Genomic DNA, 57,671 nt, shown 5'->3' with positions numbered 1-57,671 from the left:
ATTTTAATTACGCATCATCACTACGACCACACCGATGGCGTAGCTGAATTAGTTGACGCCTATCCAGATATATCGGTTTATGGCCCTGCAAATAGTCCATTTAAAGGCGTCACTCACGCACTTACTGATGGACAAAGCATCAGTGTGCTTAATATTAACTTTACTATTTTAGCAACTCCTGGGCACACGCTTGATCATATTTGTTACACAAATGATGAACTTGCTTTTACCGGCGATACATTGTTTAGCGGTGGATGTGGGCGCTTATTTGAAGGCACGCCAGAGCAAATGTGGGAGTCTTTTAATAAACTAAGAGAGCTGCCTGCAAGCTGCAGTGTGTATTGCACGCACGAATACACGCAAGCTAACCTTGCCTTTGCCAAAGCCGTTGAACCACGTAACCCAGAACTCCTTGCGTACAGTAAAAAAGTAGATGAATTACGCAGTAATAACCAAATCTCCCTACCCACTTCTATTGGACAGGAGCTAAAAATAAATCCATTTATGCGTAGCGATTTGCCAACCATTACAGAGTTAGTGCCAGAAGAGTTTACCTCGGTTACAAAAAACAATGAACCTTGGGGGAACTTTGCTAGTCTGAGGCAGTTCAAAGACAATTTTTAATGCACAAACTAATACTTTAACATTTATTTTATTAGAATCATTAACTTAAGATATAGTGATGATTCTATTTCTGCGTTTTAAAAAGTCATTCAGTGGCAATGTTAACTCATAACAGGTAGTATTCGCCGAGTTTTTTACCCGATGTATTGGTATTTATGAATAAATCTCCCCTATTAATAGCCTTGGCGTTAGCGCTAAGTGGTTGTCAAACTGTGACAACTTTAGACTCAGACTCTCAAGTCGCCACGCAAACAAACCAACAACTCGAAGGCGCAAGTCCTAACGACATTAACAATGCATTGATGGTAAACGCACAATATCAGCAAGTTGACCCTGATGAGCAAGAAGCTCCCGTGTTTGATGATGTGTGGGAGCGAATTCGCTACCAACTTTCTATCGAAATACCGCAAAACCGCCCTGTTGTTACTGAACGTAATTATTATGCTCGCCACCAAGCCTATTTAGATCGTATTTCTAAACGTGCAGAGCCTTACTTACACTTTATTGTTGAAGAAGTAGAAAAGCGCGAAATGCCAATCGAAATTGCACTACTGCCTATTGTAGAAAGTGCATTTGACCCGTTTGGTTATTCTAATCGCAGCGCATCGGGCATTTGGCAGTTTATGCCTGCAACCGGTGAGCGATTCGATTTAAAACAAAACTGGTGGTACGACGGTCGTCGCGACATAGTGCAGTCAACTCGCGCAGCACTTGATTACTTATCGTATTTACATAAAACACTTGAAGGCGATTGGCTAAATGCGATTGCTGCTTATAATTCAGGTGAAGGGCGTTTAATGCGCGCGATTAAAAAGAATCGTAAAAAGCATTTACCTACCGATTTTTGGTCTCTTGATTTACCAAGCGAAACAACAGCCTACGTACCAAAGTTATTAGCACTTGCCGATTTATTAAAACGCTCAGATGATTTTAACGTTACATGGCAACCAGTAATTAATGCACAAGTGGTTGAAGTGGTTGATGTTGGCTCGCAAATAGATTTAGCACTTGCTGCTGATATGGCTGATATGACGCTTACTGAGCTATACAGATTAAACCCCGGTTTTAATCGCTGGGCAACTGATCCCAATGGCCCACATTCTTTATTATTGCCTGTTGATAAAGCAGAGGAATTTAGCCAAAAACTAGCAAACACTGATGTTAAAAACAGATTACGCTGGCAGCGTTATATTGTGGCTCGAGGCGACAGCTTATCGGTAATTGCCAAAAAGTTTACAACAAGCTCAAGCGCAATCCGATCGCTTAATAAACTCAAATCAAATACGATTAAAGTAGGCCAAGAATTATTAGTCCCGCTTACTGATGGCGCTATAAATAGTGAGCATTTACCAAAGCAGATGCGTTTAGCTGCTAATAAAGCAACTCGCACAAAGCTTTCGCACACAGTTAAAAGTGGCGACACGTTATGGGACATTAGCCGCGAATATGACGTAACTATGGATGAGTTGGCTAAATGGAATAAACTAAAGAAAAACTCTGTATTGCGCCTAAATCAAAAACTAACTGTTTATAAGTCAGCTAATAAACCACAAGCAACGGCAAGCACCAACCGTACTATTACATACAAAGTACGCCGAGGTGATTCACTTGCACGTATTGCGTCTAAGTTTAATCTAAGCGTTAACGAAATTATTAAGTGGAATAATTTAGCCGGTCAAAAATACTTACAACCTGGCCAAAAGCTAAAACTTAAAGTAGATGTTAGAAGTAGTTAATTTATAAAGCTATAAAAGCAAAAAGGAGCGCATGCGCTCCTTTTTTAATACCTTAAAGTTAAGGATTAAGCAGGTAGTTTTTCTAGCCATACTTTTAACCAAGGCTCAGTTACTGGCCATGGTTCAAAATCTTCACATGCATCTATTTCTAGGCGGTTGCCCACAGGCTTTGCTTGTAAATCGCGTAGTAGCTCGTCAAAGCTTCGCCCTGCGCCACAAAATGTATCGCCGTAGCATCTGTCACCCATTGCAATTACACCAAACGGTTTATCGGTAAGCATTGGGAAAGTGCTATTCATTGCAAAGTACAATCCTGCCAAATTACTCGGTACATCACCTTGCCCTGTTGTGGAGGTGACAATTAAAACATGCGATGCATTTTTTATATCATCAAGTGATGCTTCAGTAATTACTGTAGCAGTATGACCCGCTTGCTCAATTGTGGCTGCAACTTCATCGCTTAAACGCTCAGCACCGCCATTAACGCTGCCTACAAAAATACTAATATGTGCCATTAATAATCCTTTTCTTGCTCTGGCCAACCTAGCTGCTTACATATTTCAAGCATGTCTTCACCTAGTGGCGCTTTAATTTTTATTGATTCATTACTATAAGGGTGCACAAAACTAAGCTCTGTTGCAAATAACATTAAGCGTCTTAGTTCAAAATGCTCTCTAAAAAATTGATTATGCTGATTATCACCGTGATTTACATCACCAATAATAGGCAGTGATAAGTGCTTTAAGTGTCTGCGAATTTGATGCTTGCGCCCGGTTTTTGGAAAACACTCAACTAACGAGTAACGCACTGTTGGATACTTACCTATAGGAATAGGCAATGCAGCTTGGTGCAAGCAATTAAACTGGGTTTGCGCTTCTTGCGGTGCTTTATCTTGATCTGCAAACTTATCGGCTATTTTATCAAGTTCTTCTTTAAGCGGTTTATCTAAAAATACTGACTCTGGCGCAAAACCGCGCACTAAGGCTAAATAGCGCTTAGCAATAGTACCTTCAATAAATAGCTGGTTCATATCGCGAGCTGCTTCCGAGCTCAATGCAAACAGTAATACGCCCGACGTAGGTCTATCGAGCCTATGTACTGGAAATACATGTTGCCCTAGCTGGTCGCGCAACATTTGCATAGCAAACTGGGTTTCGTGTTTATCTAAAAACGAGCGATGCACTAATAAACCTGAAGGCTTATTTATAGCCACATAGTTTTCATCTTGATACAAAATAGTCAGCTCGCCATATTCAATAGGCGCTGGACGCTCACTCATTTGGTTCTCCTAAAAAGGTATCAAGGGCTGTTAGTAATTCAATTATTTCATCGCTTCCGGCTTTATTCACAAGTGTCATTTGCGCCATAGGGGCAATAGCAAAGTTACGCGACAGTGGTTGCCTATGTGTTATTAATTGCTGTATTTTTTCAATAAATACAAACTGTAACCACTGCTCAAATGCCATTGTATCGTGACAAAAAGGAGTCTTTGAAAGCAGTGCCTCAGCGTCTATTGGCCCACTTTGCCAAAGCGCGTGTTTTTGTAAAAGTGCCGTTAGCTGCACTAAATAAGTTTGGGTTTGCTGGTACATAACCACCCTCTTTTATATATGTAATGCAATTATACCCTGTTCCCTCATAGGCGGCTATGACGTATAATTAATGTAATTTTGCAGTAAAAACAGTTGAGAAAACAATGAGTGATCAAATAGCTACATTAGGTCAGCTTTTAGATGGTGCGGGTACTCAGTGGCGTGCTTTTGATATTGGCAGGCACATTACTAAGCTTGATAAAAAACAATTTTTAGCTATTGAACAAGCTCAAGTGCCTTACCCTTATCCACTTGCTGGTCATGCATGGCTCGCTATTCAATTTTGGGATATTAAAGCCAGTAAAGAACCGTATGTATGGTTTTTAAAATTTCCACTTGATGAGCAAAGTATGCTGGTAAGTGCTAGTCGCGATCACTTTGCTGATATGGTTATTCAAGCACTAGGCACTGAAATTACAGGTGAGCAAGCCGATGGAAAACTTGATAATAACCCTTATGTTTTTACACCAAACGCAAATAAATTAGCGGCATTTAACGCCCAAGTAAAAGTACTATTAAAACAGCCTGCATCGCAGTATTACGAGCATGCACAACTGTACTTTAGCGGTAAAATTGGTTTTGATAATTGGCAAAGTGTTGCACTACAGGGTATTGCCGATTTTGCACTACGCTTAGACAGAGATACAAACTTAAGTAATCTGCAAAAAGCATGGGCGCATTTACCTATTGAAGTACTACAGCCACTCAGTGCCATGCTTGAACACGTTGAAATACCAACATCAATGAGTGAGTTACTTGTTGATTACACGCAGGGTGCAATTAGTGACAACGACACAGTGGCTATAACCGCAGCACTAAGATCAATTTCAAAAGGTCAAGCTCAAGGGTTATGCGCTCAATTAGTTGACACTGTACTAAGCTCAACAGTGAGGCACGACTCTGACGTGTTACTAACAATAGCTGGGCGGTGTTTTAAGCAATTAGAAAACCCTGAACGCTTACATGTATTTATGGATAATTGCGCGCATCATCAAAAAATTGAAGAATTGTTTCCAAGTATTTTTGCTGACTTAGTTGCAATACCGACTATTCGCCCGCATTTATTAGGCTTATTACGTAAAGAAAATCGTAGCGAAACCCTCGCGCGTGCAATTGGAAGGTTATTCTCTTAAATGGCAAGTTTATGGACGTTCATACTTATTGGTAGTGTAATTTACTTATTTTGGCTTAACCGAAAGGTGGCAGAAGCGGCGAACGTTCATGCTAAACGCCAAAGTGAGCAACTGCAGGTGCAGTTGATGAGTGTTGCTTGCACAAAACGCCGCTTTGGTTTTTTAAAGAGCGGCAAGCCAGGCATCAAAAGTGAATTCATATTTGAGTTTTCAAGCGATGGTGAAAATGCTTATCAAGGCGTGTTAATTATGGAAAATGAGTTTTTGAAAAGCGTGGTTGTTCCACCACATAAAATATAAATGGATTTAATTTAGGGCTAAATTAAATTTACTCAAACACAAAAAACTAAGGCGTAACTAAAGTTACGCCCCAATTGGACTGCATCCTGCTAGATATCCGTTATCTATTAATCCGTATTATCATCCCCTGAACGAGTAAACAGCCTTATTTACCCTCACATTGCATCCTGCAATATCCATAACCATCTTGGCAAATCCACGCAAACTAACGCTTAGCTACATCCTGTAGCATCATCCCTGGTAATCCTTTGAAGTAGCTCCTGCCACTTTTGCATCCTGCCATGTCCTCTCGCCACCTTGGCCTATGCGTAATCTAACGCTTGGCTATATCCTTTAGCATCATCCGTGGTAATCCTTTAAGTAGCTCCTGCTACTTTAGCGCACCTTGCACTTCCTATTCGTCCTTGCTTTCCTTGTTAACTTGTCCTTTTTGCTTCCCGCTAGCGTCCGCTACGTTGCCTATTCCATATCCTTGGCAGGAACTCAATCATTGAGCTATGTCTTCTTGACAAAGTAAAGTTTAAAGCAAACGAGTGTGAGTAATAGGACTTAACATTAAATAAATAAGCGTCACAAAAATGAAAAAAAAATAAACATTTAATAACAGCAACTTAAATTAAAAAAAAGCCACTTAATAGTAGCCTTAAACTGATTATGCTCACAACAATGTAAGAGATGTCTCACGGCCTTATGTCCGTTTGGGCGCATTGGCTTACATTATAATTTTAAATAGCTGGCTCAATTATTGATTTAAACAGTAATTCGCCCTCTACTTGGTTAAAAGTAAGGTGTTTAAATGCTTCAAACTTTTCAGTTTTAAAAAACTCAATGTGTTCTTTACGCGTTACAAATACAGCCATCCCTGTTGACTCAGCGTTACATTTAACTAAGTCATCCAGCCCACGTAGTAAGTAACGGCCAAATCCTTGCCCATGAAAATGCGGATCTACGGCAATAAAAGCTAAAAAATAGTAATTACCTTTCTGTTTAAGGGCGTCTCTAATTGTTTGTTCTTTATCTATTAATTGATTTGTTTGCAAGTAGCCCGCACTCAGCATTAATTTTAAACGCCAGTGCCAATAACGCTGCGCTTGTAATTGGCTATTAGATTCAAATACACACGCTATTGCTTTTAATTTATCGTTGCGGTATAGGCCAATTAGTGGCTGTTTTTCTTGCCAAAAACTACTGAGCTCTTCGCGAATTAATGATCGTAGTTTTTTTTCGTAAACTGATTTATTTTCGTCATTGTAGCTAAGCATGTTTAGTAATACAGGATCGTCATGATAAGCCTGATAAATTAGGCTCGCTGCAGTACTAATATCTTCTGCAGCTAAATACTGTACGCTGAACGTATCAGTTGGTGTGGTTACACTCATTGTATTTCCTTTATTATTTTAGCTATAGGCTGTTTAACTTTAAACCTAACTATATACCTAAAATTATTAACCGTAAATTCAGCGAGAGTTTAACTAGCAAGAGGTACAGTTAGGCACTAGTATGAGTTTTCATTCATTTAAAGGAGCAATATCATGGATACGACAAAACACGACATTAACACACTTTTTGCACAGCTTGGATTACCAAATAGTGATGAGCAAATAGATGCGTTTATTGCCTCACATGAATTAGAAGACACAACACGACTCCAAGAAGCTTCTTTTTGGGATGAAGCACAACAGCACTTTTTAGCTGAATCCCTTGCAGAAGATGGAGATTGGAGTGAAGTAATTGACGAGTTAGATGTACGCATTCGTCAAAGTAAGTAATTTTATTTAATGTACCCTCCCTTATTTATTGCTAACATAGCATTTGCGCAGCATTTATATGCTGCGTATTTATTTTATTAAAGAGTTATATATCTAATGAATTCAGTTGTATTTGATGCAATCAAAGCCCTTCTCGATGAAGGCAAAACCCCTACTGTAGCACTAACTAAAAGCCGTTTGGCGCAACCGGTTCCAATGCCGATGATTATTGCAGCAGTAAGCCAATATAAAAACAATCCTGATTCAATTAATAACTTCATGAGAAACCCACAGCAGTCAGATAATACTGAGCTTAAAACAAGTCAATTAGATAGAATTGAGCAAAAACTCGATAAACTTCTTGCGCTGCTAGAACAAAAATAATTTGAGACTATAAATGTTCGTTGTTGATTTAACTTTTGATTGCTACCAAGACACCACCCTAGAACAAGCCGAACAAGCAATAAATCGCTTAGTAAATGCACTGCGTTTTAATGGTCAAATAATGGGGGAAGAATTTCCTACCGTTTTAAAAGATGGATTTTTTATTACCCGCGTAATGTGCCCTACTGAAGATGCAATGCACCCGCTAAATAACAGCCCGTTTGTTAAGCACAGTATCGAAAAGTTACATAGTGCTGGGCTACTTGCGCCAAAAGTAAAAGTAATTGGACAAGATATTCACTCCAACGGCGCTGATTGCTGCAAAGAACCATCAAGTTATATTTTATATACAACCTATGTGCATACGTGCAGCCCGCTTTATTGTGGTGATGACTTTTTGCCTGTGCCGCTATTTCGTATTCCGGCAATTGCTAATGGTGACTATAAAACGCTTATAAAATGGCAAGAAGATTGGCAAGCCTGCGATCAAATTCAAATTAATGGCGCAACCCGTTGTGAGTTTCCGGCACTTGAAGAAATATCGAGTGTCCAAAGCGACCTATATAGACGCGGAAAAGACATAACAAAGCGAATTAGTTTTTTAACTAAAAAGCCAACCTATTATTATTTATACCGTGTAGGCGGCGTAGATAAAGCGTCTGAACTTGAACGAAAATGCCCTAGTTGTCATGGCGACTGGAAATTACCTGAATCGTGGTTTGGGTTATTCGACTTTAGGTGTGAGCCATGTGGCTTAGTGTCTAATATATCGTGGGATTTTCAATAACCACTTTAATGAGTGCTTAAAATCAGCTTAGTGATGACGCTAAGCTGATTTATTAAACACGTTTTAAACCTCTAATGCCTTTAAAAAAGCATTAATGTTAGGTGCAAGTACATGGTGTGTTTTTTTGCCTACGTGCTCTAAACATACTTCACCAGTGTGCACCAATACACTTACTAGTAAATCATCTTGATCAGTTAAACCAATAAATACTGTTTCTGGTTGCTTGAGCTTGCGTTTCATTAAAACATGGCCCGTTATATTTTGCTGTAGCAAATGAAAGTCTTCTTCGTTCCATGCTTGTAGTAATTCAACCTGATGCCCATCAATACTTGCTAAAATACTTCCACCGTACATATGTCCGTATAGCTCGCTAAGCGCTTTTGGAAACTCAAGTTCTAGTGCACTGGCTAAATCATTAAGCGAACCTGCAGGTTGCTGACGCGTCCCCTGCCATTGAATGTTTCCTTGCTCGTCAACCTCACCAACTTCACATGGGCCTGGCCATTGTTCGTCGTGCGCAATAAGTGGGTACTTTGTAGTGTTTTTAAGGGTATTTTCGCTAAATGTTTGATGAAGTTGTTCTATAAGCAATGCAACAGACATACTGTGAAACTCATTTAAATTAGATATAATGTCCCTATTGTAACTATTTAAGAGCAAACATGACAGATTACAGCAATTCTCCAGACCTTAAAGGTAGCGTATTAGGCCAATCTACTGAGTATGTAGATGTGTACACGCCAAGCTTGCTTTTCCCTATTGCGCGCAAACTAAATCGTGATGCTTTAAATATTGACGAAGCAGAGCTTCCATTTAAAGGCCAAGACATTTGGACAGGTTACGAGCTTTCATGGCTAAACAATAAAGGTAAACCGCAAGTTGCCGTAGCCTTATTTACCTTTGAATGCCAAAGCAGCCATATTATTGAGTCAAAGTCGTTTAAACTTTATTTAAATAGCTTTAACCAAACCCGATTTGAAAGCATTGATGTAGTAAAACAGCACTTAATTGATGATTTATCAAACGCGGTTAACAGCCCTGTCAAAGTGACTTTATATAATCCTGATGATTACAATTGCTTACCGTGTACAGCGCTGCCAGGTGAATGTATTGATGACTTAGATATTGAGATTAATAATTACGATATTGATGCTAATTCACTTAAAGCAAAAAGTGATGAAGTAGTTACTGAAACGCTCTACAGCCATTTACTTAAATCGAACTGTTTAATTACCTCCCAGCCTGACTGGGCAAGTGTAATTATACGATACACAGGCGAGCAAATATGTCGTGAGTCGTTATTGCGTTACTTAATTTCGTTCAGAACACATAACGAATTTCATGAGCAGTGTGTTGAGCGTATTTATAGCGATTTAACAACACAACTTAATATTAAAGAGTTAGAGGTTTACGCGCGTTATACTCGTCGCGGTGGGCTTGATATAAACCCGTATCGCTCTACGCATTATAACGATACGCCATTTGCAGTTAAAATTAATCGTCAGTAGGTTATTTTTAACTGGAGCATGAGTATTAAAAAAGGAGCCTAGGCTCCTTTTTTACATTCTTTAATTAATACCAATTCCATTAAGTATGTGATCTAAATTTCACGCCAAAAAAATAATTCAGTTCTAGGCGTAAATTGATGTAAATGGTTGTTCCCTTTGCGAAATTTACAACAAAGAAATGGGTTGTTTTAGCAAGTAAAATAGATCAGCTATTTATTGGAATTGGTATAACTTCACGCTTAGTGGGTATAGGCATACCACACACATCAACGTAGTTATGTGCTTTAACAAACCATGGTTCAATACGGTTTTTACGAGCACTGATCAAGTTTTTAAACACCGGTGAGTTTGTTTTCATCACTTTAAATATACTTTTATCGCTTTGTACATCGCCAAGCACTTGTATATTGGTAATTGGGTTAAATGCTTTTCCTTCAGTTGGTGTGCGCGCTAAACGATTAAAATGCTCTATACCTTCGAGCACTCGACCAAACACCGTAATGTTTTTATCGAGGTAGCGCGGGCCTTGCCCTATCGTTACAAAAAACTCCGTGCTCGCACTATTTATGTCGTTATCGCGCGCCATGGCAAACACGCCACTACAATGCACTTGCCATGTTTGCGTATGTGCTGAGTTTTGAGCTACTGCAAAGCCGTTTAAAAAGCCGGTAACTGGTGCATATCCGTCGCCATTTAGCTCAGTAATTAAAAGTGGTTTGTTTGTTGTTAAATAAAACTCAGCTGGGACTGTTTTATCTGCCGTTTTAATTAACTTTTTACCCGAGCTGTCCCCGTCTTGCGCTACAAAACCCTCAACAAACCGATAAACGCTGGTATTTTTATAAAACCCTTCTCGTACTAACTTTTTAATATTTTGAGCGTGCTTTGGGGCAAGCCGTTCATTAAGCTCAATGTACGCATCACCCGTTGGCAGTGTTATCTTTAAAATATTTTGAGCATCCACTAATCGCCAATCATTATCTGTTGCACTAGCAATTACCTCACTCGCACTCAATAAAGGTAGCTCTGGATTAGCAACACCATTACCTAGCTGTTGAGCACAACCGCTCAACAAAACACTAAGCAGAGCTGGCAATATAATTTTTTTCATCGCTTATATCCTTATAATTATTATAGTTTTGGTTATTCCCAATCAAACTTATATAGCACATCAACATTTTGGTATAGCCCGCTCGTTATTTCTATGTATAGCTGTGAAAGTAACTGATAACGCACAGCCACTTCACTGAGCGAATCAAATACACCCACGCTATATTTAACTTGTAAGCTGGGTGCTACGTAACCTGATATTTCTACTTTGGTGCTATCACCACTACCTGATGAGCTTAAACTTACATCTGACAGCCCAAAGGTTTCACCTACCTTAGAAACAACTCCTTCGCTGCGGCTAACACCTTGAGAGAGTAATAACTGTGTGAGCATAGCATCGCTTGACGAACTTTCTCCATCGCCTAAAGGTTGGCCATTAAGTAAATATGCAAGTGCTTGAGCTTGATCCATCGCAGGCTCAGAAAATATTTTGAGCGTTGGTTGTTCAACATTCCCCGTGAGCGTAACCCCTGCAATGACACCATTTGCAGTCGTATCGGGGTTACGTATTGCTTTAATATTTAAAAATGGTTGTTCAATTGAACCGCTAAAACCTACTTGCCCGGTGCTGATTATTAAATCTTGCCCAAAGGCTAAGTAAGTACCTTCAATTAAGTTAAGCTCACCTGTGGCTATAATTGGTGCGCCTTGACTCATTTTTATGGCTAAATCACCCGCAACTTTTGATTCCAAGCCAAACGATTCTACTTTTACATCGTTTTTAACAATCACTTTTAAATCTATGTCGAAATCAAACGGGACTGTTTCGGTGGCCTCGGTTTTTTGATCAACAATAATTTCATCATCGCTAACTTGCACTGCGCCCTCTGGGAGCTCTTCAATCATTATACGACCGTAAGGCACAACTACCTCACCAGCAAGCTTGAGTGCATTATTAGCCAAGCCTATTTTTAAATCCGGTGATACTTTAAAAGTAACCCCTTGCTGCGCACGTACATAAAACTGCTCGCCAACTACCGCCACATTTACAGCAGGTTGCGCACCTTGCCAATCAACATCACCGGTGAGGTTTATTTTACCGCCCTGGTTGTCGTTTAAGTTGCCTTTTATTGTGGCTGTTGTTTTATCAAACAATACGTTTATATTTGATTTTTGCAGCGCTATAGGTAGTTGCTCGCCCTCTAAACTAATATCGCTCGCATTAAGCTCGCCATTTAATAATGGATCTTTTAACGTACCAGCTAACGCGACTTTTCCGCTAATATCACCTTTTAACTGCTCTAGGGTTTCAAGAAATGGTTGTAAGTCTGAAAGGAGTATTTTATCAATATTAATAGTGCCGTTAAGCGCTTGCGTATTTTGTATGTCGTCAATATCAATTTGTGTGTTTATTTTACCAAGCACACTTGATTCTAAATTAGCTTCAAGCTTGCCAATTTGAGAGTCCGAAAACGCACTAATAGTTAAAGTTTCGATTGGTAATTTAAAACGATCTTCTTCCGAGGTAAGCACCGCTTCTAAGTCGCTAGAATCGATATTTGCGCGTAATGTTTTAAGCGCACCGCTTTGCCAATTAAGTGCTACATCGCCAGCTATATTACCACGAGTACGAATGCTATTAGGTAAAAAATGCTTAAGCTCCTCAAGTGCTAAGTTGCTTAGCTTCGCATTTAATTGACCAAGTTCTTTTGATTGCGCTAGCGTGTCTATACATAATTCACTTTGCTCAGATGCCCAACAATGTGCACTTACATCAAAGTCACTAGTTTGAGAATTAAACATAATGGCAATATTTTTAGTATTACTAAAACTAAGCTTTTTATCGCTAAGCGTTACATTACTAAGCTCGCCATTCCAAGTGGTATTATTAATTTTGCCATTAACTTCAAGCTCTATACTGCCTTGCTCGGCATCTATAGATGCCGTAAGTTGGTGATCTGTTTTGTCGCCGCTAATATCAATTTTAACGCTATTAATTTGCTGTTCGGCTACAAGCGCCGAACCAACACTTACCGAAACATCGGTTTGCCAATCGGCTGCGGTATCTAACTGCCCTTTTACTGATAATTTATTAATGTTTATTTCATCAAAAATAAAGCGATCAAGTATTAGTGCTAAATCAACAGAGGGCGTTAACCTTTCCCCTCTCACTTTTAAATTTGCGTTGCCGTCGGCAGTAAATGGAATATAAGCTTTTTCATCACTTTTTAGCGTTACTTTGCCATCAACCTGCCAAGTATCATCAACTTGCCCGCTTAGTGCTAATTTATTGGTACCACTGCTTAAATAAAAGCTATCAATATTAGCTTTTAAAGTATTGTCGAGCTTAAAGTTTGAGGCAAATTCTAGTGGCACGTCGTTAAGTAATCCGTTTAACTTTGTATTATTCATTTGTAGCTGCCACTTGTCGTCAGCTGCATTAAACGAGCCTTTAAACTGTCCTGAAATATCACTGGTAGCGGCATCAGTTAAATACTGCGCTTTTAAGTTAGCAAGCGTGCCATTAAAGTTAACCAGTATGCCTTTTTGCCAATCAACATTGGCTTTTATAGTTGCACTGCTTTCGTTTGCTTTAATGCTTAGCGCTTGTAAAGTTGCTTTGGTAAGACTGCCTTTTAATTGGGTATTTAAGTCAACAGCTGGGTACGCACCTAATTGGCTATTCCCCTGTAGGCTAAGCTGATAGTCGTCAGCATTACCTTGTGCGTTAAGGCTTACATTTCGCACTTTAAGCTCATTACTTTGTGCATCAATAAGCCACTGTTTAATTTTGCCATTTAACTCAAACGGATAGTTTTTCTGCTTTAAATTTGCCGTTGCCGTTAAACTAAGCGGATATTGTCCCTGCGTTTCTAAATTTAAGTTTAGATTTGATAAGTCGCCATTCAACTGCAAATTGGCTTGGTGCTCGTCACTTTGTAAAACAACATACCCTTTCACGGGCAAATTCCCTGCAAGCTCAGCATTAAGATGCGTATTAAGCTGCCACTGTTCATACTTTGCTGAGAATGACTCTAAATTAATAACCGCATCTTCCACACTTAATTGCAGCGAGATGTTTTCAATAACATGTTGGGCTTCGTTTTGCTCAATCGTAATTTTAGCTATTTCAAAGTCTTCAACAACTAAATCAAGTGGCGAAGTAAATTCTATATTAGGCAATGCGGGTAGGTGCGTTAAAGGCGCTTGAGTATTTTGCGCCGTTTGTGTTTTCGCATCTTGTTCTTGCTCTTTTAAGGCAACAAGTATGGTGGGAATATTCAGGCTTTTAACCGTCAGCTTTGAACCCTCTGCTTTTGCTGAGAGTTTAAAGTTATTAACGCTTACGTTTGCACTTGGATGCTCTAGGGTAAATTTATTGATCGCAATGTTTTTTACAGCAATATTAAAAGGTAGGCTGATTTTTTCAAGCGGCTCTGCCGCGGCTTCTTCTTGTGAATCTACAGTTTTTGGTAATGTTAAATTTATAGATTTAGCACTTAAGTTATCTATACAAATTCCATCGCACTGCCACCAAAACAAATCAATTTTCAATTGTTGTGCATTAAAGTCCAATCCGTTGCTAGCAAAGCGTACATTAAAGGCATCATTATAAATAAAACGGCCATCTTTAATTTCAATATGTAGTCCATCTACCGCTTTGTTTGCACTATAAGCAATAAATTGATTACCGGGTGCGGTAAATAACAAACAAAATAGTGCAACAACTAACGTGACAAAAATAGCACTTACGGCGGCTGTTATCTTTTTTAATACTGACATTAAATTTCTGGCCCTATGGTAATACTTAAACGTGTGCTTTTACTTTCTTTTGTTAATCCCCAAGCGTGGTCTATACGCACTGGGCCAACGGGTGTTAAATAGCGAAAACCAAAACCAGCACCTACTTCAAAATCATCAGAAAAATCATTAGTCGCAGTACCACCATCAACAAATAAAGCTGCTCGCCAATTTTTAGCAAACTGGTAGTTATATTCCATCGTGCCCGATAGTAAATACTTACCACCTATTAGCTCGCCGTCATCGTTCTCAGGCGAAATTGATTGGTACGCAAAACCACGAACGCTTTGATCGCCACCTGCGTAAAACCGAAGTGAAAATGGCACGTTGTTAATATCATCAACAAGCATTGCTCCCACATTCGCTTTTAAAAACACCAAGTGGCGGTCAAAATAAGTGCGTAGCCATGCATGTTGCATTTGCACCCTAATCAGATTAGTACTCGAAAGCACATCATCTAAGCCAAACTCAGCAGATATAAGCCACTGCTCTCCCCAATAAGGAGTCGTGCCGCCTTTTGATTTTTTGCGCGCGTAGCTAATGCCCGGCATTAACATTTCGGTACTTTCTTCGTCTTCATCACCAATACGGTAGGTTTCTTGGTCGCGGCGTAAAAATGCAGTACGCACCCATTTATTTTCGGTCAACCATTGGCGCTGAACTTGCCCTGTTAATATTTCACTGTAAGTGTCGTTTGTGAGCTCATCTTCTAATTTATAACCGACAGAGAATCGCCATAAATCATCATTAGGATCATCAACCGGAATTGTATAAGCCATGGAAATATCTTGCTGCTTTTGTGCCACATTTAAATTAGTTTCGAGGTAATGGCCGTCTTCTGTGATCCACGGTTTACTCCATTTAAAACGCACCTTGGGCCCTAAGTCAGTACTAAAACCACCGCCAATTTCATAGCTGTTAGCTGGCTTGGGTAATACTTCAACTTTAATCGGTACTTGGCTGTTTTTGCGCGCTGCAATGTCAGCATAAACACGTACACTGGCAAAATAAGGGGTACTTGATAAATCCAAGTTATAGTCAGCAATATGTGTTGATTTATAAGGTTGGCCTTGCGAGAAAGGCGCTATAGAGCGTATATATTTTTCAGCGGGTGTACTACTGGCAATTTGTATATCGCCAAACTCATACCTAACTCCGGTATCAATTATGAAAGTAATAACGGCACTATTTTTTTTAAGCGATACTTCTAATTTACGCGCTGGCCACTTAGCATCAAAATAACCTAGCTCTAGTAACATAGATTCTATTTTTTTATGAGCAGAGTCATATTTACCATGATTTAAAACATCACCTTGCTTTAAGTGGTTGCTTTTAATCAATGCCTGTAATTGAGTATCGCTTTGACCATCACCATTTAGCGTAATATTAATTGCTTCTATGCGAGTTGCAGGCCCCCGCTCAACTTTAACAATTAGCTCGCTGTCGTCTTTATCATAAATAACCTCGACGGTCGGGCTATAATAACCAAGAGCTTTGATGCTATTTTGTACTTGTTTTTGAGCATAACGGCGAAGTGTACGGGTTGGCTTCTCGCCAATTAACTGCTTGAGGTAAAGAGCTACGTTATTTTCTAAATCGCCACTTAACCCTTCAATTTCGTAATCTTCTATGACTTTTTCTGCCGCATAGCTATTTGTCGCAATTAAAGCGCTCACAACACACATGCAACGTAAAAACTTAATAAACAAGTAAATATCCTTACTTTTAATATCTTACAAAAAACTGGTTAATTACCCGCATATTAGCATAGCCATAATGAGCAACACATTAACTTAATAACAATCTAACGCGTAAATTTAACTTTGAATAAATATCAGCATAATTAAAATTAGTACGCGTTAAGACAATATTTTAGTTACAATAGTGCCTACGAATAAAAAATTAATTTTAAATGAGTTTTTAATGCAATTCCCTGATGATGATAACGGCCAACTTTTAGCCGAAATAGCCGCTGCTGGCATTGATTTAAATAAAATGCACCAAGTCGATTTTTTTATTTTATTTGAACAAGAAGCCGATGCTGAAAAATTTGCTAAAGAAATAGTCTCTGATGCATTAGTTCAAAATGCTGAGCTTGAAAAATGCAAAGACACTGGCGTTTGGGAAGTAATCACTCAAGTACAAATGGTGCCAGAGCACACCCTTCTAGGACAAGCAGAGCAATACATTGAAAGTATTGCTAATAGCTTTAATGGATACGGTGATGGCTGGGGATTAATGGACGGTGACGAGGCTTAATCGCCTTTTAGTTCAATGTACTCTATCAGTTAAGCTTAGCGGCTTAACTGATTTGCCTTTCTAAAACCCCCTTTATAGTCAAATAGCTTATCAGCCACTTTCCAACCATACTTTTTGCTTTTTCGTGCAATAACAAAATCCGGTGGTACTAATTCAAATTGTGCGCTTACTACTTGCGCTGCAGTTTTAAAATTAATAGGTGTTTGCCCAAGCCCCATACGTTGACCAAATTGCTTATTAAATATAAATTGCCCGCCTTTATTTGCGAGGTTATATACCTCATCGCAACTTGCGCCATCTTCATCAAAATACGTTATTTTAATTAAATCGTCTTTAATTTGAGTTACCGATAACCCACTACATCGAAGCACAAGTGCGTCTTTTAAGTTTAATGCATTACGTAACTTATCATCAGGGTCGGCCATTACCGCGCCGCAATCATGGCATTTACGTGCAGCAATATCATTTTGGGCGCCGCACTGCTCACACTCTTTAAACCTAAAACGATAATCGCACTGCTCTTTTGTACCTTCATCATCTTCTAACAGCCCTTTACAACGCCTGCCAAAGTGCTCTATTACTTTTCCTGCGGAATCAGTTTTTCCCCAAAATATATTCGCAAACCCACAGCCAGGACAAAGTATCTGCACAGGTTCATTATCACTATCGCCTTTTTTATCACCTACTTCTGGGTGGAATAAATTAAAACCATTGCCAGCATAATCTATTACTAAGCAATCCGTTTTCGATTTAGATAACCTTAAACCTCGCCCCACAATTTGTTGATATAAGCTAACCGATTCTGTAGGTCTTAAAATAGCTATAAAGTTGACATGTGGCGCATCAAAGCCGGTTGTTAGTACCGATATATTAACTAAATACTTTAATTGCTTAGCTTTAAATTGCTTAATGATTTTATCGCGCTCACTGTTTGGCGTATCCCCTGTTATAAGTGCACTTTGATGAGCTGGTAGGTAGCTTAATATTTCCTGAGCATGCATTACTGTGGCAGCAAAAACCATAACACCTTCACGCTCTTCACTGTATTGAATTACTTGCTGTAATATAGCTTTCGTTGCGCGCTCACTGTTTTTTAAAAGCGCATTCATGTCATCAGTCGTATATTGCCCAAATGCATTGCTATCTAAGGAGGAAAAATCATAATGGCTAATTGCTGCATCAACTTCGTTAGGCGGCGTTAAATAATTATGTTTAATCATATACCTGAGCGGCAATTCAAAAATACAACTTTTAAACGGGCTTTCTTTAGTCCCTTTAACAAAACCATGATAATGGTGGTGGTATATCCACCCCATTCCTAGCCTATAAGGTGTTGCTGTTAAACCCAATACTTTTAACTGAGGGTTATACTCTTTTAAACTGTTTATTACTTTACCGTACTGACTTTTTTTATCCCCATTTACCCTGTGGCATTCATCAATAATAAGTAATGAATAATGCTCATTTAATTTATGTAAATTACGAGAAAGTGATTGCACACTGGCAAAGGTTACTTGATGGTTTAATGACTTTTCTTTTAAACCTGCTGAAAATATACTCGCTTCTAAACCAAAACTTTTATATTTTTGCGAATTTTGCTCTACCAACTCTTTTACATGAGCAAGTACTAATATTTTTTGCTTAGCAATACGGGCAAGTTCAGCAATAACCAAACTTTTACCTGCACCAGTCGGTAGCACAATAACGGCAGGATTATTACTCTTTCTAAAGTGTAAAACAGTTCGTTCTACGGCTTCTTGCTGGTAAGGTCTTAGTTTATAGCTCATGGAAAAACAAATAGGTTTGAGTGAGGAGATTTTAGCAAATAATAGCTCATAGGTTGGATCTTAAGAAAGCTTGAAGTTGAACTCTGTTAATGATCAAATAGTTACGCCAATAAAAACATGACTAAAAACAGAGTTCACATGCAGATTAACCAAGTTTCAAACCAATTAAAAGCCCTTATCTCAGAAAAACACCTCATTGAGCTTGCAAAAACCTCTGGATTTCAAGTTCGACACCGTTGCCTGTCGATCGTTTCTCTGCTCAAAGCCGTATTTAAAAGCTTATCTTGCCTGCAAGACGCTAACTTGTCAGATATCCATCAAAACTTGCGAACGCAGGCTGATTGCACGATAAGTTATAAACCCTTTCATAATCAAATTCGAAAACCAGCCTTGACTGAGCTTGTCCGTGAGCTCGTTATTCAAGCGATGTCTAAATTGACTGTAAACACGCTGGATAAAACCTTTTTTACCCAGCGAGGAATACAGCGAGTGTTATTGCAAGATGGTTCTTCATTTGCTCTACATGATGAATTAGCGCAGGTTTTTGCTGGTCGTTTTACTGCTGTAAGTCCTGCCGCAATTGAGTTGCACGTTACCTATGACCTATTTAATGAACAACCCTGCGAAATAGATATTCGTCCTGATGTTGAAACTGAGCGCGCCTTTTTACCAGGTAGCCACACACTTGAAGATACGTTATTACTTGCTGATGCTGGGTATTTTGACTTAGATTACTTTGAGCAAGTAGCTCAAGATGGCGGATATTTTTTGATCAGAGCAAATAAAAACATTAACCCAATCGTTACATCAGCCTATTGCGCGGGTATAGAACTTAAAGAAAAGAACATTAAACTCAAAACGTTACTCGATAAATTCGCAAGCCAACCACTTGAATTAACAGTACGTTGGAAGAAAAATGGGCCCGAGTACAGGCTTATCTATTTACCGAATGAAAAGCGCCCCGTTTTCCTTGTTACTAATTTAAAAGAGGCACAGTTTAGCTTTGACGAGCTACTCGATATATATGCAACTCGTTGGCAAATTGAGTTGTTTTTCAAAGAACTAAAGTCATGGAATAACCTTAAAGGGTTCATCACACGAGATCCTCATATTGCCGAATCATTGGTTTGGCTGAGCATACTGCAAACACTTATCAAGCGTTTTATCTGCCATAGTGCAGCGGGTATGTTTAAGTGTGCGATCTCGACATTTAGAGCGAGTAAGTGCAGTTATCTTTGGTTGGATGATATTCTGGATTGCATAGAACAAACACGGTGCAGCCATAAGATACATCGTGTATTTGAGCTACTAGCGGTAAATTGTAAGCGGCAAAGCATTGAGAAAAACAATGATATTTGCCGTTTTAAGATAGGAAGTCACACGGTCTGTGTTCCTTAAGAACTAAGCTATGAATAATAGCTAGGAGTTTTAAACTTTAATTATATTTTATTGAGGGATAAAAAGAGAAGCTTCGGCTTCTCTTATATTTAGCTTTAGGCTAAATAATTTTCAAGTTCAACACCTTCAAACGCTTTAGGGCGACGGCCACGGCCAGTCCATTCAATAGTCTCACCATTCAGTTCCATGCGGTACTTAGGCTTAACTTTGGTGCGTTTGTCAGATGCTCCATCTTGTAAATCTTCTAGCGTAAGTCCTTTTTCTTTTAAAAGTTCCAAAACTTCCTGTTTTGCTTTTTGTTGCTGGGTATATTTTGAAATTGCATCACCAATCAACTGCTGTGCTTTCTCAAGCTCAGGTAATGATGCAGTTTTAATAAAAGATTGGACTTCTTTCATCTATATCTCGCTAAATTTATTTGGTTATGCTTGCTTATTATATTCTTGTTTATTATATGCTTGTTTACTAAATATAACTAGTAGCACAATTTTAATTATCTAACGAAATAATAAGTTAATATAAGCTGTCGCCACAAAGCATCCACAAATAGATTTAATGTAAGTTATAGTTTTACTTCCTATCTTGGTAGATATTCCCTCTTTTATTTATTTCTCTCATAGCATCTTGGTTTTTCTTACGTTGTTCTTCAGCTAATTCTTTTGACATACAAGTCCGTTTTTTTATATTACTCCCAGTAACAGCTATTTTTTCACATACTAGATTTGAATTAGAGTTATCGTCCTTTGTTAGAGCTGTACAGCCACTTAGTAATAATAAATTGATACTTAATATACCTAACAACTTTTTCATTTCGATTTCCTTAAATTATAACGTCAATACTTATGTATTGACGTTATAAGAAATAACAACTACTTAAAATTTAGCATGAAGTGTTAAATACAAATGACGACCTGTTGTATTGTAAGTACGAGGGTCTGTATTATCATTGAATCCTGTGGCTGCGTACGGAGGATCTTCGTCAAAGATATTATTAATACCAAATGTCGTTGTGTAGTTATCAAAGAAGTAACTAAAACGAGCATTATGAATAACTTGAGAGTCAACAGTCCTAATTACATCGTAAGAATCAAGAACACCTGCAACATTAACAGCTTCAGTTCTAAATGATGAATTAACATCAGCTAAATCTTCTGGATCAACATTTGTGAAGTTCTCTTCAACTTCACCAATATAACGCAGTGCATAAGTAGCAGACCAATTTTCTTGAGTTAACGAAACATTAAGGTTTGTTTTCCACTCAGGGAAGTTACCATCACCACTATTTCGACGGTAGTAGCCAGCATTTTGAAGCGTTGAACCATCAGCTTGAGTAATAGTGTAATCATCATAGTAAGTTGCATCTAAACTTGTTGATAATGAACCAATCGAAGTATCTGTAGTATAAGCAATATTGAAGTCATACCCTGATGATTCAACACCACCTACGTTAATATTTCTGTTATCAATATCGCTTGAATTACCAGCTAAAATACCAGATGTATAACGAGTGATTTGATCACAATAAGTACCGCTTTCGGCACACTTGTTTAAAATTAGCTGCTCACCTACAGAACTGATTGCATTTTCTAGTTCAATATCCCAGTAATCAACTGTGAAAGATAAACCATCAACAAACTCTGGGCTATAAACTACGCCAACTGTAAATATATCAGCTTCTTCTGGTTGTAAATCTGGGTTACCACCTAGAGTAGAAGATAACTGATCACCGATAGGCTCAAAACCAGCTGCTGGAACACCATCAGCTATACAGAATGATGTTGGGTTTGTAGCACATGGATCCGAAACCTCAGGGCTATTATCTGATGCACCTGAGAACAGGTCAGAAGTAGAAGGAGCTCTAAATGCAGTAGATGATGTTCCACGGAACATCAGGCCATCCATAGGAGACCACTTAATGCCTACTTTATGGTTTGTAGTATCACCAAAAGTGTCATAATCAGAATAGCGAATTGCTAAATCTAACTCTAATACCTTAGCAAAAGGTGCGTCATATAATAGTGGTACATTAAACTCAGCATAAGCTTCATCTACTGTGTAGCTACCTGATGTTTCTTGACGGCTAGAACCAGATGTAATTCCTAATGCAATTAGAGCATCAGGGAAGTCACCACCTTTTTCTTCACGGTGCTCAAGACCAAATGCCATACCTAAACTACCAGCAGGTAATTCGAATGCACTACCGAATACGCTACCACTAATAATTTGCTGTTCATTTGAACCAAAGTCATGTGCTTCAAACGAAATAAAATCTAACATATCTTGGGTAACTTGAGTATCAGTTCCTGGGATACCAAATACATTTAGTGATGTACAACCTACGATAGGATTATCTACAGTCCCACATACAATACTTCCATCAGTATCTTGGAACGAAGGACCTACAGCTTGTGTAACTTTTTCAAAGTTTACGCCGCCAGCTCGTTTAGTTGTAGAATCACTTGAACCAAAGATGTATGAAACTTCATAGCCCCAATCATCGTTAATATCACCTTCAAAACCAACTACAGCACGAACAGTATCAACGCGGAATTGAGTATCTCGACCACCAGTTTCAACCATACGACGACGCCAATCAGATATTTCTACTGTGTCACCATTACGATCTTTAGGACCAAACTGTTGATTGTAGTAATTATCCGCAGAATAATTCGCATCAGTCACACCAAAGAATGCAAGCGGTGCTAATGGTAATGGAGCAAGCTTAGTATCAGAAATTCGGCGGTTTAAGCTAATTTCAGAAAAGAAACGAGCATGTTCAGAAAATTCATAATTACTTTGTACAAATATACCGTAGCGCTCTGCTGGCGTTAAATGGAAGTTAACAGGGGCAAAGTTATATGCATCTTTGCTTCCGTAACAATCATAGCCTGTTGGGTTAGCAAAGTCACTTGGATCTGATTGACCTGGTCCATTAGCTGCACCGTGAGTAAATGTAGAACAATCTTCACCAGCAATTGAGCCATCAATGCCACCATAACGGCCCCAAGGTCCCGCAGATGAACCACCTTTAGAAATTTCGCCTGTGTGATCCATATCTAATGAAAATTTAGACCAATCACGGTCGCCAGAAGACTGAGAGCCCTGCTGAACATAGTAAGCGCTGGCTACAACGCCACCTTTGTCGTTTGTTAAACCAACAGTAAAGTCATAGCTTTTAGTTTCACCATCACCGCCATGCGTTGACGCGTCATAGCTTGCTGTAGCTTCAAAGCCTTCAAAGTCATCACGTGTGATAATGTTAACCACGCCGCCAATTGCATCTGAACCATAGATTGCAGAAGCACCGTCTTTGAGGACTTCAACACGTTTAATAATTGCTGTAGGTATTGTACTTAAATCTACAGAAGAGTTAGCACCACTTCCTGATGCAACCATACGACGGCCATTTAGGAGTATCAGGGTTCTTGAAGAACCTAACCCACGTAAAGAAACACGAACTGCACCTGAACCACCATTATTAACTGCTGCATTTGTACCAGCGCCAGCTACTGAAGGGATTTCTTGAAGAATATCACCAACGTTACTGATACCTGAAGTAACAAGATCATCACGAGAAATTATTTGTACAGGATTCGCACCTTCCATATCCGTTCTTTTAATTCGTGAGCCAGTAACTTCTATTCGTTCTACTTTTCCTGCACCCTCTGCTGCCATGGTACTTGCTGAAAATGCAGCTGTTGATGCTGCACCAAAAGCAATCGCTAAGCGAACAGCTTTTGTTACTTGATTATTTAACATTTGATTCTCCCAAGAATACATTTTATTAATTATAATTTTCAATCTAACGTGATGGCAAAGTGTTACAAAACGCTACAATTGTGTAATGAATGATAATACCAGTGAAACAACAACGTCAACAATCAATTAACCTTAAACCCTTTTAAATTACAAAAAAAACTTAGATACACAATTAAATATCAATTGCTTAGAAAAACACAAAGACATAACCAACTGTTTTAAAAGAAGAAAAAAACAAGTAAAAAGGTTCAATTTAAATTACATAAAACAGGAAATTATTAACAAAAAAACATGAGGGAATCCTAAGTTTTAACAAAAAAAGAGAAAAACACTTCATCCCACACTAAATCAGATTGAATTTCATACAAAAAATACAACTATTTAAATACGAAAACTGTAAAGTAATTATAAAAATGAAAGTTGAGCCCCTTGATATTCAATTTCTTTCAAATTCAAGGCATCAAGTACCATTTGGGCGATAGGAGTTAGCTGTTTTTGTATGTAAACCGAATAATTAAAATTATTTGAACCATTGTATAATTGCGCCCCATCATCAGAATAAACATATTCAATAATTTGACCTCGTTTAATTTCAAAATCAGGATTACTAGCTTTATACTTTTTAATCGCTTGCACTTGGGGAGGAACATTTTTTACGTAATCATTTAGATTTTGTCCTAACTTTTTACGGTATATTAACTTTTCATCGAATTCACCTGCGAACAATCTTTTGGTGTAGTCACTTATAATCTCGTGAAGTTGTTTTATTTCAAATTTTTCATTAAATAAAGTTTTGAATAACTCTTTTTGAAACTCTTGTGCAAATTCGGTCCAATCGCTGCGTACGGTTTCCATTCCTTTAAATATAAGTTCAGGCATCCCATTTTTTATAATTTGTCCTACATAGCGTTTTTTTGAACCTGTTTTTTTACCTCTTATTGTTGGCATAAAAAATGGGCTATAGTGGGTTTCAAACTCTATTTCTAAATAACTAGTAAGCCCAAAACGGTCTTTAATATCGCAGCTCCATTTATTATTAATATAGATCGTTAAATCTTTGCCTATTTGATTGCAACTCAGCGCACTTAGCTGATCGTCAGCTTTTACAAAAATAGAGTCTGTATCGCCATAAATTACTTCATAACCTAACGTTTCAATCCATTTACGGGTTGTTTGCATAATTTCATGCCCACGTAATGTTATTGAACTCGATAATCTTGGATCATAAAATCGACACCCTTTAGAGCCAAGTACGCCGTATAAGCTGTTCATTATTATTTTTATAGCTTGCGATAACATTGGCTGATTTATGTCTTTTGCCCTTTGCCGTGTATGTGTTAAATGCTTAATTAACGACGGTAAGTGGTGTTCATTTCGTGAAAAAACGGCTTCATTAAACCCTTCAATTGCATTTTCAGGTGAGTCTAACCCTTTAATAAGCCCAAGAGGGTCAATACAAAAAGTTCGCATAATTGAGGGATATAAGCTTTTAAAATCTAAAACAAGTATATTCTTATAAAGCCCAGGCACTGACTCCATTACATAACCACCGGGGCTTTCAAAAGATAAACCGTGATCGCCTAAATTTGGCGCAACATACCCGCTGCGATGTAGTAATGGCAAATATAAGTTAGTAAATGCAGCAACCGAGCCGCCCATTCGCTCAAGCTCAAGACCGGTTAACTGAGTCCTCACTATTGCAAATTCAAAGAGTTGTAACTCTGCAAAAATCCTCTTAACGAGTATACAATCTTGTCGGTTATAAGCTGCTAAGTTGAGCTTATCTTCATTAAATTGACGAACAATTTCACTTAAACGATTATCTGCCTGAATTAGTTTAGATTCACCAAGGACTTTATAAGAAATATTCGCAAGCGAATAGTTATCAAAGTGATAAGTGGCATTTTTTAAGGTATCAATGCCATCTATAACGCTTCGCCCAGGTAAGGTGAGGCGAGTGTAATGCCCTGTTTTTATATTTAAAGGCTGCTGATCTCGGCCAAAATTAAGCGTTACCCCTAGTGCCTCTGCCCTAGAGTTTAACACTGTAAAATCAAATTCAATGACATTCCAACCCACAATAATGTCAGGATCATTATTATTGATATACTGCCGTAGCTTTTGTAGTAGATTAATCTCGTCAAAGCACCAATCAATATTAAATGGCTGATTATGCTGTTGAGGCTCACCAATCATTAATACAGTATCAAGGCCATTTCCTACCAGCCCAACCGAAAACAATACGCCCTCACCATTACACTCAATATCTAATGAAAGCGATTTCAGCGAGGGTGTATATTCAGGGCTCGCTTTTAATTTAGCATTGCTAATTAAAATAAAGCCATTTTTTTGAGATACTTCACCCGTAACCCATACCCCACCTTTAATAAAACGTTCCATTAAAAAGCGATCGCTGTGGCGTATATCCGCTTCGTATATACTTATGTGCTTTTCAAGTAATGTGCGTGCTTTGTAAAGGTTACTTACATCATTAAAATAACAGCCTATGCACACAACACCACTAAAATGGCGCATTTCTACCGTTTTAAAATTAACACTTATATTTTCTTTATTTAATATGCTTTGTGCAAAATTGTGTTCATCTTGTGGGATAAAAAAAACAGCTTGCTGGTTTTCAATTAGTACTTTAATTGGGCCATTGTCAGATACGAGCCAGTAGCAAAGCGTGATCCCACGCTTACTCTTAGGCGAGTATTGTTGCCTTGATAAAATAAAGCCCTGATAGATTGCTTGTGTCAACGTACGATCCCACTTAATATATACACTGTAATTATATACATACTTTAGGTAAATCATCCCATGCTTTCTGACTCACTAAAAAAAACAATTAGGCAAGTACACCAGCATGTGGCTAATAACCTAACTGATTACCGTCCGCGCAGCAGCCAAAACTACCTTGTTGCCGAAATAGCAAAAACACTCGCAGGCGACTATCACAAAAAACAACGTATATGCGTTATTGAAGCAGGCACCGGTACAGGTAAGTCTCTTGCCTATTGTTTAGGTGCATTACCACTGGCCTTGGCACAAAAAAAGAAACTGGTTATTTCGACTGCTACCGTTGCACTGCAAGAACAATTAATAGCAAAAGAGCTCCCGTTTTTTAAAAAGCATTCAGGCCTCGACTTTAAATTTGATTTGGTAAAAGGTCGTCATCGTTATATTTGCGCTCACAAATTGCATAATGCTGTAAACGGCGATAGCCAAACACAAATGGACTTTATGCCAACACTTACTTCACCATTGAGCGCAATGGAAACCAAGTGTTTAAATGAGCTATATAACGCCTATGTGAATAAAAAGTGGCAAGGCGATAGAGACAGCTGGGCCGATACTGTACCCGATAGAGTGTGGAACTTAATAGCGTGCGATAAACATTCGTGTCAGCGCCAAATGAAGGCCCATCAAACGTGTCCGTTTCAGCTTGCTCGTAATCAATTGATGCAAATGGACGTACTGGTAATTAATCACTCATTACTACTTGCCGATTTAGACTTAGGCGGCGGTAAAATTTTACCAGAGCCCGACAACACCATTTACGTTATTGATGAAGCGCACCATTTAGCACATATAACACGCGATTTTTCATCTGCTGCTGCCACAATAAAAGGCACAATAGAATGGCTTGATAAGCTCACTAAGTTTAGCGGAAAAATGGCGAAGGTTTTAGTGGGGCAAAGAGCCATTGGGCAAAACTTTAAACTTTGCGACAGTATTAATGACGCGAATAAAGATTTAAAAGTAGTTCGCGATATTCTTGATAATGCCGACTTTGAATACTCAAAAGACGATACTTATCGCTTTGAACACGGTGAGATCCCAGAATCGCTGCACAGTAAAGCTAAAGACATAAGCGAAGCCACGCAAGATGCACTGCGCTGTTTAAACAAAATGCACGACACCCTTACCCAAGATGTAAGCGACGGCGATATAAAACCGTACGTTGCGGACCCAATACTAGGCGAAAGTGGCCAATACATAAACCGGTTAGAACAACTAAACAAACTTTGGTTTAGTTACGCAAAAAAGGGTGAAGGTACACCTCATGCACGGTGGATAAAACGCCTTGAATATAAAAGCCATCACGACCACTTATTAAGCGACTGCCCTATCGAGGTCGGTTACTACTTAAAAGATAAATTGTGGCGAGAATGCGCGGGCGTTGTTTTGTGCTCAGCTACATTAAGTGCACTGGGCTCGTTTGATCACTTTGCTTACGAAACAGGACTTGCTAAAGAAGAAGGCGTTAAATTTATTAAAGTACCTTCTCCTTTTGATTACCCCAAACAAGCCACTTTACGTATTCCGGTATCAAAAGTAGAACCTACCGATAAAGACTTTAGTGACCACTTAGCTAAAACTTTACCAGAGTACCTAAATGATAAAAAAGCGAACCTTGTATTATTCGCTTCTTACTGGCAAATGGACCACGTAACAAAGTTTCTTAGAACAAAAGGTTTTAACTTATTAGTACAAGGTGAAATGTCGCGAGAAGCGTTACTTAAATTACACACCAAAAATGTAGATGAAGGCAAAGGCAGTATTTTATTTGGAACCCAGAGCCTTTCGGAAGGTCTTGATTTACCTGGTAAATATTTAGAGAACTTAATAATCACTAAAATTCCGTTTGCTGTACCTACTTCGCCGATAGAAGAAGCGCAAGCAGAATTTGTACAAAGCAAAGGTGGTAACCCATTTTTAACGATTACCGTGCCCGACGCCGCAAAGAAATTGGTACAAAGCTGTGGTAGACTGCTGCGAAAAGAGAGTGATGAAGGCTGTATTACTATTCTCGATAGGCGCTTAGTTACTAAGCGATACGGTAAAGCCATGCTCGACACCCTACCACCTTTTAAAAGACAAATAGATTATTAATGTTTGAACTCGCACTCGATCCAACAACTTGGGCTGTTTTATGTGCTGTTGCACTTGCCGCAGGTTTTATAGACGCTATCGCCGGTGGCGGTGGCATGTTAACTGTGCCCGCTTTATTAACTGCTGGCTTACCTCCACATTTAACATTAGGCACCAATAAACTAGCAGCAAGCTTTGGCTCGTTAACGGCAAGCTATACATACTATAAAAAGAACTTATTTAGTCCTAAGTTTTGGGCAGCCTCTATTATTGCTACCGCAATAGGTGCATTGATAGGTACTGTTATTGTTGATCATTTAAGTATCGACTTTTTAAACAAACTACTTCCAATTATTATTATTTTAGTTGCTGGCTATAGTTTATTTGGTAATTTAAGTACCACCGAAGGTAATAAACTTCCTAAACTAAACAAAGCGATGAAAATAAAACAATGGCTACAAGGTTTAGCATTAGGCTTTTTTGATGGTTTAGCAGGCCCAGGTACGGGTACTTTTTGGACTGCTTCTAATGGCATGCTTTACAAAATGAACCTGCTACTCAATTGTGGCTTAGCGCGTTCAATGAACTTTGTGTCTAATTTTATATCGCTCATCACCTTTGTTGCACTCGGCCATGTAAACTTTTTACTTGGCATAACAATGGGCTTTTTTATTATGCTAGGCGCATGGTTTGGGGCGCATTCAGCAATACGTTTTGGTAGCAAATTTATTCGCCCAGTCTTTAATACTATGGTTATACTTTTAGCATTAAAACTAATTTACGAGGCTTACTTTTAATATGCACCCTACAGCTTTAGATAAACTACGCCAACAAGTTGCAACGCTAAAACAACAAGCTGAGCAATTTGATAAAGCTAAACTTTTTTCTAAAAATCGTTACATGCAAGCGCAACCTAGCTTGTTTGACCGCGCAGTTTTTAGCACAAAAAGCATGAACCTAGTTGATTACGTAATAGAAATAGAAGACGAAGTGTCAAGGTTACCGCCAAGCGAACATCGTCATGCATACACCTACGCACTTGAACGTATTGCAGCTCAAGTACAAGCCGTATTCAACGTTATTAAATCAACGCCTATTTGGGTTAAAGAAAATAAAAGCCATTATAAACCTCGCCCTAAGCAAACCGTTTACAAGCAAGCTGTGCAAAAAATAATGCAATCATCCCATGAGCTTTACGACGAATTAAAACAAAACCATGAGTTTGAACGCCGTTTAGTGCTCATGATTGAAGAGCGAAAAATGCAAATGGATAAAGCCTCGCCTGCTAAAGCACAAAAGCTTAACCTTGAAATATTAAGCACACACGCTCGATTAGGCCGCTGCAGAAAAGCAATTTCTGCCACCGAAGATAAAATTCAACAAGTCGAAAAACAACAATTACGCTAATGCAGCTTTTTTACCACCCGCTATATTCTGCTTTAACGCTTCCTGAGCGCCATCGTTTTCCAATACAAAAATACCAAAAGCTTAAAGCAGAAATTGAAGGACTAGGCTTAACTCCCAATAATTTTACTTCACCTATAAAAGCAACGCCTGCTCAGCTTTCGCTTTGCCATAATCAAACTTATATAAATAACTTTTTAAACGGCACGCTTAGCAATAAAGCCATAAAAAAATGGGCTTTCCTTATTCAAATGAATTGGTAGAGCGCACATTACTATCAGTTGGGGCAAGCATCCAAAGTAGTGAACACGCGCTAAAACATGGTTTTTCGGCTAATTTAAGTGGTGGCTATCATCATGCATACAGTGATTACGGTAGCGGTTTTTGTATTTTTAACGATCTAGCTATTGCAGCAGCACATTTAATAAATACAGAGCAAGCCGACACTGTTTTAATTTTTGATTGCGACGTACACCAAGGCGATGGCACAGCACAAATCACTCAAAATCATGACCAAATTATTACCTGCTCAATTCATTGTGAGCAAAATTTCCCTCGTAATAAACAGCAATCCACTTACGATTTTGCATTACCCGCTAAAACAACCGACGCTGAGTACCTCACTACATTAAAACAAGCACTCGATTTTTGCGTGCGTATTCATAACCCCGATATTATTTTATATAATGCTGGCGCAGATATTTACGAAAAAGATGAGTTAGGGTTATTAAATGTATCGCTCAATGGCGTATATAAACGTGACTTTTTTGTTCTCAATTTTTGTAAACAACAGAAAATACCACTCATGTGCAGCCTTGGCGGTGGTTATCAACGTAATTTAACCTCATTAGTTAATGTACATAAACAACTATTTAAAGCCGCTATCGATTTATAGTAAGCCTTGGTATAAACTCAATTAAATGGATTAACAAAGAGTGATAGGAATATGCGATTACATGACGATATACACAACTTTTACGAAAAAATTGTTCTAGAAGAAATAATTAAAAGAAAACTTGATGGACAATACAACGAAGATGTAATGGCTGACTTTTGCTGTACTGTACTAAACCAACTGCCACCAAGATATATTCGCTATGACGTAGACATGGCATTTTACTTACCACAAGCCGAACGTACACATATGAAAGAACGCGTACAAACTGCGATTGATGTGGCTATTAGTCAAATTTCTAAAAAGAAAAAGCACCATGACCAACCCACTTGATCAAGCTCCAACATATATTAAACTTGCAGTAGATTTAATTATGATATTAGAGCAACACGATGTTGCTCCAGAAGAAGTACTAAAAGCACTTGAAATAGTTAAAAGCGACTTTGAAAAGAAGCGAACCGAAAGTTAACTTTATTTAGCATGCTCAATTGGATAGGTAGTTACAGTCTCTTCGTATTTCTCACAATTAACTTTTCTTTATTAACCTTGGTTTATTATTTTTTATGTGTCAGTTCCGAATATGGCTTACACCATTTATAAACCCTGTTACTCTAAAAGCTAACCAGTATAATTAAAGTATTATCATGACCTTAGCAAGCTTACTACGATTGTTTTTTTTGGCCGCTATTTGGGGCGCTTCTTTTTTATTTATGCGAATGGCAGCTAACAGCTTGGGGCCTGCAGTATTAATTGAGTTTAGAGTAGGCTTTGCTGCAGTTACTTTATTTATTGTTGCTTTGTATTTAAAACGCCGTTTAGCGTTTATCCAGCATAAAAAACACTTTTTTATTATAGGCGCGTTTAATTCTGCTCTGCCGTTTTTATTTTTTGCTTACGCAGCCCAAACTATTAGTGCATCCACACTCTCTATTTTAAATTCTACAACACCAATATGGGGTGTTGTAGTTGGAATTTTATGGACAAAAACAAAGCCCACAAAAAGTATGGTGCTTGGTTTACTGCTTGGTTTGATAGGTGTTGCAATACTTGTTGGGCAAAATCATTTTGTATTAAATAGCCAATCAATTTTAGCCATAGTAGCAGCATTAAGCGCATCACTTTGCTATGCCATTGCATCGCATTACACTAAAAACGCGCCTAAACTGGCCCCATTTGATAACGCCCATGGCTCAATGTGGGCTTCAAGCTTTATGGTATTACCGCTTATCTTATTTATGCCAATACGAGAAATACCAAGCACCAACGTTATGCTAGGTGTACTCGTATTAGGAGTAGTGTGTACCGCACTTGCTTATATTTTATTTTTTAAATTAATCGACGATATAGGCCCTACATCGGCGTTAACAGTCACGTTTTTAATTCCACTATTTGGCATTTTTTGGGGACATTTAATTTTAGATGAGCAAATTGGGCCAAATACGTTACTCGGCGCATTATTTGTAATTATAGGTACGATGCTTGTAACTGGATTTTTACCACGAAAAAAAGCACTTAGCTAAAGTAAGCTAAGTGCTTAAAATTGCATACTACTTATTGCGTCAAGATTTACTGCTTATTCACTAATTTGGGATTGCTGAATAAGTAACAACAACTCAGCAGTAGCGGTTGCATCGGCCAATGCGCGGTGATGGCTCGTTAAATTTAAATTAAAATGCGATGAGAGATTGCCAAGCGAATACGACTTTAAACCTTTAAACGCTTTGCGCGATTCAACCACGGTGCACATTTTTGGCATTTTAAAAAAGTGCCCTGCCATCTCGCATTCTTTTTTAATAAAGCCATAGTCAAAATTAACGTTATGGGCTACAAAAATACTGCCTGCGAGTTTATCTAATAGCGGCTTGGCTATATCGGCAAATACAGGCGCGTTGCGTACCATGTTATCGCTTATGCCAGTTAGTGACGTAATAAAGCCGGGTATATGGCGCTCGGGGTTAACTAAGCTCGTCCAATTATCAATTACTTTACCGTATTGCACTTTTACAAGGCCTATTTCGGTAATACGGTTACCGCCTTTTAAACCGCCTGTGGTTTCTATATCAACGATGCTGTAAACACGGTTTGGATCTACAAACCATTTAACCGCAGCAATATGTACTGTAAAGCCCACATTTTTTAAATTATCAATAGTTGTAAGTTGGTTGCGCCTAAGCTTATCGCCAGGGGCTTTTACCTCTTCAAAATGTACTTGGCCATTATTAATGACCATTAAGTCGGGATAGCCGTCTTTCAGCTGTAAATAATGTTTGCTCATGGCTGTTAAGTGCGCAATTAGCGCCTTAATAGGGCTGTTTAAAATAAGCGCCTCTAGTGGCTCTAATAAATTGCTGCGCCATCTGAACAAACCGTTAGGTTGCTCAAAGTATTGCGCTGCATGTTTGCATACTAGATTAAGTAATGCTTGCGACGTTTGGCACTGCGCTAAGCGCTCATTTATCTGTGTTTGCTGCGCTTCATAAAAATTACCAAGCCTTAATACTTGCGGATAAATATCAAACTCATTACATGGCGGATAAGGCGACTCCACAAATAACTCGTGCCAAAATACTAAACCAAACAAACTTTGCCAAAGCGTGTTTTCGGTATTAAATACAGCCATACCTTGGCGAGTATAATAATCGTTTACGCCCTGCTCTACTTCACCTCGGTACAGTTCATCTATTTCTAGCACGCACTGAGTATCGGCAAGCATGGCACTTAAACGCGAACGTGTTTTTTTATTAAACTTACGCATTAAAAAATCGTCAGCAAAATACAGTAAATCGTCGGTGAACGGGTTTTCAATAATGGCTTCTAATCGAGCTTTTACCCACTCTTTATTGCCAAGCCTGTATTGCTCTCTTATTTGAATTTCTTGTGCTTCGCTATCATCCACGCACCCTTCAAGTAAACTAAAAGCAAGTTCGCTATGAACTGTTTTTAGCTGCCTATAAAGCCTAACTAATAATTTATTTTTTAATGTAACGGCTATTGCACCATGTGCAGCTTGCACTAAAACCTGCGACGCTAAAGCAACATAGTCGCTCTCATCTGTTATATTTTTAAATGCTAACCGGTAACGGTTTAGTAAATAGTTTGATTGCGCTTCGTCAAGTGTTTCAAAGCGTGACAAGCTCTCGCTGTGTCCTTCGCGTGTAGCGGTTAAGCCTAAGTCTCGCATTACAAAACGGTTTTGATGATTCACATCACCACCGCTTAGTTTGCCTGCAAATAAAAACTCAAAATACTCGTAGTAATCACTGCGGTTATTAATTACATACTGGCTATAAAGTGGCGCAAGCTCTTGTGGGCACGCTTTAAAAAACTCACGTGCAATATCCACCAGCGCGCCTTTAGCGGCGCTCTTTTTAAAGCTTATTTGCTCACTGTAATTACTTAGCAACTCAACCAAAGAAGGCTTAGTTAAGTGCGCTAAAAGCTGCGAATAATGCTGCTCGTTTGGCTCAAATAAAATACCCGCTTTTTTTAGCGTATAAATAGCCTGATGCGGCGAGGTTATTTCTTCATAATTAAGCGATTGCGCCTGCACTAAATAAGGCTTTCGCGAGTACACACGCGCCAACATGCATTGGCTTTGCTCATCTAGCTGATTAATTTTACTAATAAATTCACTATGTTTAGGCTCAAGTAAATGCATACATTTACTTGTTACAAACTCAATAAGCTCTCTAAAATGCGCTAAATAGTATTTTGCTGGTAATTCTTTTTTCATAATATCGCCATAACTGTATATAAAAACAGTATCTAGCATTTGTGCTTATTATTCAATCTTAAACTTGTAACTAAAACACGCTATAGTGAGCGTATAAAAGTAAATTCATTAAAAATAAAGGACTTACCATGAGCGCACACCCGTACGATGTTTTATCACTCAACAACGGCGCAAATATTATTTTTACGCCTTGCCCTGGCACAAAAACACAAAACTTAGCGGATTCAATCGCCACATTAAAAGCCGCTGGCACTCACATGCTGCTTTCGCTTATGCCGCAAAAAGAAATTGAAAAAAACAACGTACAAACAATTAATAGTGAGTGCAAAAAACACGATATAACCTGGTTTCATTTACCTATAAATGACGACGAAGCACCAAAACAGCCTTTTACATCAAGCTGGAACACCCACAAAACCGACATATTACAGGCCATACAACACAAACAAACCATTGCCATACATTGTAAAGGCGGCACTGGCCGCACAGGGTTGGTCGCTGCGCTTATTTTAAATTCGGCAGGTTACACAAAAGAAGAAGTATACAGCCTAGTACAAGGCATTCGCCCTAAAGCACTCACTATAGAATTGCAAAAAGAGTACTTTGAGAGCTTTGCGGTGTAAGTCAGGAGTTGGGGAGGATTTAGCACTATAAATAGTGCTAAAAATACTTTAATGCTAGTAATGATTTAGTGTTGATAACGCTTAACCATTTGTTAGCTACCTTTACATTACGTTTGCTCGATAGATTTACTTAGTATTACACCGTTGACAATCATGAACCACTTGCCTTCTTGGTATGGCGCTTTAGTTACGTCAAACGTAGTTGTAAAAAATGCGAGTCCTACAATGAAGTTATCTCCAACAAATTCTTTTAAAGGTGCATTAATCGAAGTTGAGCCACCATTTTTTAAACGTTTATAAGAAACAGTGCCGTCGGCAAGAATCAATAAATACATCTCTTTACTTTGCCATTCACCTACATATGGTAATTTATTTTCAGGTAATGGTTTGCTACACCCAAGCAAAGTAAAAACACTAAATAATATGTAACTATTCACCATGGTAAATTATTTTCAAAGGATCTTTTTTAACTATTGACCGATCCCGCCAGTATGCCAAGCTAGGGCTATGACCTAATAGCCCTAGCTTCAATGAATTTAAACAGCATCAACATCGACGAAATCGTTGAGAAAACCAAAGCTCAATTACAAGAAGGTAAAACTCTCACGCCTGCGCTGAAGATGTCTATTGAACTCATTCTGGTTGTCGTTGTTATGTTAGCAAGTAAATTAGGACTTAACAGTAACAATAGCAGTATCCCGCCATCAAAAGACATCAACCGAAAAAAACAAAACAAAGAGAAATCAGCCAAGTCAGCGGGTGGTCAAAAAGGCCGTGCAGGTAAAACACTAACCCAAACACAGACGCCTGATGAGATCAAAATCATCCTAGTTGAACGTGATTTTTTACCGAAAGGTCACTACCGTGAAATTGGCTTTCAAAAACGACAGGTTGTCGATATAGATATCAGGAAAGTGGTCACTGAATACCAAGCACAAATTCTGGAAAATGAGCAAGGTAAGCGTTTTATTGGTGAATTTCCAGAAGACGTTAACAGTCCTATTCAATATGGGGTTGGTGTAAAAGCCCATGCAGTTTACCTATCCCAATATCAATTACTCCCTTACAACCGCATTGAAGAATATTTTTGTGATCAACCCGGTATTCCAATCAGTGCGGGTAGTTTATTTAACTTTAATGAACAAGCAGCGGCCTTGGTAAAGTCCTCCGGCGCAGAAGCCGCGCTCAAGAAAGCCCTGAAAACGACTTATCAAGCCTTACACGTTGATGAAACGGGGATTAATATAGGTGGTAAACGACGATGGCTTCATGGTGCATCAACGACGTGGTGGACGTATTTTTACCCGCATGAGAAAAGAGGGAAAATAGCGATGGATGACGCCGATATTTTACCTCACTTTACTGGGGTACTATGCCACGACCACTGGAAACCGTATTATCAATATACACAGTGCCAACATGCCTTGTGTAATGCACATCATATCCGAGAGTTAGAAAGGGCATGGGAGCAAGACGGTATGCAATGGGCAAAGGATTTGCAAACCCTACTGACTGAAATCAATAAACATCAAATAGATAACCCCGAGCTAGATGCAGACACAAAAGCTCACTATATAGAGAAATATCAACAAATATTGGCTCAAGGTGACATTAAATGCCCTCCACCGGATAGAAACAGCCGAGTAAAAGGCCAGCGAGGCAGATTGAAACGAACAAAGTCTAGAGCGTTGTTAGAGCGGTTAAGAGATTATCAAGATGATGTCTTACGGTTCATGACGGAAACAGCGGTGCCTTTTAGCAACAACCAAGGTGAGAATGATATTAGGATGACCAAGGTTCATCAAAAGATATCTGGGTGCTTCAGAAGCATGCAAGGTGCAGAGATGTTTTGTTTAATCAGAAGCTACCTCTCGACTTGCAGAAAACAGCATGTATCAGCAAGCCTAGCCCTTGAATTACTCTTCAAAAATCAGTTACCTGATATATTTATTGAAAATGTGGCTGAATAGTTACAATAATATTACTATTAAACTCTTCATATTCCCTCACGATTACTCATAGCCATAGAGGCTGCTAACGCTGAATTATACTAAGTTGCTTGCTCTCGGCGGTATCCGCTTTAACTTTATTTTTATATGTTTTTATCTAACATTGGAAGTTTATTTAGATTGAAAATAGCAAATCACCTTTGATATTAGTGAAAATTAGATAGCTAATAATGAATAATAGCGCAACAAGGTCATACTCGAATGCATTCATATAAAACATCCCTCTCTTAATAGAGATACAACTATTTACAACAGCTAAATTAAGGGTTGAGCGGCGCATGACACTGAGCTCAGTTGCAAAAATATCTGGCGCTATGAATTGCTAAGCAAAGTTCATGACAGTTATTTTTGTCAATTGAAGTGATTTATTATATCTTGAATTCAAGTATTAAGTGCAATCATTATGCAGCCACCAGAACTTCTGATTGCCCCGTAAATAACTCATGAGGGGTTTTATACCCTCTTGTTTTTCTTGGCCGATGGTTGAGCTTATCAACTGCCGCCTGTATTTCTGCTTCACTTAGCGACATAAAGTCAGTTCCCTTGGGGAAGAAGCGTCTAAGTAAGCCGTTGGTATTCTCATTTATGCCCCGCTCCCATGATGAATATGGGTGAGCGAAATACACATCCGCTTCTAATTTTTGTGCAATATGCTCATGGTGAGCAAACTCTTTTCCATTATCTAAAGTCACGGTAATAACCTTACCTTTATAGGGTGTCATACACTTGATCAGCGCATCGGCTGTTATTTTCGCATGCTTGCTTTCAATTCTGTGAACGACTGTATATAACGTTTTACGTTCAACCATTGTAACAAGGGCATTTTTACGCCCTTTGCCTATCACTGTATCGCCCTCCCAATCACCAATCCTAGACTTTGAATCCACAATACTTGGGCGTTCATCAATACTGACTCGATTAACTATCTGTCCACGTTTATCGTAGCTTCCATAGCGTTTTTTATACTTTTTACATGCACGAGTGAGTGTCTTATGTAGTTCACCACCACGAGCCTTGTCTCTGTAAATATATTGATAAATCGTTTCATGATGCAAAACGACCTTTTTCTCTAAAGCTAAGCGGCCTGCCACCTGCTCTGGCGAAAGTCCGTCAACCAACAATTTATTAATCCAGTCAGTAACATCATCTGTTAACTTACTTGCTTTGAAAGATGACTTGCGTCTTTGCTCTGCAAAATTATTGGCTTGGTTAGGTCGATAGCCTTTAAGCCCTTTATTGCGTTTTAACTCTCTAGAGATAGATGACGGTGAACGAGTGAGTTCATCAGCTATCTGTTTTTGGTTATTTCCTGCTTTTATTAACGCGTAAATCTGGTATCTTTCTGCTTGTGTCAGCTGTTTATATTTCATTAAAGCAATTTCCTTTGGCGAGAGAATGGCCGAATTATAACAGCTGGCCATCTAATCTGAGAAATTGCACTTATTATCCGAATTTAGGTATCAATTGTTTGAATGCTATTTTCATATAAATGGTGTAAGTGACTTATATATTTTCACATTATCGATTTTATTTTCCTGTAGAAATTCGTTCATCTCTAAAACCAATTTATCTTGGTCTTTTCCGGGACCAATAAAAACACCTTCAATACATGATTTAGGTAACACCATCTCAATATATGGAATATCCATTCCATCCCGTTTTCGATAGAGAATTGGAGTATTATCAGTTTTATCTAGAGAGATAACAGATCTGTGTTCTTGTTCGGCATAAAATGCATGATGCTTTATTGATGTTGCCTCATAAACTAAAGAACTTATAAACCAATCTTTATGGGTACCTAGGTAGTACTCATCATATAAAGATAGTAACGAATCAACTTGCGCTGATAAATTAATATCATTATAAGTTTGAGGGTACCTACATGATTGAACGGAATTTTGTCTAAATGAACCTTCACAGGTTAAGGCTAATGTAACTAAACTCATATTAAAAATCACTGCGCAATTACCGTATGTTCTCCACATTGTTAGCTCGTCCCCTGCTAAACAAAGAGATGAAACGAATATATCCAAATCATCCAAACTATTTATAGTTTCATTTTTGAAAACATTTTTTCTGCGTTAGATAAGTTTTTTGTATCAGCGATGCTATCGACAAGAATTTCTATTCCTTTCAAAACTTCAGAATAATCATTTAAATACTTATAATGAGTTGCCCACAACCTCTCAGTCTTTAAAATACTTTTGACTGCATTCAAGTCTGTATACTGATATATATACATATAATCATGGCCTTTGTTCTTTTGTGGAAATTCAGCAGTATAGCAATCTAGTCTTAAACATTTATCACTTTAAACCGACAAACGCCCCTATTTTTAACGTATTTACCTTATCCACCAAATAGCCAACTGTAAACAATTACTTAATTTCGAACAGATTATGTAATTGCAGAAACACACCCAAATGGGCAGGGCGGGATCACACTTTGTAAATAAACAAATTTTATGATCTAATACCATAAATTTCATCACCTTAAACTTATTATGTCACTCTTCTCACATTTAGAACTCGTCAAAGATAATCGTTCACATATAAATCAGCACCATAACTTAGTTGATGTGCTTTTTCTTATTATTACTGCCGTTACATCAGGGTGTGAAAACTGGCAAGACATTGAAGTCTATGGCGAAAGTAAGCTTAATTGGTTAAGAGGATTTCGTTCTTTCAAAAATGGCATACCCACTCGACATAGTATTGCTCGGATTTTTAGAACCGTTGATACTGACTCATTACTACTCGCGATGTATAGCTGGGTCAATCAAAACCGCGTTAAATCAGCGCATCCTGTCATTGCCTTCGATGGCAAAACTATTCGCGGAGCAAGTAAACACATTGCTGATAAATTACACCTCGTCTCAGCATTTGATTGTGAGGCAGGTCTCACATTATTCCACCAAACAGTTGGCAGTAAGACGAATGAAATACCGGCAGTTCGGGATTTATTGAAAATACTCGATATCAATAACACCGTCATTACACTTGATGCTTTGCACTGCCAAAAAGAAACGCTAAAACAGCTAATTAGCAGACATGCAGATTATCTAGTGCAAGCAAAGGGTAATCAAAAGAAACTTTATAGCGCGATTCAAGATGCATTTACACACCAGTATGAATCTGAAAACTCAGAGATACTTAGTCATGTAACACAAGATGAAGGGCATGGGCGAAAAGAAGTACGCACGATAGATTGTCTTGATGCGCGTTTATTACCGAGTGAAATTAAAGAGAGCTGGCCATCAGTTAGAACAATCGTTGCGGTGCAGCGAGAGCGAACGAAGGGTAATAGAACGAGTATTGACACACATTACTACCTAACATCGTTGACAGACAATATATTGATAAGTAAAGCAATAAGACAACATTGGCTGATAGAAAATCAGCAACACTGGATACTGGATGTCGTATTTAAAGAAGATGCCTGTCAAATACATGAGCCATTAAGTGCGCAACATATGGCACTATTTAGACGCGTCGTTAGGAACATGATAAAGCAGCATACGAAAAGCAAGGGGTCAATAAGAAGTAAGTGTGTAAGAGCTTGTTATGATGATGCTTTTAGAGAAGAACTTCTTTTTGGTTAACATTTTTAACAAAGTATGCTCGCGCCCTGCCCAAATGGGTGAGAACAGTAATATTGGTCCAACAAATACTCCCCATACAAAACATATTATTTTTTGAAAATCAATCGGTGTTATTTAAAAAAGGCGGTTACTTAATTTTAAAGCCTTTAAAAATGGCTCAATTTATACCCGCACAAGCATATTCAACCATAACGCTTTACGATATTATGCTCTTTTATATTTAAATTAACTTTCAGGGCATATAATGACAACGCACACACCGCCTTCCCACTCAGCCAACACAGCTGAACACACCTCTCTTTTTTACGTAATATTTATATCGGCTGTGGCTGCTATTGGTGGCTTTTTGTTTGGTTTTGACTCGGGCGTTATTAACGGCACGGTGTCGGCGCTAGGTAATGCATTTAATTCAAGCAGTGTGGCTACGGGCTTTAATGTAGCGTCTGTGTTACTAGGGTGCGCCCTAGGTGCGCTTGCTGCGGGGCCGCTGGCTGATAAGTTTGGTCGCCGTGCAATTATGATCATCACCGCGATTATTTTTGCCATTAGTGCATTTGGTTCGGGCATTAGCGAAAGCTCTGCGGAGTTTATTTTTTACCGTTTATTTGGTGGTTTAGGTATTGGTGCTGCATCAGTATTAGCGCCAGCTTACATTGCGGAGGTTGCGCCACCAGCACTTCGTGGTCGCTTAGCTACATTACAACAACTCGCTATTGTATTGGGTTTATTTGCTGCTTTTTTAAGTAACTACTTAATTGCTGATGCAGCAGGCAGCGCGCAAAATATTTTAATGCTTGATATAGCCGCTTGGCGCTGGATGTTTTGGGCAGAGCTTGTGCCTGCTGTGTTGTTTTTAGTCGGTGTTTTGTTTATTCCTGAGTCGCCTCGTTATTTAGTGGCGCAAGGTAAAGTGGATGATGCAAAATCGGTATTTAGTAAAATATCGAACGACAATGTTGATGCGCAAATAAGCGATGTTAAACGCTCATTGCATAGCGACACAAAGCCAAGCATTCGCGATTTATTTATTGATAACAGTAAAAAAGTACACCCAATTGTTTGGGTGGGTGTTGCGCTGAGTGTATTTCAGCAATTTGTGGGTATTAACGTGGTGTTTTATTACGGCTCTGAGCTTTGGCAAGCCGCTGGGTTTGATGAGTCGCAATCGCTATTTATAAATGTACTCGCAGGTACTACTAATATTGTATCAACCTTTATTGCCATTGCCCTAGTTGACAAAATTGGCCGTAAACCACTGTTATTAGTAGGCAGTATTGGTATGTTTATTAGCTTAAGCGCGCTTACTTATATATTTGGCAGTGCAGGCCTTGATGAAGCAGGCAAACTTGCCCTTAGCGATAACATGGGTACGTTTGCGCTTATTATGGCTAACTTATTTGTGGTATTTTTTGGCTTAAGTTGGGGCCCTGTTGTATGGGTATTATTAGGCGAAATGTTTAATAATCGTATTCGTGGGGCAGCGCTTGCTGTTGCGGCTAGTGCGCAGTGGATTGCTAACTTTGCCATTACCATGACCTTCCCTATTATGCTTGCCAACATTGGCCTTGCCGGTGCTTATGGCTTTTATGCGTTATCGGCCCTTATAAGTATATTTTTTGTTGTTAAATACATAAAAGAAACACGCGGTAAAACGCTCGAATCTATGTAATATCAATCTACATAGTCAGTAATGGCGAGGCTACTCGCCATTTAGCTACGAGCTTTAAAACTCAAATAATACACCCAATTGAGTTGTTTCATTGCGGCCGAACTCAACTTCAGTACTCGCATACGAAAGTGAAAGTAAAACCAGATCACCCAGCGGTACTTCAAGTCTTACTTTATAAGTAAAATCAGTTCCTGAAAACTCCTCTTTTGCCTCAGGACCTGGGTTTAAAAAAAACCCTTGTTTAGTGTCTAATTCCCAGCGCGATAAGCCAACCATTGGCACAACCCTAAAGTGTGTTGCTAAATCAAATGAATACCCTATCATTGCCTTAAATTCATACGTTTCGTAACTATCAAAAGTACCAAATAATACATCACTTGATGTATAGGCTAAATTAGCCTCTGTGACTACATTGTTTTCAAACTTATAACCGAGTATATAACCAAGCGAAAACCCGTCGGTGTCAAAATCTTCTTTTAAAATTGCAAAATCTTTATCTACTTTTATTTTTCCTGTACCAAGCTCAACGCCCATTCTTATTTGAGCCTCATTGGCATGTGTAGTAAAACTACTCATTAACAATGTGAATGCACTAAGTGTGATTATTTTTTTCATTTTATTATCCAATATTGAGTTGACCTTAAAACGACACTTTGTTGCTCCAAGGGTGTGTTCAATATATGATATTAAGCGTACCCTAATTAATCCACGGACATAACCGGACATTTTAAGTATTGCGTTAGGAAACCTTTTGTCAGAATTGAAATCCCTCCTAAGCCGTAAAATATTTAATACCGACTTACAAGAGTGAAAATTGAACAATTCAAAAACTGCCCTTCTAAATCGAGGGCAATTACAGCAATATATAATAGAGCAATCGATAAAGCATTTATGGCTTGCCAATCAAATAGGTGTAAGCGAAAAAACCCTTACTCGATGGCTTAATGGCTCAGTTACAAGAATACGTCTGAGTAATTTAAATAAGCTTGCGAGTGCTTTAAATTGTGAAAAAGGAAGCTTGATTGCCCGTTCAGAAGTGGATATTTACCCGAGTGAAGAGAACCGAGATATTTTAGTAAATGAATTGCATAACGATGGGCTTTTGTATGAACTAATGATGAGCAGTAAAATTAAGCTCGCTATTTCTTTAATTAAATCAACATTTCACTCCGCATTACCAAGCGCTATTGTGGCCAACTTCTATATTAAACTTGGTTATGCCGCGCTTATTCATCGTCAATATGAAAAAGCACTACAATATTTTGATAAAGGCCTTAATAAAGCAATTAAAGTGAATGATCTTCCGTTAGTGTTTTCTGCTAATTTAGGCACTGCAATTACTTTACTATTCTCTTGTGAGTTTAAAAGATCACACCATTACTTAGTAATATGTAATGCCACATTACAACACGCGAACCAAGAAAAGGCTCACTATTACAGCACAAATGCACTTTTCTATTTATATTCTGGTGATATAAACGCTGCAATCCAATCAGCTAATTTATGCTTAAACGAATGTGATATAACAACCGATTCAATAGAAAAGAATCTATTTAAGAGTACCGCTTTACAGCTGCTCGGCGCGTGTTATTTGTTACAAGGCGATATTGAATTAGCGTATACACTTTGCGCTGAATCACTAAACGTAGCCAATCTATCTGGGTATAATCGCTGTGTTGCGGTATCAAAAGGATACTTAGCCGCTATTCATTGCACAAACGCAAACTATGTACTTGCAGAGCAACTTATAGCCCAGAGTATTGCCTTAGTAAGTGACGAAGATATTGCACTACCGAGCTTGTTGTGTATCTCATTATTTATTTACCGAAAAACTGGGAACAGTTCAAAATTCGCGGTTTCTTTAAACGCACTAAACAAAATTTGTAACACCGCTACAGTCCCTAACACCTTTGCTATATATCAACTTTATTTAATAAATATAGAGCAGGGTGAGATGCACAAGGCATCTGAAAAATTAACACATATTGAAAACACACTAACTCAGCTCTCACTCCCGCTTTGGCAGCCATGGTTAACTAAGCTAAGCTAGTATGTTTTCAATATGTTAGTAAATCTCTTAACCAGAGTTCAGGTTATGTAGTTTTATTGCACTCATTTGTAAAAACTCACTTATTAGCTAGCTAATTTAATTAAGCTGCCAAGGCTTAATAAATTTTTCCAGATCCGCTTTTGTGACTGGTTTTTGTAAATAATGCGTAATGCCTTTTTTAAATAATTTTGCTATTTGAACATCATCTGTGAGACCCGACAAGATAGCTTTTGGTGTATCAGTATTTAAAGTACTTTTGCTTACTAACTGCTGCGCTACATCACTGCCAAATATTTCTGGCATACATTCATCTAAAAGCAGTAAATCAAATTGATTATTTAAAGCTAGCGTTAATGCACTAGCACCGTTATCTGCACATGTTACCGAACAACCGAGCATTTCAAGCATCACTTTAGTCGCTACTTGACTTGGTAAGCTATCGTCAGCAACTAATACAGACAAGCGTTTTTGGGCAAACAATGAAGTTCGAATAGCGACCAAATCTGTATCAAAAAAGGGCCATCCAAGCACATTGCCTGATAATTCTATGTCTTTATTTAGTTCATCAACTTTACCAATAGCATAAAATTTTATACTGTTTTTTAAAAAGTTAGTATCCAGCTTTCGCATTAGAGAATGACTATTTAAGTGTCGTAAGTCCTCGAGTTGTAGAAATTCATTACAAGTATTTTCGTATAATCTAAAATTAAAAGCATACAGCTCATGAGTGTGCGCTGACATTATTGAACAGCTTTTAAATAATGTTTCGCAATCAGTTAAAACACCAACATTTTGATTAAGCTTAAGTGCTAAATCAATAGGTTGTTTGGTAACTAACAGACCATGCACATCAAATGTATTTTCTTGGTTAGCATCATCTATCCAATAGCAAACATTAACTCCTAAAGTATTCGCTCTAACTTTTAGCACAAAATTATCATTTACTGACTTCAAAGCAGGAATAATAAATTTTTCGCATTGCGCTAAAACGTGTTCATAAGGCGTATGTAAACATACGTAATTGCATTGCAACTCATTGATTAAAGTAATTGACATATACCGCTCTTGTGTTTCGCAGTATTTACCTATTACCCCTTGGATAATCTTTAAAATATGGCTTTGAGTATTCATATGTATCTTATGTAACTTTGTATACTTAGCTTAAATCAAGTTACATGCCACATTTATAATGTATTCTTTATTAAATATATTCAATAGCTTAAAAATCAATATTAAAAACACTTTAGCCGCATTCGCATTTTAAAAATCATAATGCGAAGCATATTGGGGTGACTTCCTGTATTTATGCTTTATTAGAACAGTCCAATCGATTTTTTGCGCTTTAAAATATTTTTTAATCATTTAAACTGATATCAATCAAATAAAGGAGAGCATTATGCTAACAGTAATTTTTGGCCGTGAAGGCTGCCCATTTTGTGTACGCGCCAAAGACGTAGCAGAGCAATTAACAAATGAACGTGATGACTTTAAATTTCGTTACATCGATATAATTAAAGAAGGCATTAGTAAGGCCGATCTTGAAAAGTCAGCTGGTAAACCTTGCCCTACCGTTCCACAAATTTTTGTGGATCAAAATCACATCGGTGGATTTACCGAATTTGAAGCTTACGCAAAAGAAAACCTAGGCTTGTACAAATAAGCGTTGTATTAAATATGTTAACCAGTTTAATAAACCCCAAATTAAACTGGTTAAATTTCGACCAACATCAAACACATAGAAATTAGTTTCAATTTATACAAGCATTTGCCTCGCGAATCCTATATAATGCGCGCCTCTTTAAATTCGTTGAGGCGTATTAATGTCAGAACCAGTCACGTTTGAATCTCTAAATCTTTCTCCTGCAATTTTGAAGGCAGTTGAAGAGTTGGGTTACAAGACACCATCTGAAATCCAAGCTCAATGTATACCGTTATTGCTAGAAAGAAAGGACGTACTGGGACTAGCTCAAACGGGTACAGGTAAAACCGCAGCATTTGCACTGCCATTACTAAATAATATTGACCCGTCTGTGAAACAGCCACAGATCCTTGTACTCACACCAACACGTGAGCTTGCGATCCAAGTTGCTGAGGCATTCGAACAATATGCTAAACATGTTCGTGGTATTGAAGTATTGGCACTCTATGGTGGCCAAAGCTACAGTATCCAATTAAGCGCACTTCGTCGTGGCGCTCAGGTTATTGTTGCAACTCCAGGTCGTTTAATCGATCACATTAACCGTGGCACTATCAAGTTTGATGCTCTACAAGCACTTGTACTTGATGAAGCCGATGAAATGTTACGTATGGGCTTTATCGATGATGTAGAAAACATCATGGAAAAAACTCCGCGCGAAAAGCAAACATGTCTTTTCTCTGCGACTATGCCTAAGCAAATTCAAAACATCAGCAGCAAATATATGAACAATCCTGAACAGGTTCATATTTCTGCGCGTAACTCGACAGTATCATCTGTTGAGCAAGTGTTTTGGAATGCAAGCGTACATAAAAATAAAGCAATTGTTCGCTTCTTAGAAGCTGAGCAATATGAAGGTGCTATTGTTTTCGTTCGTACACGTAACGATACAGTACAACTTGCTGAGTTATTAGAGCGCGAAGGTTTCTCTGCTGCTCCACTTAACGGTGACATGAACCAGCAAGCACGTGAACGCACTGTAGATCGCTTAAAAAGTGGCATGCTAAACATTGTTATTGCAACAGATGTAGCAGCTCGTGGTCTAGATGTTGACCGTTTAAGCTTAGTTATCAACTACGATATCCCACAAGATTCTGAAGCCTACGTTCACCGTATCGGCCGTACAGGTCGTGCTGGTCGTACTGGTAAAGCAATCTTATTCGTAAAACATAACGAACGTTATTTACTTAAAAATATCATTCGTCATACGAAGTCTGAAATTGCTCAAGTTGAATTACCTACAGCAAAAATTGTTGAAGAAAAACGTATTGAAGCGTTACAAGCAAAATTAACTATTGCGCTTGAAAACAAAGACATCACGTTCTTCAATGAAGTAACGACTAACATGGCTGAAAAACTTGACCTTCCTCTTGAAAGCTTAGCGGGTGCGTTACTGTGTTTAGCACAGCAACAGTCGCCAATTAAAGTTGAAGAAGTTAAGATTCAACCTCGTGAACGTAACGAGCGTAACGACCGCAACCCACGTAATGATCGTGGTGACCGTGGACGTCGTAACGAACGTGGCGGCGAACGTGGTGGTGAACGCGCTGAGCGTAAACCTCGCGAACGTAACAGCCGTGATGCAGGTCCTATGGATACTTACCGTATCGAAGTAGGTCGTGAACATGGTGTTCAGGTTAAAAACATTGTTGGCGCTATCGCTAACGAAGCTGACATCTCAAGCAAGTTTATTGGTGATATTCGTCTACACGACAATCACAGCACGGTTCAGTTACCGCAAAACATGCCTAAAGATGTACTTGATCACTTCCAAAAAGTGTTTATTTGTAAACGCCCAATGGGCTTAACAATCACTGAAGATCAAGGCCCTTCTGAGCCACGCGGCGAGCGTTCTGAACGCCCTGCTGGTGACAAGAAGCGTAGCTTTAATAAAGAAGGCCAACGCCCTGATAAGCGTAGCGGTCCTCGTAAAGAACGTCGCCCAGTAAGCTTCACAGCTAAGTAAGCAACGACTCTTTAGTAAAAAAACCTTGGCATGAAAGTGCCAAGGTTTTTTTGTTTTAAGACTCTAAACTTAAAACACTCAGTATAAAACTTATCCCCCTTACATTTCGCCAGAAAAAACCAAATCAATCCCAGTAATACTCGATACACCCGCTCAATCCTGCCATGCAATAGTGTGTAATATTTAGTCAACATTTTATCAACTATAATATTTGTAGAGTAAGGAATACTTCCTTATTTGCTGTACAGCTCATCAAACTTAAATGGAGATTTATCATGTCAAATACACTTACAATTCTACCAAACCCAAAAACTATTGCAGTAGCAAACACAACACCTTCTAATGCTAAAGAACTGGCTACAAGCGATACTGAAACTTGGCAGATCTCAGAAAAAAAAGGGACTATTTCAGGTGTCGGGGTAACAGTATCAGGTGCAGGTGCTTGGGCAAAAATGTCTGGCTCTTTTGATTTCTCGATTGTGAATCTAGAAAGCTCTAGCACATACCAAAAAATGGTTTCTGAATACAGCATATCGGGTGGTGTTAGTGGCTTTTGGGGATGGCTTGGTTTCGGTGCAAATGCCGAAACACACAAACAAGACATCAAAGAAACAATGCAAGAACTTAGTCAACAGCAAAAAGTCAATGGCTCTGTGGATGTTGACCTTATGGTCACTGGTTTGATCCCAGGCTTTGAAGTAAGTGCCACGGCATATATTCTGGTACTACAGATCCAAAGCTCATCTGGAGCGACATATAATATTGCTTCATCAACAAGTCCATCGACTGATGTTGGCGCACAAGATCAAAACCAGCAAAACCTACCTACTTCAAATAATAATTCAACTATCAGTCTATAAATAGCAAATGGAAGATCATCAAAGTAACTATGCTTTGATGATCTTCCACTTATCAACACACGCAAACTGCTAATTAAGGAAAAATCATGAGGCTATTTACTGCTCTACTACTTATTTTAATAACTTCAGCCGCCAAGGCGGAACCTGCCGTAATATCAGCTATAAATGATAACTTGAGTTCTACGGTATGGACGGATAACTTTAAAATTAGTTTAGCTTTTACTGACACTAGTTATGAAATACAAGAAACGAGCGTTACCCCCTCTCCTTTTGTGATCAATAGGAAAGATAATCTTATTTTCTCTACTTTTACCAGTTTCAGTGATCAAAAAGAAATAATCATTAAAGATATTACCGGGGACGGTCTGCCAGACATACGTATAACAAAGATGCTCAATAAAAATGGTGGCGTTATATCCACCGCTACAGAAAAAATTATAATTAGCTATCAGAAGTGAAGTTGATTTTAACCTTGCGACGCTGGCTAACAAAACTCTCAGCACATTTTTAGAAAAACAATAGACGCTAAGGCTTTCTACAAGTCATATTAATTGAACAGCTTTTATTATTAGGAGCACATGATGATGACTGTGTACACGTCATTTCAAAGTTGCTTTCGTAAGTACCTCGTAAGAAGTTGCCTAAACTTAAATTAAATGCCTCACCTTTATCATGATGTAGTTGAAAACTCGCCATATCATTATTTGCAGTTACGGAACCAGCTATCTCTTTGCAATAATAATTCCCTGTTCTAACGCATACATTCGTTGATTCTTGTCCAGTCGCTACAATTAGAAATTTTAATTGTTCCGACGACTCTGGCTCTAATACCTTACTTCCTGATTTGCAAATGAATGAGTGGATATAAACAAAAGATTAATACCCATAAATAATAGCAATAACTTTTTCACCGCCTCTCCTCCTTAAATTTAAATTCCACAGCCTAAAATACAAGCAAATACTCTTATACACAAACTCTTGATTAAAGAATTTTAATTTTTAAAAATTTCTTTTTATTACAATACAGAAGTTCCAATCCACTGTTGGTAATCATCGAAATGTTTATCGCCTTTTCAAACAAGAAAGCCCCGCCACAATGTGGTGAGGCTTTTCTTCTTCAAGTGATGCTATTACGGCGCTACCGCTGGATACACATAGCTGGCATCAAGCCCTAATGGAATACCGAGTGCCCAGTAGCCTAGCAAGAAGATACTCCAGCCAATCATAAAGGCGATTGAATACGGTAGCATCATCGCGATAAGCGTACCAATGCCTGTGCCTTTAACGTATTTTTGGCAGTACACCACCACGAGTGGGAAATATGGCATGAGCGGAGTGATAATATTAGAGCTTGAATCACCCACGCGATACGCCGCTTGAGTTAAGTCTGGCGAAATACCGAGTTGCATTAGCATAGGCACAAATACCGGTCCTAATAGCGCCCATTTAGCAGAGCTTGAACCTACAAATAAGTTTACAAAACCGGTTAGGAAAATAATGCCCACAACCGTCACAGAGCTTGGTAACTCCATTGCTTTTAATACTTGAGCCCCTTCAATTGCCAGTAATGCACCTAGGTTTGATTTACTAAACGCGGCAATAAATAATGAACAAAAGAATGCCATAACAATGTAATACGCCATACCATTCATGGCTTTGCTCATCGCGTCTATCATATCTTTAGAGGTTTTAAAGGTGCCGACGGTAAAACCATACACTGCGCCTGGGATCCAAAATAATAAAAATATCAGCGGTACTATTGATTGCATTAGTGGTGAACTAAAGTTTGTTAAAGAACCATCGCTGCTGCGCATTGCTGAATCAACTGGGGCTGACACATAGGCTAATAACGCAATACCAGCAATCATAACGGCACTGGCAATAAGAAAGGCACGCTTTTCGTCACCACGTGCATCTTCAAATACAGGTAAATCCTCTTTAACACCATCAACCGCTGTTTTTTGTAAACGTGGTTCAATAATTTTATCGGTAATGTACCAGCCTAATGCCACAATAAATAAGCTAGATGCTGAAGCAAATGCCCAGTTATTTAACGGGTTAATTGTTATTGCAGGATTAATTATTTGCGCCGCACTTTGGGTAAAGCTTTGTAGTAATGGGTCGATACCTGATGGAATAAAGTTAGCCCCAAAACCACCACTGACTCCTGCAAATGCAGCTGCAATACCCGCAAGCGGATGGCGTCCTGCAGCATAAAATATAACACCGGCAAGTGGAATAACTAATACATAACCTGCGTCAGTAGCGGTATGGCTCACAATGGCCACTAAAATGATTGAAGGCGTTAATAGCTTTTTAGGAGTCACTTTAAGCATTAACTTAAGGCCGGTATTAATAAAGCCCGAATGCTCTGCAACCCCCACACCTAACATAGCTACTAAAACGACACCTAATGGAGCAAACCCTGTAAAGGTTTTTATCATTGATGATAAAAAGGTAGCATGCGAATCACTTGCCAGCATATTATTAATAATAATCGCTTCACCGGTACGTGGGTCTATTGCATCAAAACTCACGCTTGAAAACCACCACGACAAAAACCAAATTAATAACATTGCAAATAGAAATATTACTGCTGGATCTGGAAGCTTATTTCCTACTCGCTCAACAAAATTTAAAAAACGCGCTACAACCCCTGAAGGTAAAGCGTCTTGATTATTATTCATTTTTACCGCTCCTAAAGTTTATTTTAGTAACAATACCGCACAAAAACGAAACGGTAAATTAACATAAAAATTTGCTTTAAAAATTTTTGGCACAAAAAAACACGATAGTGATAAACAAATCGTGTTTTTTTGCCACTTAGGGTTAAGCGAGGGCTTTAACTTCATCCCACAAGCGTGCAACTAATGTTTTGTCTTCTTCGTTAAGCTCGCCGTTGCGATATGCTTTAACTAAGCTTTGCTCTACTGTTTCGTTTAGCTCATCGATACTAATTGTTAGCTTTTCTACTTCGGCATAGCCTACTGCAAGATCATAGTGGCCTCGTAAATAGCCGCCTGCAAATAACTCATCGTCAGTTGCTTTTATTACTAAATCATCGAAGTACTGCTGAGCTGCATCGATATAGTTCACTAAACTCATTTATTAATCTCCTGGTTTTGCAAAGCACCTGTATTTTCAAGGTTGTGGTGCCCTACTGCATACATAATATGGTCGTTAAATCCGGTGGTTACTTTAATATAACCCGTTAATTCATCATCTAATTCGCCATCGCCTGTATCACAAATAAGGGGGCGACCATTAAGCGCTTGTAGTTTTGTTTTTGTTGCTACTACAATAATATTTTCTTTACCAATTGCGCGTATAAGCACAGGACTCAATTGCTGGTTACCACGGCCAAATATATGCCCTTGCCCGCCAATGAGCGTAATGACTAACTTAGTACTTTGATCATGTGTAAGCTCAAGCAATTGCTTAGCCGTTAAATCTTGGGCAACTAAGGTTTGATCTTTTATTAAGTCAACGCCAAGTAACGTATTTTCAAGCCCCATTTCTTCCATTATGGCTTCAACCGTTGAGCCGCTACCCATAATATAAAATGTGTCTTCATCCATTTGCGATACAACATGCGCTGCAATGTCGGCAAGTACGAGTTCGTCGGTTTCTTTACCGCCATTTTTAACCGCTTGCATATAGCGTACTTCGCTAGGTGTTTGCATTTCGCCGTAGCGTTTGGCTTTTACTGTGCCTTGTCTGAAAGCATCTTCATCTATATCCATTACATCTGCATCGGCTAAGGTAACTAACTCACCCTTAACCAGCATTTCGACTACGCGCCCTGCAGCCTTTGGCGTGATAGCGTAAACACCAGAATGAATTTTACAGCCTGCGGGAATACCAAGTACGGGAATGGTATCTTCTATTGCATGGCAAATATTACGCGCTGTACCGTCGCCTCCAGCAAATAAAACTAAATCAACACCAAAGTCTTTAAGTATTTTTGCTGCTTGCTCTGTGTCATCTGGGGTTGTTATTGCTGCAGTGTTGTATACAACCTCTACATTAAAGCCCAAAGCTTTTGCTGTTTTCTCACCCATGTCACCGTTAACAGTGTAAATGGTTAAGCGCTCTTTATAAGGCAATAGCACCTCAAGCGCTGCTTTTGTACGGCTATTTGCTTTTGGTTCTGCACCTAATTCGATTGCTTTAGCGGCTGTGTGTGCGCCATCACTGCCTTTTAAAGCAACTGTTCCGCCTAAACCTGCTACTGGGTTTACAATTAAGCCTAATTTAAACGCCATTACAAAGCTCCTTCGGGTGTTGCCAATTAAATTGCTGCGCTGTTAAAGGCCACGGTGTATTGTAAAAACCACAGAGTGCTTTTAAAAGTGACCCTGTACGAGAGTTAAAGCCATTTTCGATTAGCGATAATACCCGTGCATGTACTCGCTGCTGAAAATCAAACCGACACGTTTGCTCGCCGTTTAAGTTATCCACCGACACATTAAAATTAAACCCTGCTGCGGTGCTTAATAACCACTCTATAGCTTGGGGCTTTATTTCTACGCTTTCAAACTCAGCTTGTTTTTGTTTGTCGCGCCCGTCTGGGCAGTACCAATAACCGTAATCTTCTACTAGCCGACGTTTATCGCCTGCAACCAACCAGTGCGCTATTTCATGCAGTGCACTGGCATAAAAACCATGCGCAAATACAACTTGGTGATATGGCACCTGCTCTGTTGCTGGTAAATACACAGGCTCACAATCGCCTTTTATCAGTCGTGTATTGTGACTTTGATAAAAAGTGCGCTCAAAAATTGAAATTAGATCAGCTATTTGGTGCATAAAAATTGATTAATTCGTCTCGGTTACAGCGCCATATTAGCGCACTAAAAACGAGACGAATTGTACGGGCTTTTACAACTAAAGTAAAAATAAGGCGGGATAGTAAAATATAAGCGGATTAATCTTTCACTTTATTGATATTTTTAATAATACCTAAACAGTAAAGCGTATTGGCAAATTCTTTACGCTGTGTTTTTTCACTTGAGGTTTTATTGGCTAAGCTAGTTAACATATCGTACCGTTTACGTAGAGTTAGTATATATCTGGCATGCTTACGGCATTCAAAACAACGTGTACAGTGTGAATCGACCCAAAAATCAAGTACCTCAAACCAATATTGCTGCTCTTGAGCAAAAAAAATAAATGCCTTAGAGCAACTTTCGCACTTCTCTTCAATATCAACATAAAGTGCCCGAGGGTCAATGGCATAGTTTTGCTTTTTTATATCTGCCAATATTACCGTATCAGGGAAGTATTTAAGCCTCGAGTAACGCCAGTGCGCATTCTCTATCGCCTCTATTGTCACTGAGGTATTGGTAGATATCGGTTTATTGCCATACCTTAGGTGATTTAGATACATGAGCTGCCTAGTTTAAAACTTATGATTTTAAGGCATAGAACATGCCATATGAAAAATAATAATTATACAGGCGTTCCTGCTTCATCACACTCTACAATATCGGTTTCGGTTAATGCCTGAGTGATCCATACTTGCAATACTGGGCAGCGCATAACAAAGTCACAATATTGTTGCGCCTCTGGCGATAACGTAATTTGATAGGTTTTTAAGCGCAGTACAACAGGCACATACATGGCATCAGCAATACTAAAGTCACCAAAAAACCACTCATTTGGAAACACATCTTGTTGCTGTGCAAATATCTCGTCTATACGGGCTATGTCTTTTAGTGCTTCGCTCGATAGGTCTACTTTACGGGTAGCTCTTATATTCATTGGCATTTCGCTGCGCAACGCCATAAAGCCTGAATGCATTTCAGCGCTTAGCGCACGCGCTTTAGCTCTTTGAGTAATATATTTTGGCCATGCAGCGCCAGATAAGTAAGCATCGTTAATATATTCACAAATTGCTAGTGAATCCCAAACCTGTAAATCACCATCGATTAACGCTGGAACTTTTTGCAAAGCAAAGGTCTTTTTTAGTTCATTGTAAAAGTCGGGGGTGTCGAGTACCAGCTGGGTTTCTTCAAACGGTATATTAAATTTACTCATCAAATACCAAGCTCGGAGCGACCAACTAGAGTAATTTTTGTTTCCAATAAATAAATGCATTTAAATTTCTCACTAAGTAATACATATTTGGGAAAATGAATAACCTGAACACTGGAAAGATCTATCTCAAGCAACTATTTTCGACTAACTGCATTGAATTTACTTGCAATGAACTAGCTATTTACGCATAAATCTGACTAGTTACTATTAAAAGTGCATAGCTAGAGAAAAGTAAATTAAAATATCATAATGTACTGGCTATTGATTTAGCAAAGATGTTTTTCAAGTATGTAAAGCACCTTTTCCTGACAACATAATAGTTAACCTGAACTCTGGGTAATAAATCTATCTCGAGCAGCTATTTTCAGCACTAACTACGTTTACTAACAAAACGGTCAGGAGAGCTTACGCACTAATAAAAAATAATTATGACTACAAAACAGCTGGACCAGGGACATAAAAAGCAATTAGAGCTATACATAAGTGCTCATCTAAACTCTATTGTGTAGAACGAATTGATTAATTATGTGAATCCATATAATTGTACTGGAGAAACTTCCCTATTCTAATGTTTTATTAAAGCGCAACGAAGCAATAATTAACCCAACGAAGACAAATACCCCTAACCAAATAGCATCATATTCTAATATTAAAATACTTGCATCTCTCAATACAATAGCACGGATAATTCGCATGAAGTGAGTTGCAGGAAGCGCCTCAGCAATCCATTGTGCAACAATAGGCATCGCCTCATAAGGAAACATAAACCCTGATAGCAGAATAGAGGGTAGTAAAATAAATATAGTCATTTGCATAGCTTGCAATTGCGTTTTTGCTATCGTTGAAATCATTAACCCTAATGTTAAACTTGCTGCAATAAATAAAATAGATCCTACTAGCAAAGAAAGTATCCCTCCATGAATTGGGACAGAAAAAACCCAAAAACCAACGCTTAAAATAATAACAACTTGTATCAACCCAACGAACACATAAGGAGTTATTTTACCAACCATTAACTCAATCGGCCGCACCGGAGTAGTTATTAAAAACTCCATATTTCCCTGTTCTTGTTCACGAACGATTGCCGATGAAGTAAACAAAATCATTGTCATTGTCAAAATAACAGCCACTAAACCTGGAACAATATTAACTACTGTTCTTTGCTCTGGATTAAAATACTGAACCACAGCAAAACTGGGAGCCTTTTGAATAATAGGCCGATTACTTATCTCATCCAACGGCATATTACGTAGCCCTCTAATTGCAGATGAAATAACCGTATCAGAACCATCCACTATCCATTGCCCAATAGGTCTAGTCATTGACGAATTAATTTGTTGATGATTATAAAGAGAATGATCAAATAGCCGCCGAGTCAAATCACTTGGTAAATATAATACCGCTTTAATTTTGCCTTGTATAATTGCTTGCTCAGCTTCTTCGATTGAATTATATCGTGCAACAAAGTTAACCGATTGAGTAGCCGTAATTGCTTGTTCAATGGCTCTGCTTTGTGATGTTTGGCTAAAATCCACGAGCGCAACCGGGATATGCCTTGCATCAGTATTAATTGCATAACCAAATAGCATTAGTTGTACTAATGGGATCATCAAAATCATAGCAAAAGTCATTCGGTCTCTAGATAGTTGTTTTAATTCTTTAATAAAAATCGCATAAATTCTAGTCCACATTTCTACCTCCAGTACAGGCGACAAAAACATCCTCAAGACTTGGGCGAACGATTAGTGCTTTTCGATTGTTGCTAAATTTTGCTATAAACGTTAATGGGTCTTGTACACAATGTTTTACTAATACTCTAAGGTGTGCACCAATTTGAGCCGCTGACAAGACGTTAGAGTTTATAATGAGTGTATGCTTTAACTCTCTTAATTTGTCTCCACTTACTTCGACAACATGCGCTGGCATTGCATCCATTAATGTTTGAGGGGAACCATCAGCGCGCTTTTTACCTTGTTCTAAGATAGCCAGTGCATGACAACGTTCGGCCTCATCCATGTAATGCGTAGATACCAAAATAGTGGTTCCTACATCACACAAATCAAATAACCGCTCCCAGAACTCACGTCGATTTTGAGGATCGACAGCAGAAGTTGGTTCATCAAGAAATAAGAGTTCAGGGGAATGTAAAGTTGCACAAGCAAGTGCTAAACGTTGCTTCTGTCCGCCACTCATAGAGCCTGCAAATTGATTTTTCTGTTGTTCTAAGCCATATAAGTGGAGTAACTCTTGAACCCGAACTTTCTTACGCTGTCTTGAAAAGCTGTAAATTGAACCAACGAAATTTAAGTTTTCTTCTACTGTTAAAGTGTCATATAAGGAAAATTTTTGCGTCATATAACCTATACGCTTTTTAAACAACTCTTC

Annotated in this window: 52 protein-coding genes and 1 pseudogene (2 of these 53 only partly in view); 26 read left to right on the top strand and 27 right to left on the bottom strand. The window is 38.5% G+C overall.

Features of this window, described 5'->3' with window-relative positions:
* Positions 1-624: the 3' portion of a hydroxyacylglutathione hydrolase gene (gloB, locus tag AC0VZ4_RS06560; protein ID WP_033037832.1), read on the top strand. 150 nt of this gene lie to the left of the window's left edge; only the last 624 of its 774 coding nucleotides appear in the window; its start codon lies beyond the left edge, outside the window; its stop codon occupies positions 622-624.
* A 155-nt stretch (positions 625-779) separates the two neighbouring features.
* Positions 780-2,360, top strand: coding sequence for a LysM peptidoglycan-binding domain-containing protein (locus AC0VZ4_RS06555; protein WP_007378207.1), 1,581 nt, complete (start codon positions 780-782; stop codon positions 2,358-2,360).
* A 65-nt stretch (positions 2,361-2,425) separates the two neighbouring features.
* Here AC0VZ4_RS06555 and AC0VZ4_RS06550 read toward each other — a convergent pair whose 3' ends face one another.
* The 3 genes from AC0VZ4_RS06550 to AC0VZ4_RS06540 are packed head-to-tail and all read right to left on the bottom strand — an operon-like array spanning position 2,426 to position 3,952.
* Positions 2,426-2,875 (bottom strand): flavodoxin, encoded by a 450-nt coding sequence (locus tag AC0VZ4_RS06550; RefSeq protein WP_475441246.1) that lies wholly within the window; start codon positions 2,873-2,875, stop codon positions 2,426-2,428.
* Complete coding sequence (truC, locus tag AC0VZ4_RS06545) at positions 2,875-3,639, bottom strand: tRNA pseudouridine(65) synthase TruC (protein WP_007378205.1); 765 nt, start codon at positions 3,637-3,639, stop codon at positions 2,875-2,877. Before truC ends, AC0VZ4_RS06550 begins: the two co-directional genes overlap by 1 nt.
* Entirely contained in the window at positions 3,632-3,952 is a 321-nt protein-coding gene (locus AC0VZ4_RS06540) for a YqcC family protein (protein WP_475441245.1), read from the bottom strand. The genes truC and AC0VZ4_RS06540 overlap by 8 nt, the downstream gene beginning before the upstream one ends.
* 104 nt (positions 3,953-4,056) lie before the next feature.
* Between AC0VZ4_RS06540 and AC0VZ4_RS06535 the strand changes: the two genes are divergently transcribed.
* Together AC0VZ4_RS06535 and AC0VZ4_RS06530 are read left to right on the top strand one after the other, a co-directional pair.
* Positions 4,057-5,085 carry a DUF3549 family protein gene (locus tag AC0VZ4_RS06535; protein ID WP_008138503.1) on the top strand — a complete coding sequence of 343 codons (1,029 nt, stop codon included), beginning with the start codon at positions 4,057-4,059 and terminating at the stop codon, positions 5,083-5,085.
* Complete coding sequence (locus tag AC0VZ4_RS06530) at positions 5,086-5,385, top strand: DUF3301 domain-containing protein (protein ID WP_007378202.1); 300 nt, start codon at positions 5,086-5,088, stop codon at positions 5,383-5,385.
* Positions 5,386-6,110: 725 nt separating this feature from the next.
* Here AC0VZ4_RS06530 and AC0VZ4_RS06525 read toward each other — a convergent pair.
* Positions 6,111-6,764 carry a GNAT family N-acetyltransferase gene (locus AC0VZ4_RS06525; protein ID WP_475441244.1) on the bottom strand — a complete coding sequence of 218 codons (654 nt, stop codon included), beginning with the start codon at positions 6,762-6,764 and terminating at the stop codon, positions 6,111-6,113.
* 153 nt (positions 6,765-6,917) lie between these two features.
* Here AC0VZ4_RS06525 and AC0VZ4_RS06520 point away from each other — a divergent pair, with 153 nt between their 5' ends.
* From AC0VZ4_RS06520 to AC0VZ4_RS06510, 3 genes are all read left to right on the top strand, one after another.
* Positions 6,918-7,154 (top strand): DUF2789 domain-containing protein, encoded by a 237-nt coding sequence (locus tag AC0VZ4_RS06520; RefSeq protein WP_008138507.1) that lies wholly within the window; start codon positions 6,918-6,920, stop codon positions 7,152-7,154.
* A 96-nt stretch (positions 7,155-7,250) separates the two neighbouring features.
* Positions 7,251-7,517, top strand: coding sequence for a hypothetical protein (locus AC0VZ4_RS06515; protein WP_007378199.1), 267 nt, complete (start codon positions 7,251-7,253; stop codon positions 7,515-7,517).
* A gap of 13 nt (positions 7,518-7,530) precedes the next feature.
* Positions 7,531-8,304, top strand: a complete 774-nt coding sequence (locus tag AC0VZ4_RS06510) for a Zn-ribbon-containing protein (protein WP_008138509.1) — start codon at positions 7,531-7,533, stop codon at positions 8,302-8,304.
* A gap of 63 nt (positions 8,305-8,367) precedes the next feature.
* On the opposite strand, the gene syd is transcribed toward AC0VZ4_RS06510, so the two are convergent.
* Positions 8,368-8,907: a SecY-interacting protein gene (gene syd, locus AC0VZ4_RS06505; protein WP_475441243.1), complete on the bottom strand. Its 540-nt coding sequence runs from the start codon at positions 8,905-8,907 to the stop codon at positions 8,368-8,370.
* Positions 8,908-8,966: 59 nt separating this feature from the next.
* Between syd and queF the strand changes: the two genes are divergently transcribed.
* Positions 8,967-9,812 (top strand): NADPH-dependent 7-cyano-7-deazaguanine reductase QueF, encoded by an 846-nt coding sequence (gene queF, locus AC0VZ4_RS06500; protein WP_039488544.1) that lies wholly within the window; start codon positions 8,967-8,969, stop codon positions 9,810-9,812.
* A 205-nt stretch (positions 9,813-10,017) separates the two neighbouring features.
* Here the strand turns inward: queF and AC0VZ4_RS06495 are convergent, their stop codons facing one another.
* From AC0VZ4_RS06495 to AC0VZ4_RS06485, 3 genes are read right to left on the bottom strand one after another with little or no spacing between them, the layout of a single operon-like run.
* The gene (locus tag AC0VZ4_RS06495) at positions 10,018-10,923 is read right to left on the bottom strand and encodes a peptidylprolyl isomerase (RefSeq protein ID WP_475441242.1); all 906 of its coding nucleotides are present in this window, start codon (positions 10,921-10,923) and stop codon (positions 10,018-10,020) included.
* Positions 10,924-10,955: 32 nt separating this feature from the next.
* Positions 10,956-14,645: an autotransporter assembly complex protein TamB gene (tamB, locus tag AC0VZ4_RS06490; RefSeq protein ID WP_475441241.1), complete on the bottom strand. Its 3,690-nt coding sequence runs from the start codon at positions 14,643-14,645 to the stop codon at positions 10,956-10,958.
* Positions 14,645-16,372, bottom strand: coding sequence for an autotransporter assembly complex protein TamA (locus tag AC0VZ4_RS06485; RefSeq protein WP_010553690.1), 1,728 nt, complete (start codon positions 16,370-16,372; stop codon positions 14,645-14,647). Before AC0VZ4_RS06485 ends, tamB begins: the two co-directional genes overlap by 1 nt.
* Positions 16,373-16,586: 214 nt before the next feature.
* On the opposite strand from AC0VZ4_RS06485, the gene AC0VZ4_RS06480 reads away from it, so the two are divergent.
* A complete protein-coding gene (locus AC0VZ4_RS06480; protein WP_007378192.1) occupies positions 16,587-16,922 on the top strand; it encodes a ribonuclease E inhibitor RraB in 336 nt (111 codons plus the stop codon).
* A gap of 35 nt (positions 16,923-16,957) precedes the next feature.
* Here AC0VZ4_RS06480 and radD read toward each other — a convergent pair whose 3' ends face one another.
* The gene (gene radD, locus AC0VZ4_RS06475; protein ID WP_475441240.1) at positions 16,958-18,709 is read right to left on the bottom strand and encodes a DNA repair helicase RadD; all 1,752 of its coding nucleotides are present in this window, start codon (positions 18,707-18,709) and stop codon (positions 16,958-16,960) included.
* Positions 18,710-18,847: 138 nt separating this feature from the next.
* On the opposite strand from radD, the gene AC0VZ4_RS06470 reads away from it, so the two are divergent.
* Entirely contained in the window at positions 18,848-20,107 is a 1,260-nt protein-coding gene (locus tag AC0VZ4_RS06470; RefSeq protein ID WP_475439645.1) for an IS4 family transposase, read from the top strand.
* A 95-nt stretch (positions 20,108-20,202) separates the two neighbouring features.
* On the opposite strand, the gene AC0VZ4_RS06465 is transcribed toward AC0VZ4_RS06470, so the two are convergent.
* From AC0VZ4_RS06465 to AC0VZ4_RS06450, 4 genes are all read right to left on the bottom strand, one after another.
* Positions 20,203-20,505 (bottom strand): H-NS histone family protein, encoded by a 303-nt coding sequence (locus tag AC0VZ4_RS06465; protein ID WP_475441239.1) that lies wholly within the window; start codon positions 20,503-20,505, stop codon positions 20,203-20,205.
* Between the two features lie 172 nt (positions 20,506-20,677).
* Complete coding sequence (locus AC0VZ4_RS06460) at positions 20,678-20,917, bottom strand: hypothetical protein (RefSeq protein WP_306723823.1); 240 nt, start codon at positions 20,915-20,917, stop codon at positions 20,678-20,680.
* 63 nt (positions 20,918-20,980) lie between these two features.
* Complete coding sequence (locus AC0VZ4_RS06455; protein ID WP_306723822.1) at positions 20,981-23,866, bottom strand: TonB-dependent receptor plug domain-containing protein; 2,886 nt, start codon at positions 23,864-23,866, stop codon at positions 20,981-20,983.
* 405 nt (positions 23,867-24,271) lie between these two features.
* Positions 24,272-26,626, bottom strand: coding sequence for a DNA polymerase II (locus tag AC0VZ4_RS06450; protein WP_475441238.1), 2,355 nt, complete (start codon positions 26,624-26,626; stop codon positions 24,272-24,274).
* 60 nt (positions 26,627-26,686) lie between these two features.
* Here AC0VZ4_RS06450 and dinG point away from each other — a divergent pair, with 60 nt between their 5' ends.
* From dinG to AC0VZ4_RS06415, 7 genes and pseudogenes are all read left to right on the top strand, one after another.
* Positions 26,687-28,762: an ATP-dependent DNA helicase DinG gene (gene dinG / locus AC0VZ4_RS06445; protein WP_475441237.1), complete on the top strand. Its 2,076-nt coding sequence runs from the start codon at positions 26,687-26,689 to the stop codon at positions 28,760-28,762.
* Positions 28,762-29,538, top strand: coding sequence for a sulfite exporter TauE/SafE family protein (locus AC0VZ4_RS06440; protein WP_007378183.1), 777 nt, complete (start codon positions 28,762-28,764; stop codon positions 29,536-29,538). Before dinG ends, AC0VZ4_RS06440 begins: the two co-directional genes overlap by 1 nt.
* A gap of 1 nt (position 29,539) precedes the next feature.
* On the top strand, positions 29,540-30,148 hold the full coding sequence (locus tag AC0VZ4_RS06435; protein WP_008138518.1) for a primosomal replication protein: 609 nt from the start codon (positions 29,540-29,542) through the stop codon (positions 30,146-30,148).
* Positions 30,148-31,040 (top strand): annotated as a pseudogene (locus AC0VZ4_RS06430) (histone deacetylase family protein). Before AC0VZ4_RS06435 ends, AC0VZ4_RS06430 begins: the two are co-directional and overlap by 1 nt.
* A 51-nt stretch (positions 31,041-31,091) precedes the next feature.
* The gene (locus tag AC0VZ4_RS06425; RefSeq protein WP_475441236.1) at positions 31,092-31,373 is read left to right on the top strand and encodes a late competence development ComFB family protein; all 282 of its coding nucleotides are present in this window, start codon (positions 31,092-31,094) and stop codon (positions 31,371-31,373) included.
* Positions 31,357-31,509 (top strand): DUF2496 domain-containing protein, encoded by a 153-nt coding sequence (locus AC0VZ4_RS06420; protein ID WP_007378179.1) that lies wholly within the window; start codon positions 31,357-31,359, stop codon positions 31,507-31,509. Before AC0VZ4_RS06425 ends, AC0VZ4_RS06420 begins: the two co-directional genes overlap by 17 nt.
* Positions 31,510-31,684: 175 nt before the next feature.
* Positions 31,685-32,560, top strand: a complete 876-nt coding sequence (locus tag AC0VZ4_RS06415; protein ID WP_007378178.1) for a DMT family transporter — start codon at positions 31,685-31,687, stop codon at positions 32,558-32,560.
* Positions 32,561-32,613: 53 nt separating this feature from the next.
* Here AC0VZ4_RS06415 and AC0VZ4_RS06410 read toward each other — a convergent pair whose 3' ends face one another.
* Positions 32,614-34,812, bottom strand: coding sequence for an exonuclease domain-containing protein (locus tag AC0VZ4_RS06410; RefSeq protein WP_475441235.1), 2,199 nt, complete (start codon positions 34,810-34,812; stop codon positions 32,614-32,616).
* A gap of 89 nt (positions 34,813-34,901) precedes the next feature.
* Between AC0VZ4_RS06410 and AC0VZ4_RS06405 the strand changes: the two genes are divergently transcribed.
* Complete coding sequence (locus tag AC0VZ4_RS06405) at positions 34,902-35,396, top strand: phosphatase domain-containing protein (protein WP_475441234.1); 495 nt, start codon at positions 34,902-34,904, stop codon at positions 35,394-35,396.
* 107 nt (positions 35,397-35,503) lie between these two features.
* On the opposite strand, the gene AC0VZ4_RS06400 is transcribed toward AC0VZ4_RS06405, so the two are convergent.
* Entirely contained in the window at positions 35,504-35,836 is a 333-nt protein-coding gene (locus AC0VZ4_RS06400) for a hypothetical protein (protein WP_475441233.1), read from the bottom strand.
* A 90-nt stretch (positions 35,837-35,926) separates the two neighbouring features.
* On the opposite strand from AC0VZ4_RS06400, the gene tnpC reads away from it, so the two are divergent.
* Positions 35,927-37,366, top strand: coding sequence for an IS66 family transposase (gene tnpC, locus AC0VZ4_RS06395; RefSeq protein ID WP_475441232.1), 1,440 nt, complete (start codon positions 35,927-35,929; stop codon positions 37,364-37,366).
* A gap of 440 nt (positions 37,367-37,806) precedes the next feature.
* Here tnpC and AC0VZ4_RS06390 read toward each other — a convergent pair whose 3' ends face one another.
* The gene (locus tag AC0VZ4_RS06390) at positions 37,807-38,775 is read right to left on the bottom strand and encodes an IS30 family transposase (protein WP_475441477.1); all 969 of its coding nucleotides are present in this window, start codon (positions 38,773-38,775) and stop codon (positions 37,807-37,809) included.
* Positions 38,776-38,886: 111 nt separating this feature from the next.
* Positions 38,887-39,351 (bottom strand): hypothetical protein, encoded by a 465-nt coding sequence (locus tag AC0VZ4_RS06385; protein ID WP_475441231.1) that lies wholly within the window; start codon positions 39,349-39,351, stop codon positions 38,887-38,889.
* 557 nt (positions 39,352-39,908) lie between these two features.
* Here AC0VZ4_RS06385 and AC0VZ4_RS06380 point away from each other — a divergent pair.
* Positions 39,909-41,006, top strand: a complete 1,098-nt coding sequence (locus tag AC0VZ4_RS06380; RefSeq protein ID WP_475439755.1) for an ISAs1-like element ISPsesp1 family transposase — start codon at positions 39,909-39,911, stop codon at positions 41,004-41,006.
* Positions 41,007-41,250: 244 nt separating this feature from the next.
* On the top strand, positions 41,251-42,675 hold the full coding sequence (locus AC0VZ4_RS06375) for a sugar porter family MFS transporter (RefSeq protein ID WP_475441230.1): 1,425 nt from the start codon (positions 41,251-41,253) through the stop codon (positions 42,673-42,675).
* 54 nt (positions 42,676-42,729) lie between these two features.
* Here AC0VZ4_RS06375 and AC0VZ4_RS06370 read toward each other — a convergent pair whose 3' ends face one another.
* Complete coding sequence (locus AC0VZ4_RS06370; protein ID WP_242401498.1) at positions 42,730-43,290, bottom strand: outer membrane beta-barrel protein; 561 nt, start codon at positions 43,288-43,290, stop codon at positions 42,730-42,732.
* A 199-nt stretch (positions 43,291-43,489) separates the two neighbouring features.
* Between AC0VZ4_RS06370 and AC0VZ4_RS06365 the strand changes: the two genes are divergently transcribed.
* Complete coding sequence (locus tag AC0VZ4_RS06365) at positions 43,490-44,725, top strand: helix-turn-helix domain-containing protein (protein WP_008138531.1); 1,236 nt, start codon at positions 43,490-43,492, stop codon at positions 44,723-44,725.
* 96 nt (positions 44,726-44,821) lie between these two features.
* On the opposite strand, the gene AC0VZ4_RS06360 is transcribed toward AC0VZ4_RS06365, so the two are convergent.
* Complete coding sequence (locus AC0VZ4_RS06360; RefSeq protein WP_475441229.1) at positions 44,822-45,781, bottom strand: response regulator; 960 nt, start codon at positions 45,779-45,781, stop codon at positions 44,822-44,824.
* A gap of 340 nt (positions 45,782-46,121) precedes the next feature.
* Here AC0VZ4_RS06360 and AC0VZ4_RS06355 point away from each other — a divergent pair, with 340 nt between their 5' ends.
* The 4 genes from AC0VZ4_RS06355 (at position 46,122) to AC0VZ4_RS06340 (ending at position 49,705) form a co-directional block, all read left to right on the top strand.
* Entirely contained in the window at positions 46,122-46,385 is a 264-nt protein-coding gene (locus AC0VZ4_RS06355; RefSeq protein ID WP_007378969.1) for a GrxA family glutaredoxin, read from the top strand.
* A 160-nt stretch (positions 46,386-46,545) separates the two neighbouring features.
* Positions 46,546-48,387, top strand: coding sequence for a DEAD/DEAH box helicase (locus AC0VZ4_RS06350; RefSeq protein WP_475441228.1), 1,842 nt, complete (start codon positions 46,546-46,548; stop codon positions 48,385-48,387).
* A gap of 275 nt (positions 48,388-48,662) precedes the next feature.
* Positions 48,663-49,247 (top strand): hypothetical protein, encoded by a 585-nt coding sequence (locus tag AC0VZ4_RS06345; RefSeq protein ID WP_475441227.1) that lies wholly within the window; start codon positions 48,663-48,665, stop codon positions 49,245-49,247.
* Positions 49,248-49,333: 86 nt separating this feature from the next.
* Positions 49,334-49,705, top strand: coding sequence for a hypothetical protein (locus tag AC0VZ4_RS06340; RefSeq protein ID WP_475441226.1), 372 nt, complete (start codon positions 49,334-49,336; stop codon positions 49,703-49,705).
* Positions 49,706-50,377: 672 nt separating this feature from the next.
* On the opposite strand, the gene AC0VZ4_RS06335 is transcribed toward AC0VZ4_RS06340, so the two are convergent.
* The 8 genes from AC0VZ4_RS06335 to AC0VZ4_RS06300 all read right to left on the bottom strand — a co-directional run.
* A complete protein-coding gene (locus AC0VZ4_RS06335; protein ID WP_475441225.1) occupies positions 50,378-51,934 on the bottom strand; it encodes an AbgT family transporter in 1,557 nt (518 codons plus the stop codon).
* Positions 51,935-52,076: 142 nt separating this feature from the next.
* Positions 52,077-52,352 carry a YfcL family protein gene (locus tag AC0VZ4_RS06330; RefSeq protein ID WP_007377754.1) on the bottom strand — a complete coding sequence of 92 codons (276 nt, stop codon included), beginning with the start codon at positions 52,350-52,352 and terminating at the stop codon, positions 52,077-52,079.
* Positions 52,349-53,512: an ATP-NAD kinase family protein gene (locus AC0VZ4_RS06325; RefSeq protein ID WP_475441224.1), complete on the bottom strand. Its 1,164-nt coding sequence runs from the start codon at positions 53,510-53,512 to the stop codon at positions 52,349-52,351. The genes AC0VZ4_RS06330 and AC0VZ4_RS06325 overlap by 4 nt, the downstream gene beginning before the upstream one ends.
* Positions 53,502-54,056 (bottom strand): elongation factor P hydroxylase, encoded by a 555-nt coding sequence (locus AC0VZ4_RS06320; protein ID WP_475441223.1) that lies wholly within the window; start codon positions 54,054-54,056, stop codon positions 53,502-53,504. The genes AC0VZ4_RS06325 and AC0VZ4_RS06320 overlap by 11 nt, the downstream gene beginning before the upstream one ends.
* Before the next feature lie 118 nt (positions 54,057-54,174).
* Positions 54,175-54,636, bottom strand: coding sequence for a zinc-ribbon domain containing protein (locus AC0VZ4_RS06315; protein ID WP_475441222.1), 462 nt, complete (start codon positions 54,634-54,636; stop codon positions 54,175-54,177).
* A 62-nt stretch (positions 54,637-54,698) separates the two neighbouring features.
* Positions 54,699-55,346 (bottom strand): glutathione S-transferase family protein, encoded by a 648-nt coding sequence (locus tag AC0VZ4_RS06310; RefSeq protein ID WP_033028253.1) that lies wholly within the window; start codon positions 55,344-55,346, stop codon positions 54,699-54,701.
* 500 nt (positions 55,347-55,846) lie between these two features.
* Positions 55,847-56,977: an ABC transporter permease gene (locus AC0VZ4_RS06305; protein ID WP_033028252.1), complete on the bottom strand. Its 1,131-nt coding sequence runs from the start codon at positions 56,975-56,977 to the stop codon at positions 55,847-55,849.
* Positions 56,967-57,671, bottom strand: the 3' portion of a protein-coding gene (locus tag AC0VZ4_RS06300) for an ABC transporter ATP-binding protein (protein ID WP_475441221.1). 246 nt of this gene lie beyond the right edge of the window; 705 of the gene's 951 nt are visible here — the last part of the coding sequence; its start codon lies beyond the right edge, outside the window; its stop codon occupies positions 56,967-56,969. The genes AC0VZ4_RS06305 and AC0VZ4_RS06300 overlap by 11 nt, the downstream gene beginning before the upstream one ends.

The sequence above is a fragment of the Pseudoalteromonas sp. QJM3NY_22 genome (assembly GCF_056173065.1).
Note: the sequence above shows the minus strand (reverse complement) of the source record. Positions and strands in the feature narration are given on the sequence as shown.

Bases quoted from the DNA above. Each gene is read 5' to 3' on its own strand.
- AC0VZ4_RS06555 (WP_007378207.1), top strand. From the start codon at position 780: ATGAATAAATCTCCCCTATTAATAGCCTTGGCGTTAGCGCTAAGTGGT.
- AC0VZ4_RS06550 (WP_475441246.1), bottom strand. From the start codon at position 2,875: ATGGCACATATTAGTATTTTTGTAGGCAGCGTTAATGGCGGTGCTGAG.
- truC (WP_007378205.1), bottom strand. From the start codon at position 3,639: ATGAGTGAGCGTCCAGCGCCTATTGAATATGGCGAGCTGACTATTTTG.
- AC0VZ4_RS06540 (WP_475441245.1), bottom strand. From the start codon at position 3,952: ATGTACCAGCAAACCCAAACTTATTTAGTGCAGCTAACGGCACTTTTA.
- AC0VZ4_RS06535 (WP_008138503.1), top strand. From the start codon at position 4,057: ATGAGTGATCAAATAGCTACATTAGGTCAGCTTTTAGATGGTGCGGGT.
- AC0VZ4_RS06530 (WP_007378202.1), top strand. From the start codon at position 5,086: ATGGCAAGTTTATGGACGTTCATACTTATTGGTAGTGTAATTTACTTA.
- AC0VZ4_RS06525 (WP_475441244.1), bottom strand. From the start codon at position 6,764: ATGAGTGTAACCACACCAACTGATACGTTCAGCGTACAGTATTTAGCT.
- AC0VZ4_RS06520 (WP_008138507.1), top strand. From the start codon at position 6,918: ATGGATACGACAAAACACGACATTAACACACTTTTTGCACAGCTTGGA.
- AC0VZ4_RS06515 (WP_007378199.1), top strand. From the start codon at position 7,251: ATGAATTCAGTTGTATTTGATGCAATCAAAGCCCTTCTCGATGAAGGC.
- AC0VZ4_RS06510 (WP_008138509.1), top strand. From the start codon at position 7,531: ATGTTCGTTGTTGATTTAACTTTTGATTGCTACCAAGACACCACCCTA.
- syd (WP_475441243.1), bottom strand. From the start codon at position 8,907: ATGTCTGTTGCATTGCTTATAGAACAACTTCATCAAACATTTAGCGAA.
- queF (WP_039488544.1), top strand. From the start codon at position 8,967: ATGACAGATTACAGCAATTCTCCAGACCTTAAAGGTAGCGTATTAGGC.
- AC0VZ4_RS06495 (WP_475441242.1), bottom strand. From the start codon at position 10,923: ATGAAAAAAATTATATTGCCAGCTCTGCTTAGTGTTTTGTTGAGCGGT.
- tamB (WP_475441241.1), bottom strand. From the start codon at position 14,645: ATGTCAGTATTAAAAAAGATAACAGCCGCCGTAAGTGCTATTTTTGTC.
- AC0VZ4_RS06480 (WP_007378192.1), top strand. From the start codon at position 16,587: ATGCAATTCCCTGATGATGATAACGGCCAACTTTTAGCCGAAATAGCC.
- radD (WP_475441240.1), bottom strand. From the start codon at position 18,709: ATGAGCTATAAACTAAGACCTTACCAGCAAGAAGCCGTAGAACGAACT.
- AC0VZ4_RS06470 (WP_475439645.1), top strand. From the start codon at position 18,848: ATGCAGATTAACCAAGTTTCAAACCAATTAAAAGCCCTTATCTCAGAA.
- AC0VZ4_RS06465 (WP_475441239.1), bottom strand. From the start codon at position 20,505: ATGAAAGAAGTCCAATCTTTTATTAAAACTGCATCATTACCTGAGCTT.
- AC0VZ4_RS06460 (WP_306723823.1), bottom strand. From the start codon at position 20,917: ATGAAAAAGTTGTTAGGTATATTAAGTATCAATTTATTATTACTAAGT.
- AC0VZ4_RS06455 (WP_306723822.1), bottom strand. From the start codon at position 23,866: ATGTTAAATAATCAAGTAACAAAAGCTGTTCGCTTAGCGATTGCTTTT.
- dinG (WP_475441237.1), top strand. From the start codon at position 26,687: ATGCTTTCTGACTCACTAAAAAAAACAATTAGGCAAGTACACCAGCAT.
- AC0VZ4_RS06440 (WP_007378183.1), top strand. From the start codon at position 28,762: ATGTTTGAACTCGCACTCGATCCAACAACTTGGGCTGTTTTATGTGCT.
- AC0VZ4_RS06435 (WP_008138518.1), top strand. From the start codon at position 29,540: ATGCACCCTACAGCTTTAGATAAACTACGCCAACAAGTTGCAACGCTA.
- AC0VZ4_RS06425 (WP_475441236.1), top strand. From the start codon at position 31,092: ATGCGATTACATGACGATATACACAACTTTTACGAAAAAATTGTTCTA.
- AC0VZ4_RS06420 (WP_007378179.1), top strand. From the start codon at position 31,357: ATGACCAACCCACTTGATCAAGCTCCAACATATATTAAACTTGCAGTA.
- AC0VZ4_RS06415 (WP_007378178.1), top strand. From the start codon at position 31,685: ATGACCTTAGCAAGCTTACTACGATTGTTTTTTTTGGCCGCTATTTGG.
- AC0VZ4_RS06410 (WP_475441235.1), bottom strand. From the start codon at position 34,812: ATGCTAGATACTGTTTTTATATACAGTTATGGCGATATTATGAAAAAA.
- AC0VZ4_RS06405 (WP_475441234.1), top strand. From the start codon at position 34,902: ATGAGCGCACACCCGTACGATGTTTTATCACTCAACAACGGCGCAAAT.
- AC0VZ4_RS06400 (WP_475441233.1), bottom strand. From the start codon at position 35,836: ATGGTGAATAGTTACATATTATTTAGTGTTTTTACTTTGCTTGGGTGT.
- tnpC (WP_475441232.1), top strand. From the start codon at position 35,927: ATGAATTTAAACAGCATCAACATCGACGAAATCGTTGAGAAAACCAAA.
- AC0VZ4_RS06390 (WP_475441477.1), bottom strand. From the start codon at position 38,775: ATGAAATATAAACAGCTGACACAAGCAGAAAGATACCAGATTTACGCG.
- AC0VZ4_RS06385 (WP_475441231.1), bottom strand. From the start codon at position 39,351: ATGAGTTTAGTTACATTAGCCTTAACCTGTGAAGGTTCATTTAGACAA.
- AC0VZ4_RS06380 (WP_475439755.1), top strand. From the start codon at position 39,909: ATGTCACTCTTCTCACATTTAGAACTCGTCAAAGATAATCGTTCACAT.
- AC0VZ4_RS06375 (WP_475441230.1), top strand. From the start codon at position 41,251: ATGACAACGCACACACCGCCTTCCCACTCAGCCAACACAGCTGAACAC.
- AC0VZ4_RS06370 (WP_242401498.1), bottom strand. From the start codon at position 43,290: ATGAAAAAAATAATCACACTTAGTGCATTCACATTGTTAATGAGTAGT.
- AC0VZ4_RS06360 (WP_475441229.1), bottom strand. From the start codon at position 45,781: ATGTCAATTACTTTAATCAATGAGTTGCAATGCAATTACGTATGTTTA.
- AC0VZ4_RS06355 (WP_007378969.1), top strand. From the start codon at position 46,122: ATGCTAACAGTAATTTTTGGCCGTGAAGGCTGCCCATTTTGTGTACGC.
- AC0VZ4_RS06350 (WP_475441228.1), top strand. From the start codon at position 46,546: ATGTCAGAACCAGTCACGTTTGAATCTCTAAATCTTTCTCCTGCAATT.
- AC0VZ4_RS06345 (WP_475441227.1), top strand. From the start codon at position 48,663: ATGTCAAATACACTTACAATTCTACCAAACCCAAAAACTATTGCAGTA.
- AC0VZ4_RS06340 (WP_475441226.1), top strand. From the start codon at position 49,334: ATGAGGCTATTTACTGCTCTACTACTTATTTTAATAACTTCAGCCGCC.
- AC0VZ4_RS06335 (WP_475441225.1), bottom strand. From the start codon at position 51,934: ATGAATAATAATCAAGACGCTTTACCTTCAGGGGTTGTAGCGCGTTTT.
- AC0VZ4_RS06330 (WP_007377754.1), bottom strand. From the start codon at position 52,352: ATGAGTTTAGTGAACTATATCGATGCAGCTCAGCAGTACTTCGATGAT.
- AC0VZ4_RS06325 (WP_475441224.1), bottom strand. From the start codon at position 53,512: ATGGCGTTTAAATTAGGCTTAATTGTAAACCCAGTAGCAGGTTTAGGC.
- AC0VZ4_RS06320 (WP_475441223.1), bottom strand. From the start codon at position 54,056: ATGCACCAAATAGCTGATCTAATTTCAATTTTTGAGCGCACTTTTTAT.
- AC0VZ4_RS06315 (WP_475441222.1), bottom strand. From the start codon at position 54,636: ATGTATCTAAATCACCTAAGGTATGGCAATAAACCGATATCTACCAAT.
- AC0VZ4_RS06310 (WP_033028253.1), bottom strand. From the start codon at position 55,346: ATGCATTTATTTATTGGAAACAAAAATTACTCTAGTTGGTCGCTCCGA.
- AC0VZ4_RS06305 (WP_033028252.1), bottom strand. From the start codon at position 56,977: ATGTGGACTAGAATTTATGCGATTTTTATTAAAGAATTAAAACAACTA.